Annotated in this window: 49 protein-coding genes (2 of these 49 cut by a window edge); 29 read left to right on the forward strand and 20 right to left on the reverse strand. The window is 58.3% G+C overall.

Going from position 1 to position 57,671, the window contains the following annotated elements:
* The 6 genes in view from LA5095_RS27485 to LA5095_RS27510 are tightly spaced (at most 12 nt apart) and all read left to right on the forward strand, a layout consistent with a single transcriptional unit that may run on beyond the window.
* Positions 1 to 169 carry the end of a baseplate J/gp47 family protein gene (locus tag LA5095_RS27485; RefSeq protein ID WP_055120950.1) on the forward strand. 3,461 nt of this gene lie to the left of the window's left edge, so 169 of the gene's 3,630 nt are visible here — the last part of the coding sequence; the start codon falls outside the window, past its left edge; the stop codon is at positions 167 to 169.
* Positions 169 to 3,234 carry a baseplate wedge protein gene (locus LA5095_RS27490; RefSeq protein ID WP_055120952.1) on the forward strand — a complete coding sequence of 1,022 codons (3,066 nt, stop codon included), beginning with the start codon at positions 169 to 171 and terminating at the stop codon, positions 3,232 to 3,234. The genes LA5095_RS27485 and LA5095_RS27490 overlap by 1 nt, the downstream gene beginning before the upstream one ends.
* A 12-nt stretch (positions 3,235 to 3,246) precedes the next feature.
* Complete coding sequence (locus LA5095_RS27495) at positions 3,247 to 6,492, forward strand: hypothetical protein (protein WP_055120954.1); 3,246 nt, start codon at positions 3,247 to 3,249, stop codon at positions 6,490 to 6,492.
* Positions 6,493 to 6,495: 3 nt separating this feature from the next.
* Positions 6,496 to 7,800, forward strand: coding sequence for a contractile injection system tape measure protein (locus tag LA5095_RS27500; protein ID WP_055120956.1), 1,305 nt, complete (start codon positions 6,496 to 6,498; stop codon positions 7,798 to 7,800).
* On the forward strand, positions 7,797 to 13,163 hold the full coding sequence (locus LA5095_RS27505; protein ID WP_055120958.1) for an eCIS core domain-containing protein: 5,367 nt from the start codon (positions 7,797 to 7,799) through the stop codon (positions 13,161 to 13,163). The genes LA5095_RS27500 and LA5095_RS27505 overlap by 4 nt, the downstream gene beginning before the upstream one ends.
* Positions 13,160 to 14,533 carry an ATP-binding protein gene (locus tag LA5095_RS27510; protein WP_055120960.1) on the forward strand — a complete coding sequence of 458 codons (1,374 nt, stop codon included), beginning with the start codon at positions 13,160 to 13,162 and terminating at the stop codon, positions 14,531 to 14,533. The genes LA5095_RS27505 and LA5095_RS27510 overlap by 4 nt, the downstream gene beginning before the upstream one ends.
* Positions 14,534 to 14,553: 20 nt before the next feature.
* Here LA5095_RS27510 and LA5095_RS27515 read toward each other — a convergent pair whose 3' ends face one another.
* The 4 genes from LA5095_RS27515 to LA5095_RS33345 form a co-directional block, all read right to left on the reverse strand.
* Positions 14,554 to 16,062, reverse strand: coding sequence for a SpoVR family protein (locus LA5095_RS27515; RefSeq protein ID WP_055120961.1), 1,509 nt, complete (start codon positions 16,060 to 16,062; stop codon positions 14,554 to 14,556).
* Positions 16,055 to 17,377: a YeaH/YhbH family protein gene (locus LA5095_RS27520; RefSeq protein ID WP_055120963.1), complete on the reverse strand. Its 1,323-nt coding sequence runs from the start codon at positions 17,375 to 17,377 to the stop codon at positions 16,055 to 16,057. The genes LA5095_RS27515 and LA5095_RS27520 overlap by 8 nt, the downstream gene beginning before the upstream one ends.
* A 20-nt stretch (positions 17,378 to 17,397) precedes the next feature.
* Positions 17,398 to 19,332 carry a PrkA family serine protein kinase gene (locus LA5095_RS27525; protein WP_055120965.1) on the reverse strand — a complete coding sequence of 645 codons (1,935 nt, stop codon included), beginning with the start codon at positions 19,330 to 19,332 and terminating at the stop codon, positions 17,398 to 17,400.
* A gap of 341 nt (positions 19,333 to 19,673) precedes the next feature.
* Positions 19,674 to 20,228 (reverse strand): PAS and helix-turn-helix domain-containing protein, encoded by a 555-nt coding sequence (locus LA5095_RS33345; RefSeq protein WP_055120969.1) that lies wholly within the window; start codon positions 20,226 to 20,228, stop codon positions 19,674 to 19,676.
* Positions 20,229 to 20,319: 91 nt separating this feature from the next.
* Between LA5095_RS33345 and LA5095_RS27540 the strand changes: the two genes are divergently transcribed.
* The 9 genes from LA5095_RS27540 to LA5095_RS27580 all read left to right on the forward strand — a co-directional run bounded on the left by LA5095_RS27540 (position 20,320) and on the right by LA5095_RS27580 (position 30,337).
* Positions 20,320 to 21,597, forward strand: a complete 1,278-nt coding sequence (locus tag LA5095_RS27540) for an acetylornithine deacetylase/succinyl-diaminopimelate desuccinylase family protein (RefSeq protein WP_208992894.1) — start codon at positions 20,320 to 20,322, stop codon at positions 21,595 to 21,597.
* 29 nt (positions 21,598 to 21,626) lie between these two features.
* Positions 21,627 to 23,111, forward strand: a complete 1,485-nt coding sequence (locus tag LA5095_RS27545; protein WP_055120973.1) for an ABC transporter substrate-binding protein — start codon at positions 21,627 to 21,629, stop codon at positions 23,109 to 23,111.
* A 99-nt stretch (positions 23,112 to 23,210) separates the two neighbouring features.
* Positions 23,211 to 24,158: an ABC transporter permease gene (locus tag LA5095_RS27550; RefSeq protein WP_055120976.1), complete on the forward strand. Its 948-nt coding sequence runs from the start codon at positions 23,211 to 23,213 to the stop codon at positions 24,156 to 24,158.
* On the forward strand, positions 24,155 to 24,985 hold the full coding sequence (locus LA5095_RS27555) for an ABC transporter permease (RefSeq protein WP_055120978.1): 831 nt from the start codon (positions 24,155 to 24,157) through the stop codon (positions 24,983 to 24,985). Before LA5095_RS27550 ends, LA5095_RS27555 begins: the two co-directional genes overlap by 4 nt.
* Positions 24,982 to 26,571: an ABC transporter ATP-binding protein gene (locus tag LA5095_RS27560; RefSeq protein ID WP_055120979.1), complete on the forward strand. Its 1,590-nt coding sequence runs from the start codon at positions 24,982 to 24,984 to the stop codon at positions 26,569 to 26,571. Before LA5095_RS27555 ends, LA5095_RS27560 begins: the two co-directional genes overlap by 4 nt.
* A gap of 10 nt (positions 26,572 to 26,581) precedes the next feature.
* A complete protein-coding gene (locus LA5095_RS27565; protein WP_055120981.1) occupies positions 26,582 to 28,036 on the forward strand; it encodes an aldehyde dehydrogenase family protein in 1,455 nt (484 codons plus the stop codon).
* A gap of 256 nt (positions 28,037 to 28,292) precedes the next feature.
* Positions 28,293 to 29,033, forward strand: a complete 741-nt coding sequence (locus LA5095_RS27570) for an SDR family oxidoreductase (protein ID WP_055120983.1) — start codon at positions 28,293 to 28,295, stop codon at positions 29,031 to 29,033.
* Between the two features lie 80 nt (positions 29,034 to 29,113).
* Complete coding sequence (locus tag LA5095_RS27575) at positions 29,114 to 29,458, forward strand: RidA family protein (RefSeq protein WP_055120985.1); 345 nt, start codon at positions 29,114 to 29,116, stop codon at positions 29,456 to 29,458.
* Between the two features lie 219 nt (positions 29,459 to 29,677).
* Entirely contained in the window at positions 29,678 to 30,337 is a 660-nt protein-coding gene (locus LA5095_RS27580; RefSeq protein WP_208992888.1) for a glutathione S-transferase family protein, read from the forward strand.
* A gap of 133 nt (positions 30,338 to 30,470) precedes the next feature.
* On the opposite strand, the gene pcaD is transcribed toward LA5095_RS27580, so the two are convergent.
* Together pcaD and LA5095_RS27590 are read right to left on the reverse strand one after the other, a co-directional pair.
* Positions 30,471 to 31,268 (reverse strand): 3-oxoadipate enol-lactonase, encoded by a 798-nt coding sequence (gene pcaD, locus LA5095_RS27585; RefSeq protein WP_055120987.1) that lies wholly within the window; start codon positions 31,266 to 31,268, stop codon positions 30,471 to 30,473.
* Positions 31,265 to 32,371 (reverse strand): LLM class flavin-dependent oxidoreductase, encoded by a 1,107-nt coding sequence (locus LA5095_RS27590; RefSeq protein ID WP_055120989.1) that lies wholly within the window; start codon positions 32,369 to 32,371, stop codon positions 31,265 to 31,267. Before LA5095_RS27590 ends, pcaD begins: the two co-directional genes overlap by 4 nt.
* Before the next feature lie 116 nt (positions 32,372 to 32,487).
* Between LA5095_RS27590 and LA5095_RS27595 the strand changes: the two genes are divergently transcribed.
* Positions 32,488 to 33,390, forward strand: coding sequence for a LysR family transcriptional regulator (locus tag LA5095_RS27595; protein WP_082442980.1), 903 nt, complete (start codon positions 32,488 to 32,490; stop codon positions 33,388 to 33,390).
* 39 nt (positions 33,391 to 33,429) lie between these two features.
* Here the strand turns inward: LA5095_RS27595 and LA5095_RS27600 are convergent, their stop codons facing one another.
* The 10 genes from LA5095_RS27600 to LA5095_RS27645 form a co-directional block, all read right to left on the reverse strand.
* On the reverse strand, positions 33,430 to 33,936 hold the full coding sequence (locus LA5095_RS27600) for a flavin reductase family protein (RefSeq protein WP_055121115.1): 507 nt from the start codon (positions 33,934 to 33,936) through the stop codon (positions 33,430 to 33,432).
* Positions 33,937 to 34,036: 100 nt separating this feature from the next.
* Positions 34,037 to 35,428 carry an SLC13 family permease gene (locus LA5095_RS27605; protein ID WP_055120993.1) on the reverse strand — a complete coding sequence of 464 codons (1,392 nt, stop codon included), beginning with the start codon at positions 35,426 to 35,428 and terminating at the stop codon, positions 34,037 to 34,039.
* Positions 35,429 to 35,437: 9 nt separating this feature from the next.
* Positions 35,438 to 36,412 carry a quinone oxidoreductase family protein gene (locus LA5095_RS27610; RefSeq protein WP_208992889.1) on the reverse strand — a complete coding sequence of 325 codons (975 nt, stop codon included), beginning with the start codon at positions 36,410 to 36,412 and terminating at the stop codon, positions 35,438 to 35,440.
* A gap of 26 nt (positions 36,413 to 36,438) precedes the next feature.
* Entirely contained in the window at positions 36,439 to 36,744 is a 306-nt protein-coding gene (locus LA5095_RS27615) for a DUF1330 domain-containing protein (protein ID WP_055120995.1), read from the reverse strand.
* A gap of 16 nt (positions 36,745 to 36,760) precedes the next feature.
* Entirely contained in the window at positions 36,761 to 38,098 is a 1,338-nt protein-coding gene (locus LA5095_RS27620) for a TRAP transporter large permease (protein ID WP_055120997.1), read from the reverse strand.
* A 12-nt stretch (positions 38,099 to 38,110) separates the two neighbouring features.
* Positions 38,111 to 38,611 carry a TRAP transporter small permease gene (locus LA5095_RS27625; protein WP_055120999.1) on the reverse strand — a complete coding sequence of 167 codons (501 nt, stop codon included), beginning with the start codon at positions 38,609 to 38,611 and terminating at the stop codon, positions 38,111 to 38,113.
* Between the two features lie 105 nt (positions 38,612 to 38,716).
* Positions 38,717 to 39,778, reverse strand: a complete 1,062-nt coding sequence (locus LA5095_RS27630) for a C4-dicarboxylate TRAP transporter substrate-binding protein (RefSeq protein ID WP_055121001.1) — start codon at positions 39,776 to 39,778, stop codon at positions 38,717 to 38,719.
* Positions 39,779 to 39,868: 90 nt separating this feature from the next.
* Positions 39,869 to 40,348 carry a cupin domain-containing protein gene (locus LA5095_RS27635; RefSeq protein ID WP_055121008.1) on the reverse strand — a complete coding sequence of 160 codons (480 nt, stop codon included), beginning with the start codon at positions 40,346 to 40,348 and terminating at the stop codon, positions 39,869 to 39,871.
* Between the two features lie 17 nt (positions 40,349 to 40,365).
* Positions 40,366 to 41,289 (reverse strand): dihydrodipicolinate synthase family protein, encoded by a 924-nt coding sequence (locus tag LA5095_RS27640; RefSeq protein WP_055121011.1) that lies wholly within the window; start codon positions 41,287 to 41,289, stop codon positions 40,366 to 40,368.
* Complete coding sequence (locus LA5095_RS27645) at positions 41,289 to 42,446, reverse strand: zinc-dependent alcohol dehydrogenase (protein WP_235808904.1); 1,158 nt, start codon at positions 42,444 to 42,446, stop codon at positions 41,289 to 41,291. The genes LA5095_RS27640 and LA5095_RS27645 overlap by 1 nt, the downstream gene beginning before the upstream one ends.
* A gap of 249 nt (positions 42,447 to 42,695) precedes the next feature.
* Here LA5095_RS27645 and LA5095_RS27650 point away from each other — a divergent pair, with 249 nt between their 5' ends.
* A complete protein-coding gene (locus LA5095_RS27650) occupies positions 42,696 to 43,385 on the forward strand; it encodes a FadR/GntR family transcriptional regulator (RefSeq protein ID WP_055404477.1) in 690 nt (229 codons plus the stop codon).
* A gap of 62 nt (positions 43,386 to 43,447) precedes the next feature.
* Positions 43,448 to 44,086: a glutathione S-transferase family protein gene (locus LA5095_RS27655; RefSeq protein WP_055121016.1), complete on the forward strand. Its 639-nt coding sequence runs from the start codon at positions 43,448 to 43,450 to the stop codon at positions 44,084 to 44,086.
* 24 nt (positions 44,087 to 44,110) lie between these two features.
* On the opposite strand, the gene LA5095_RS27660 is transcribed toward LA5095_RS27655, so the two are convergent.
* Complete coding sequence (locus LA5095_RS27660; RefSeq protein WP_055121018.1) at positions 44,111 to 45,046, reverse strand: AEC family transporter; 936 nt, start codon at positions 45,044 to 45,046, stop codon at positions 44,111 to 44,113.
* A gap of 222 nt (positions 45,047 to 45,268) precedes the next feature.
* On the opposite strand from LA5095_RS27660, the gene LA5095_RS27665 reads away from it, so the two are divergent.
* The 10 genes from LA5095_RS27665 (at position 45,269) to LA5095_RS27710 (ending at position 55,013) form a co-directional block, all read left to right on the forward strand.
* Entirely contained in the window at positions 45,269 to 45,853 is a 585-nt protein-coding gene (locus LA5095_RS27665) for a carboxymuconolactone decarboxylase family protein (RefSeq protein ID WP_055121019.1), read from the forward strand.
* 51 nt (positions 45,854 to 45,904) lie between these two features.
* The gene (locus tag LA5095_RS27670) at positions 45,905 to 47,026 is read left to right on the forward strand and encodes a tripartite tricarboxylate transporter substrate binding protein (RefSeq protein ID WP_055121021.1); all 1,122 of its coding nucleotides are present in this window, start codon (positions 45,905 to 45,907) and stop codon (positions 47,024 to 47,026) included.
* A 74-nt stretch (positions 47,027 to 47,100) separates the two neighbouring features.
* Positions 47,101 to 47,667, forward strand: a complete 567-nt coding sequence (locus tag LA5095_RS27675) for a tripartite tricarboxylate transporter TctB family protein (protein WP_055121022.1) — start codon at positions 47,101 to 47,103, stop codon at positions 47,665 to 47,667.
* The gene (locus tag LA5095_RS27680) at positions 47,667 to 49,184 is read left to right on the forward strand and encodes a tripartite tricarboxylate transporter permease (protein WP_055121024.1); all 1,518 of its coding nucleotides are present in this window, start codon (positions 47,667 to 47,669) and stop codon (positions 49,182 to 49,184) included. Before LA5095_RS27675 ends, LA5095_RS27680 begins: the two co-directional genes overlap by 1 nt.
* A gap of 11 nt (positions 49,185 to 49,195) precedes the next feature.
* Entirely contained in the window at positions 49,196 to 50,323 is a 1,128-nt protein-coding gene (locus LA5095_RS27685; RefSeq protein ID WP_055121118.1) for a Gfo/Idh/MocA family protein, read from the forward strand.
* Between the two features lie 11 nt (positions 50,324 to 50,334).
* Positions 50,335 to 51,264 (forward strand): TRAP transporter substrate-binding protein, encoded by a 930-nt coding sequence (locus LA5095_RS27690; protein WP_055121026.1) that lies wholly within the window; start codon positions 50,335 to 50,337, stop codon positions 51,262 to 51,264.
* A 95-nt stretch (positions 51,265 to 51,359) separates the two neighbouring features.
* Positions 51,360 to 51,908 (forward strand): tripartite tricarboxylate transporter TctB family protein, encoded by a 549-nt coding sequence (locus tag LA5095_RS27695; protein ID WP_082442989.1) that lies wholly within the window; start codon positions 51,360 to 51,362, stop codon positions 51,906 to 51,908.
* Entirely contained in the window at positions 51,905 to 53,386 is a 1,482-nt protein-coding gene (locus LA5095_RS27700; RefSeq protein ID WP_055121030.1) for a tripartite tricarboxylate transporter permease, read from the forward strand. The genes LA5095_RS27695 and LA5095_RS27700 overlap by 4 nt, the downstream gene beginning before the upstream one ends.
* 72 nt (positions 53,387 to 53,458) lie before the next feature.
* Entirely contained in the window at positions 53,459 to 54,418 is a 960-nt protein-coding gene (locus LA5095_RS27705) for a Bug family tripartite tricarboxylate transporter substrate binding protein (protein WP_158510448.1), read from the forward strand.
* Between the two features lie 112 nt (positions 54,419 to 54,530).
* Positions 54,531 to 55,013 carry an OsmC family protein gene (locus LA5095_RS27710; protein WP_055121035.1) on the forward strand — a complete coding sequence of 161 codons (483 nt, stop codon included), beginning with the start codon at positions 54,531 to 54,533 and terminating at the stop codon, positions 55,011 to 55,013.
* A gap of 81 nt (positions 55,014 to 55,094) precedes the next feature.
* On the opposite strand, the gene LA5095_RS27715 is transcribed toward LA5095_RS27710, so the two are convergent.
* A complete protein-coding gene (locus LA5095_RS27715) occupies positions 55,095 to 56,165 on the reverse strand; it encodes an Ldh family oxidoreductase (protein WP_055121037.1) in 1,071 nt (356 codons plus the stop codon).
* A 56-nt stretch (positions 56,166 to 56,221) separates the two neighbouring features.
* On the opposite strand from LA5095_RS27715, the gene LA5095_RS27720 reads away from it, so the two are divergent.
* Positions 56,222 to 56,620 carry a cupin domain-containing protein gene (locus tag LA5095_RS27720; RefSeq protein WP_055121039.1) on the forward strand — a complete coding sequence of 133 codons (399 nt, stop codon included), beginning with the start codon at positions 56,222 to 56,224 and terminating at the stop codon, positions 56,618 to 56,620.
* Here the strand turns inward: LA5095_RS27720 and LA5095_RS27725 are convergent.
* A complete protein-coding gene (locus tag LA5095_RS27725; protein WP_055121041.1) occupies positions 56,617 to 57,405 on the reverse strand; it encodes a beta-keto acid cleavage family enzyme in 789 nt (262 codons plus the stop codon). The genes LA5095_RS27720 and LA5095_RS27725 overlap by 4 nt on opposite strands.
* On the reverse strand, positions 57,406 to 57,671 hold the 3' portion of the coding sequence (locus tag LA5095_RS27730; RefSeq protein WP_055121043.1) for a Gfo/Idh/MocA family protein. The gene runs 751 nt beyond the window's last position; 266 of the gene's 1,017 nt are visible here — the last part of the coding sequence; its start codon lies off the right edge, out of view; its stop codon occupies positions 57,406 to 57,408. It lies immediately after the preceding gene.

Raw genomic sequence — 57,671 nt, forward strand, 5'->3', positions numbered from 1 at the left:
CGACTTCGTCGAGGAATTGCCGTTCGTCGATTACCTTGAAGACGTGAAACTTTTTCACAGGCCGGACCTGGAGGGACCGATCCTTCAGGTCGATCTTGAAATCATCCAGTCCTCGACGGCGCGTTCGGTTCTTGTCTCGGCGCGGACACATAAGATCGGACTGGTGTGATGGCAGACGATCTCTTCATTTTGCAGGGAAACAAGCCGGCCGGCGCACAGGACTACGAGGCTCTGCGCCGGTTGGGCGTCGAACGCATTACCGCCTTGTGCGGCGAAATCTGGAGCAATCACAACTCATCCGACCCCGGCATCGCGATGCTCGAAGCGATGGCATATGCGATAACCGATCTTGGATATCGCACGGCTTTTCCGGTTGAAGACCTGCTGACACGTCCGGACGGCCTGATCGGGCCTGCTTCGGAAACGGGACTTTTCCCTGCGCACGAAATCCTGACCACGTCACCCGTTACCGTCAACGATCATCGTCGTCTTCTGATCCGGATCGAAGGTATCCGCAATGTCTGGCTAGACCCGATGACCGATCCGGAAGAGCCCGACAATTTTCGCCTTTCCGAAACGCCTGTTTTTGCCGACTGCCTGGCAGATGCCTTGTCGCACGATCCGCTCAACGTGGAGGGTCACGACAATCACCCCGTCAATGTAAGTGGTCTCTACCGGGTTCTGGTGGAACTTCCGGTTGATGATGCGCTTGGCTCTCTGAACGAGGCGGCCCTGGAAGTAACCCTGAGAGCGGGACCGCTCAAGGGCGTGGTCCTCACGCTAAATCTGCCTGGTGATACAAATTTGCCCTTCGAACAAGAAGGTCTTCCCGACCCGTTCGATCCTGATGCAGTGAATGTCAGTAATGTCACGGAAGTCGGCAACGGCATCGAGTTCAGTGCGAACATCGAAGTTGAGCAGGGTGGAAACCCGATTGCCTCGCTTGCCGGGCTGGAAATCACGGTTCTCGAGGACCGGCCCAGGCCCGCTGGTGATCCCGTGGTCGTCACCGCTGCCGATCTGCAGGATGCATTGGAAGAAACAGGTCCCGCCGGTCCGGCAGGCCTCTTTTTGCGCAAACGTGAAGCACGCCGCCGCGCCCTGACCGCCGTCAGGCGGGTGCTCCATGCCCACCGTCCCTTGTGTGAAGACTATCTGTCCATCGACAGTGTCGCGCCCTATCGCGTGGGACTGTGCGCTGATGTCGATGTGACACCCGCCGCCGATCTTGAAGAAGTCGAGGCGCGAATTCTGCACGCTGTCGAACTCTACCTGAACCCGCCGCCGGTTTTCCGGACACTGGATGCACTTTTGGCCGAGGGTGTTCCCGCAGACGAGATTTTCAACGGACCTTATGTCAACTTTGATTTTGAAGTTGAAGACCGCCCCGTCTTCACCAAGCCTGGGTTCATATCCGATGACGATCTGGCCGCTTGCGAGTTGCGCCGAAAAGTTCACGTCTCAGATCTGATCAACATTATCATCGACCTGGACGGCATCGTTGCCGTCAGGGACCTTACGCTGAGGGCTTACGATCTGCAGGGTGTGCCGCTTGGCGACACGGAGCATTGGACACTGGAGGTTCCGCCGGGACATCAGCCGGTCCTGTTTTTCTCCGGTACCAAACTGACCCTTTACAAAAACGAGTTGCCTTACCGTGCACAGCCCACCGAGCTTGAACGCACGCTCGAGCACCTTCGCGCGTTGTCAAAGGCAGAACTTTACGTGCCACCCGATCAGGTCCTTCCGCCGGTCAGAGGCCGCTGGCGGAACCTCGACCAGATCCCGACCCTGCAAAACGAGTTGCCGAGGAATTTCGGCACGGATCGCTTCGGACTTCCGCCCGATGCAACGAAAGAGCGGGTCGCACAGTCGAGGCAGTTGAAGGGTTACCTCACGTTTTTCGATCAGGTTCTTGCCGACTACCTTGGTCAGCTCGCGGCCGCGCGCCGCATCCTGTCGCCCGACAAGTCCCTCGAACGGACCTGGTTTCCACCGCACCTTGGCCATTTTCCGGGACTTCGCGAGGACTTCCCGAGCGAGTTTTTCGTCAATCCGGGGCAGATGACAACGAGTGACATGTTCAGGGTCCGGCTGAACGAGACGGAAGAGGCGTTTCTGGACCGCAGGGCCCGGGCATTGAACCATCTGATCGCCCGATTTGCCGAGCGTTTCGCCGACTATGCGCTGATTTCATTCCAGTTGTCTGGCGACCGGCTGATGACCGCTCGGGAATTGCTCGACGAAAGATGTGATTTTCTGGCTGAATATCCGCTTGTCAGCCGCGAGCGCGGCGAGGGTTTCAACCAGTTGCCTGAAGCCCCGGCGGAGATTTGGAACAGCGGCAACATATCCGGTCTGGAACGCCGCGCAGGACGCCTTCTGGGCATCTCCGACCTGGATCGGCGCGACCTTCATTGCGGCCAGGTATTCGATGTCTTCTTTGCAACTCGGGAGGACGGCGGGAGTTTTCGAGTTGCAATCGTGACGGACGATGATGAAACGCTGTTTTCCTCCGAGGAGACCTTCGCCACCGCCGGCGCTGCACTGAATGCGGCGCGGCCGCTTGAATTCCTGATGGCGGATGAAGACACATATGTGATCGACGACAGTGCGGGCGAGGGCGCCGTGGTATTGCGTCTCGAGGGTGGCGGGACAGTGCTGACGCGGCAAGGGACGTTCACCGAACCTCATGAGGCTTCGGACGCCGCCCGGCGTTTGCTGTTTCACTACAATGCGCTTTTGCAGCAGGACTTTTGCGAAAGCGAAGGCATGCATCTGATCGAGCATATTCTGTTGCGGCCGCGTGCGCCGGGCGATGCCCTGATGTCCGTCTGTCTCAGCGAGGATTGCCAATTCTGCGGTGAGGAAGACCCTTATTCCTTCAGGGTTTCCATTGTCCTGCCCTATTGGCCGGAACGGTTCAGAAACCTGCATTTCCGGCGCTTCGCCGAACGGGTCATTCGCGAGGAATGCCCTGCTCATATTCACCCGCGTATCTGCTGGGTGGACAACGCCGATATGGCAGCGCTCGACGCGGCGCATCGGGCCTGGCGCGAGGCATTGGCCACGTGGCCGCGTGACGATGCGCTGCTTGCCGGCGCCGCTGCGGAACTGATCGAGATTCTCGACAATCTGCGCACCATCTATCCGCCCGCCACGCTGCATGACTGTGACGATGGCGGCGATGACAACATCGTCCGGCTCGATGAAACCAATCTCGGATTTTTCTGAGGGAGAGACACTATGAACGACCATGCATTTGCACATTTCGTTTCCGGTCAGGTTCTGGGCGCACGCGCCTTGAACGATCTTGTCTCCTACCTCGAGGGTCAGGACCGGCTGAGCCGGCGCGCGCTATCAGGTATTGGTGTGGTTTGTGGCTTCGACGTCGATGCCGAAGGCCCGCTCGTTCATATCTCCAAAGGCGTCGCCGTGACATCGGAAGGCTATCTGATCGCGGATGAGGCAGAAAGCTATGACCGTTTCCGCCCCTATGAATTGCCGGTCTCGGACGCCGAGGAAGTGTCGGAAGACCAAATTGCCGAAGAACGCTATCCGTTCTTTTTCGTTGATGATGAACAGATCCCTCTGTTTGAACTGGTCGATACCGATTTTGCGCCTGCCCCCGGTGAAGATGAACCCGAACCGCTGACGGCTGCTTTCCTTCAGAACAAGACAGTGATGCTGTTTCTCGAAACGCGGCTTGAATCCCTCAAGAGCTGCGATGTCAACGACTGTTCGGACAAGGGGGCTGAATGGCGTTTCACCGTCCGTCGGCTTCTGCTGACGCGGGATCAGGCAGACGCGATCCTCGTACGGGAAGAAGAGATCGCAGGCAGGCCGGTCGATCGGGCAACGCACCCCATGAACGAGCTCGTTCATCTGCGTTTGGAAAAACTCAAGATCGCTGCCACCGGCACGGACAACTTTGCCGGACTGATCCTCAGGATCGTCGGAATTGCCCTCAAGTTGAGCCAGCACCTGCCGAGTGCCTTGCGCGATGCCTATGCCGCCTACGGCTATCTTCTTGAAGACATGTACGACGAAAACGCGGATGTGTTTCCAAATACCTATTTTTCCAACGTCTGGGGGCAGCTTGCCCAGAATGTTTTCATGGCGCAGTACATGTACGACTACATGCGCGACGTTGTCATGGCCTACAATGAATTCGTCCAGGCGGCCGCAAGGTTCGAGCAGGAATGCCTGCCGAATTCGGGCCGGTTTCCCCGTCACGTTTTTCTGGGCGATGCGACCGACAAGCCGGATGCGTTCACGACAGACTTTCCAACTCCACAGGACGTGATTACCTGGAATCCGTTCAAGGCAAGCACCGGGTCCGGACTGAGACCGCGCGTGGCCGAACGCCGGACGCATTTCATCGCGTCGCCGGCACACACTCATGGCCCCCGGCTGGAGGAGGTCCGGTCGCTGTTCCAGCGCATGCACCTCCTGGCGTTGACCTACCGAACGACATCCAGGGTACAGGCACCCATTCGGCTGACACCCAGCAAGACTTGGGATGCGCCGCTCAGCGACCGGGCCATCCCGTTTTACTATGCGTTTCAGCCCGGCTCGGACCTCCACGCCAACTGGAGTTTCACGAAGACACGGACGCGGCTTTTGAACACCGTTTATTCCTACCAGTTCAGCGCGCCGACCGACGCGCATCCGCTTCATTTCCGCCTGGACGGCCAGGATTTCATCCGCATCGAAGGGGTCGTCGGAAAGCCGCTTGGGTCCGCGATGGCACAACTTGCCGGCTGGAAGCAGCAGCTGGGCCTGTCATTTTCCATTGAACCGGTTTTCATGCCGCTGACGCTTGGCCCGGATGACGGGACAGGAAACAAACTCGACGATGTCGCGCGCAGCCAGATGCTTCAGGCAGCCCGACAGCTTTTCCTGTGTCGTCTGAGCGATATCGACCTGATTTTTCTTGTTGTCATCAGGGCGATCTTTGCGTTCATCGTTCTACTGCTCCAGCGGCTCTGGCGACAACCTGTCCGGCCAGGGTCGGTCATGAGGCGCGGCGATGACTTCAGCGGCCCGGATCTCGCGGACGGAGTCGTCGCCGGGGGGCTGCTTGAAGTCACAACGGCATCTCGTTTTGCGCTCGATCTCGATCCGAAGGAAACGGAAGTTCTCAGGCAGCGTTCCGACGTGCTCCGCTCTGATATCATTTCCCGTCCCTATAGCGTTGACGAGGTGCTGGGCCGGGTTGCCGGCAAGCAGGAAGACGGAACCGCGGGGGACCTGTTTGCCAGGGTAGGTGATCCGGGAGGTGGCGGCAGCCTGTTCGATCGGACGCAGCGAGCGATTGTCGCCGAAGGTGGAGACGAGGTCGACGTCAAGGCAGCTTACGCGCCTGTCAGCCTCATGTCCCAGGGCATCGGTCTGATGAACATGCTGTCGGTCGACAGTCTGGCCGAATTTCAGGTCAATGAATTCGGGCGGTTATACAGAGGGTTTTCGCAAGCATATCTGAACTACACACAGACGTTTCGTACAGCCCCGATCGAGGATCCGGAGGCGCGCCGGAACCAGGCACGCGTCGTTGCCTCCGCAGGGCTCGTGGCGGCTCAGAGCAGCGCCTTTGCGGCGGCCAATATCAATTCGGAGATCACCGCAGCTCTCCAGCGTATGCTGTCGGATTTGACGCTCGGAGGTTACGCACGGCGCCATCCCGGACTTGAGCATCATTGCGGTGTCAACGTCGGCGGAACGTTCGTGCTTGCCTATTGCTCAATCGATGCGCTTGTTGAGCAGGCCCGGCCAATCGACGGGGTCACGACCGGTCCGATCAGAAAGCTGGATGACGATCGGGACAACGGCAATGACGCCGCAATCGACGGAGCGTTGTCAGCGGTGGGGGCGGCGCATGCCTTTGCCACACGTGATCCGCTCGACCGTTTCGTCGTGCTCGCCGATTTCTGTCTGCCCTATCATTGCTGCGATACGGATTGCTCGGACCTGTACCTGCGTCGCCGGTTCTCCGCCAATCCGTTTGACCCGAACGGCAATCCGGGGCCGATGGGCGTGCCGCCCTATGACGACGACGAACCTGGCGGTGGTGGTCCGGACGATATTGTGTCCCTGATTGATCAGCCGATCGTCAACGATCTCAAGTCAGCGGGCGGCATTCTTTGGAATCCGGGAGACTTTGTTGTGCCTGACAGTGACCGCGACGATGACGACGATATCAGGGACGACCCGCCGCCGGACAGGGCACGCGCAATTTTGAGGGGCGTTGTCATGCTCGACTCGGATCGCAATCGGGACCCGGTTCCCGAAACGGAGGTCATCCTGTCCGAAACCGGGGCGCCGACCCGCCGGGTCCCGACCAAGGGAGGCAAGTTCGAAATCCCGGTCCGGGCCGGCATGCTGGCAGTTGGAGCTGCGTCACCGGACCTTCAGGGGATCATGACCACGCTGCATCTTGATCCGGGCGAGGAGCATGAGCTCACGCTGCTTGTTTCCCAACGAAGGAGATGATCGATGTCCGGTGAAGCACACCGGGTGGGCAGTGCCCGCTTCCACATCTCCGGCCCGGACCATGCAGCGCTGCTGCAATGGCGAACGCGGCTCGAAGCGGTGGGCCCGGGTGAACTTGAACAAGCGCTTGACATTGCCTTGAGGGATATTCTGCCACCAGACGAACTTCTGGTTATCGATCGGCTGGAAGTGGATCTTGGTGAATTCGCGGCGGACGAGTTTGACTTGCCCCGGCTGACCTCGGCAACCCGGGAAGCACTTCATCGGCAGGCGATTCACGCTATCCGCCGCCCGGATGTGCCGATTCAGCCGCCGGCGGATAGCCACGCCGGCGCTGCAGAAGGACACCCGGCCTATCGGGTGAGGCTGTCACGTTCTGCCAACGCTGTCCTGATGACTTATCTGGCGACAGGACAGCTCGACCGCGCGGCCCCTTTCACTGATCTTGCGGCGCTCTATGAAGCACTCGAGATTACGTCGGCGACCTTGGAGGCATTCCGGCATCTGCTGATTACGGGCACAATGCTGATGCGGCGGGCAGCGCTGTTGCGTTTGTACGCAACAGCACCTCGCAATGTGGCGCAAGCGTTGATGACCGGAGGTTTTCCCGATCTGCCGACGGCGGTTCGTGCCGACGATGATCTGCGCTCGTCCAGACTTGAGGCAAGACCTGTTGACTACAAGCGTCAATCGTCTCGTCTGGAGCAGGTGATCGACGATACACTTGCAAAGCTGGACACCGAACACCCTTCTTCTGCCGTTGCTGAGGAGCCTCGGACCGAGAATCCGGAATTTCAATCGCTATCTGGTGCCCTGCCTTGCGCAAATGCCGGTCTTGTTCTTCTGCATCCGTTTCTGAGGCCGTATTTTGAGGGCACCGGGTTGATGCGGGAGGGCGTCTTTGCTGGCTCGCGAGAGCGGATTATCGCGTCCAGAATGCTGCATTTCATCGCGACCGGCGAGACCAGCCATGAGGAACCGGACCTCGTCATTCCGCGGCTTCTTTGCAATGTTCCGGACGAACGGCCCGTTTTGCCGATCGATGGGCTCGATCCGGAACACATAGCGGAAGCACAGCGCATGCTCGTGGCTGCGATCGATGCCTGGGAAGGTATCGGACATGCAACACCTGACGGCATCCGGGAGACTTTCCTGCAGCGCCCCGGCGTGCTGAGGGGATCGTCAGATGCACTCCAGCTTACCATCGAACGCAGCGGTATCGATATCCTGCTCGACCGGCTTCCCTGGGCGTTAAGTCTGGTCAAGCTGCCCTGGATGCCAGCTCCCCTGAAGGTGGACTGGTCATGAAAACTGCCGCGCGGATACAGGCAAAGACTGAAACCGGCCGTGCTACCGGGCGGAAAGGACCGTTTTTCGCCGGCCCTGCCGTGCAGACGAAGCTGAACGTTTCGCGGCCGGGTGACCGCCATGAACAGGAGGCTGATCATGCGGCTGATGCGGTTGTCCACGGTCGCGGACCCTTCAGCGGCGCCGGTCCGGTCGCCGCGCAGATGACGCCGCTGGGCCACCGGTCTGCGGACACAGCTGCCCGGTCGGTCCATGAACGTGCCAGCGACCCGCAGTATGACGAGCATGAACCGGTCTTGCGGCCGGATTGCCCTACGGTCGAAGACGAACCGGTGCAATTGGCAGAGGAAGAGGAAGCCCAGGCCGCGCCCGTGGATGAGGTCCAAAAAGAGGAGGAAGAAGCCCGGTCCGTAGCTGACGACGCGCAGTTGGCCGAAGACGAAGAAGCTCAGGCACAGGCGGAAGAGGACGTCCAGTCATCGCCCGAAGAAGAACTTCAAATGGCTGCCGAGGAGGAGGTGCAGAAAGCTGACGAGGAAGAAGAGGTGCAGATGCGCGGAGAGGCTCAGCAACCGAGCGCGCGTGCTGTCAGGATGGGCATTGTCGAGCGACAGTTGCGCGCTGCAAGGGGCCGTGGAAATCCTCTTTCCGAACCCGTCAGGCGCAAGATGGAAGCAGGGATCGGCGCAGATCTTTCCGGAGTGCGGATCCACACGGATACGCCAGCGGCGCTTATGACCAAGATGCTGAACGCCAGGGCCTTCGCCTCCGGACGGGATATTTTCTTTTCACCTCACTGGTTTGCGCCGGGCACCAGGCGTGGCGATCATCTGATCGCCCATGAGTTGGCACATACACTTCAGCAAGGGGCAGTGGAACTCAGCGACAATGCCCCCGCCGCGCGTATGCCGGAAGGCGACAAGGTAGCCTCAAGGCCGGAAAGCCTTCGCGCCATTGGATATGCCAGGCAGCATATCGGCAAGATCAATTCCAAGGTGACCGATGCCGAGGGCAACCGTTTTGGCTGGCAGCGCTTGCTTGCGATTTTCCGCGGCGCCTTCGATGGTGACGTTGTCGACCCGACCTTGATCAAGAAACCGATCATGAAGGATCCATACGGACTGCCACACTGGTGTGGAATATTCGCCTGGTCCAATCTGCGCAAGGCGGGGTTGCCCCTGCCTCCCTGGAAACTCGGTGTAAGCATTCTGCCGCATGTCGGAGTTCGTCCACCTGACAGGTTGCCGCAAAAGGGTGATATCGCCTATCGGAAAACCTGGCCGGGTGTCAAACCGCTTACACATCACCAGGCGCTCGTGACCGGGGTTGAAAGCATTGAGACGGCTGCCGGAAAACCGTTCGATTCCATCATGATACGAACAATCGATGGTAACACGGCAGGAAATGACAATCTCGGTGGCCAGGTCGAGGAAAAGTGGCTTCCAGCACGTCTCTGGGATCACTTTTTTGACCCGACCGAAAAGGTTTCCCTCCCGGAAGTGCCGCTGGTTGTTACCGACCGGGCCTCGGAAGATCTTGGCGGGCTTGGGGAGGGCGCGGAACAGGGTCCCGAAGCAGCCGAGGAGACGGGATCAGGAGTGGAACCGGCGCCGGAAGTGGTGGAAGAGCCGCCTCCCGCGACTCCGGCGGACGTCCTGCAGCCACCGGACGAAGACGTCGGCGTCGAGTTGCCACCTGAACCCGATGCCTCTGTCGAACCGAGCGCCAAAGTCGAGACGCTTGCACTTGAAGGGCCGTCTGACAAGGCCATGACATCGTTCCTGGATGCAGCGCCGAGCCGGATGGCAATGACGGCGCCGACAGTTGGCAGCACGCTCGACGGCAAGGCCGATACCGAAAAGAAAAAGGCGTCGGACGAAGCGCCGGTCCTTGAAGCCAGGACCGGCGGGGAACTCAATCCGGAAATAACCGCGCCCGGCGACATACCGACCCCTCGGGACACGACGCTTGCTGCTGATGGCAGGGGGCCGGAAACCGGAAATCTTGCGGCAGATCCTTATCAGGAGAAAGGCACGGCACCGACAACCCGGACCATGCGGGACAAGGTCAAGAAACAGCCTGAAGGCGGCTTCCTGGACTGGTTGAAAAACCAGTTCACCAATCTGATGGCCAGTATCCGGACGACCGACGGGAGCGTGAACACCAGTGCCGGATCTCGAAAGAGGGTGGCATTGACGGGCAAGGCCGACCCCGGTCAGATGGGACGGCAGCGGGCTGAGGGCACCGAAAGTCTGCGCGCTGAGCGCGACAAGCAGACGGCGGAGTTTCGCAGTCACCCCGGACAATCGAACATCCAGCCGCGCAAGGTAGAGGAAAAACGCACCGCGCCCGTCTCGAAGGAACCTTCCGAACCGATTGACGAATTGCCGCCAGACGAGGGAGCCGCGGATTATGCATCTGCCGAGCTGCCCCAACAGGTACGCGATGCCGCCGACGCCAAGATTGCGCCCGACCTTCACGCCAACGTTGCCGAAGCGCGCTCCGAAACGGTCGCCGCCGCTGCCAAGCGGGACGCCGACAGGGATGCGAGTGTCACCGAAGCGGAGAGTCGCGCGGAAAAAGCCAACATCGAGGCGGACGACAAGCAGCGTCAGGCTGTGGTTGCAGGACGAGGCGATGTCGCCCGCAAACAGGGCGAAGCCATCGGGCAGGCCTTTGAGGGCGTTGCCAGGTTTGCAGGTGATGCAGGCAAGCGCGAAACGGATGACGCCAAGAAGATCCGCGACAATGTGAAAACCGAAGAAGGCAAGGCTGACAGGGAACTTGAGAAGGGCGAGGAAAAGGCGCGCCAGCACAAGAAGGATGAAGAGGCCAAGGCGGCAGCCAAGAAGAAGGAATTGAAGGAAAAAAAGGAGAAGCAGGGCCTGCTCGACCGGGCCGTCAGTTTCGTCAAGGAAGCCATCAACAAGATCACCGAGGCAATAGACGCGATTTTCGAAGGATTGCGCAAACTGGTCAAGATCGCCATAGACGCCGCCAAAACACTGGCAATCGGCCTGATCAATGCCGCCCGGGCGACGGCTATCCTGGCGCTCGAAGGCTACCGGACGTTCGCAAAGGGACTGATTGATATAACCGTGGGAACCTTTTACCCGGACGTTGCCAAGAAGATGAATGACGGGATCGATGCGGTGGTCGACACTGCTGTCGATGGCGTCAATGCGGCTGCGGACGGCGCGATTGCCGGGGTTGAGGCGGCTGCCAACTGGCTCGGAAAGAAGCTCAACCAGATTCTCGACAAGTTCAAGGCAGGGCTCAAGGGGGCAATCCGGATGGCCGGTGCCCTGATGACGGGCGATTTCGCCGGTGCCGCACGCATTGCAGTGGAAACAGCCTGCGAGATCGCCGGCATCGATCCGCAACCGATCTTTGATTTCTTCGACCGTGCCAAGTCACAGATCATGGCAATCCTGAAATCACCCGGCAAGTTCATCAACAACGTCATGACCGCCGTCGGCATGGGTGTGCGCGGGTTCGCGGAACGGTTCGGCCAGCACTTCAAGACCGGTGCAATCCAGTGGCTGACGGGCGCGCTGGCAGCCGTGCCCATCACATTGCCCGCCAAGTGGGACATAAAGGGGATCTTCAGTCTCGTCGCCCAGATCCTGGGTCTCACCTACGAGAACATCAAGGCACGTATCATCAAGAAATTCCCGAACGCCGCCAAGATATTCAATCTGGTCGAAAAGGGTTTTGCCTTGATCAAGAAGCTGGTCAACAAGGATTTCAGCGGGCTGTGGGAGGAGGTGAAGGCGAAACTGGCCAGCCTGAAGCAGACGGTGATCGACGGGATCAAGAACTGGGCGATCGTCAATGTCATCAAGGAGGGCATCATCTGGCTGTTGAGCCTTCTCAACCCGGCATCCGCACTGGTGAAGGCCCTGAAGCTGCTCGCGGAGCTCGTGTTCTGGCTGATCGACAATTTCAAGCGGATCAAGGACTTCGTGATGAGCGTTTATACCGCAATCACGAACATCGCGGCGGGAGTTCTCGGGCCGGCGGCCAAGGCCGTTGAAGATGCAATGGCCCGTTCTTTGCCGGTCGTGATTTCCTTTGTCGCCTCGGCCATTGGCCTCGGCAACATCGGTGAAGCCGTTCAGGGAGTGATTTCCAAGATCACGGCGCCGATCAACAAGATGATCGACGCGCTGATCGACAAGGTTGTTGCGTTCGCCAAAAAGCTCTGGGGCAAGACCAAGCAGGGTGCGAAAAAGATCAAGGACGCGGTGTTGAACTGGTGGAAGGCAAAGCGGAATTTCACCTCAAGGGACGGCGGTGAGCACAAGCTTTACTACAAGGGAACGGGGAGCAATGCGGACCTCTGGATTGCATCGAAACCCACCGCAATTCAAGCCTTCCTGAACAAGAAGATCGCCGAGACAGACGATGCGACGCAAAAGGGCATTTTCAAGACTGCGCTCAAACAGTACCAGACCGTGCTGACGCACGAATCCGCATTGCAGAAACTTGTTTCCAAGAACGCTCCGAAGTCGCAGATCACTTCCGAGGAAGTCAAATTCCGTGCTGCTCTCGACAAGGTGACCGCGACGATGCGCACCGCCGACCTTGGATCTGCAGAGGACATTCAGACGCAAGTCACCTTCACGGACGGATCGACCAAGTCGGCCTATGCAATTCCGCTGACACGGTTGGAAGGCAATACAAAGGGATCGTCGCCAAAGTCATCTGCACAGAGCGCGGAATGGTCTCATGCCGTCAAGCTGGATACCGGACCGGGCGACAAGCGCCGGTACATCTGGGTGCGGGGGCACCTGCTGAACGACAATCTTCACGGGCCGGGCGAAAACCGCAATCTGGTGCCGATCACCAAGACCATGAATTCGAAGATGGCAACGGGTGTTGAGGCCGGGGCAAAAACGCAGATGACCAAGAGCGAGGATACGATGTTCTACAAGGCCGATGCGACATTCTGGTCCGGCGCGGCTCCGGTGAACCGTTTCCCCAAGTCAATCAGCGTCAAATGGGGTTTGTCGGAAAAGAACGGCGCGAACTTTCGGCAGAAAAAGACGCTTGGTCAGGACACGATCACCATGTCCGAGAAACCTCCGCTGACGGCCACGGCCCAAGCACCCAGCATAAAGCAGGGCGGAACCAGTCAGCTTGTCGGAGGCATCATGCCGCATGGCACAGTGACCGACTATTTTGTCTCGCAGCATCTGGCCGGGAAAACATACTCTTCCAAGACAAACATGCGGTCCGCGCTCTACACAAATGTCAGGGCCGATCTGATCGCACAAGGCGGTGATACCTTGGCCGACAAGCGCAGGGGCTATGTCAACGCCACGTATAATGCACTTGCGGCGGGGGACATCCGGCTATGAATCGTCCGACCAGGCATACGGAAGATCTTGGTGCCGACAACACGGCCAATCTGGAAGTCGCAATGGAACTTCTGACGCGTCTGGTTCGTGCGAGGATCGGCGGAGGAAACATTGCACCGGAAGGCGAGATTTCACTGAACTTCTTCGACGACGGATCGGAGCTTGGCAACCTCATTCGCGACCGTCGGCCCGGTTTTTCCGAATACGTGATCCTGCTGCTCGCCCTTGCACCGCACGCCATGCCCGCCCTGCTGGACAGGGAAATAAGGGACGCGCTGAACAAGCAGGGGGATTTCCCCGAGATCGGTGGCAGTCGACATACGGACTCCAGGACTTTCATACCGACAGGCCAGACAGCGGCCTATCTGCTTGCGGACGAGGATATTCAGGGGCGCTTCGAGGTACAGAGGCTGTTCCGGCCGGAGCATTGGTTTGCCGAAACAGGACTGCTGCGGCTAGAGCCGCCGGAGGACGGCGCTCCCGCGCTTGCCGGTCGGATTGTCATGTCACGCGACTGGGCTGACAGGCTCACGGTGGGTGCTGCCGACGCTCCGCCATTCTCGGCCGCTTTTCCGGCTCGCCGGATCGAAACGAAACGCTCCTGGGACGATCTGGTGTTGCCCGCCCAAACCCGCGAACAACTGGATGAATTGCTTCGTTGGGCACGTTTTGAAAAGACACTGGCGACGGACTGGGAGTTCGGCGCCCGGCTTCGACCGGGTTATCGAGCGCTCTTTCATGGCACCTCGGGAACCGGAAAGACATTCGCTGCGACGCTCCTTGGTCGCTCGACAGGCCGTGATGTTTATCGGGTGGACCTTTCCGCAATCGTGTCAAAATATGTCGGTGAAACGGAAAAGAACCTGTCCGCCCTGTTCGAGGCAGCTCACCGGCGCGACTGGATCCTCTTCTTCGACGAGGCGGATGCCCTGTTCGGCAAACGCACGGCGGTCAAGGACAGCCATGATCGATACGCCAACCAGGAAGTTTCCTATCTTCTTCAAAGGGTTGAGGAGTTTGACGGGATCTGTATCCTGGCCTCGAACCTGAGAGCAAATATCGATGACGCATTCCTGCGGCGCTTCAATGCAATTATCCGTTTCCCCGAACCGGGTCCTGACGAACGCAGCGCCATCTGGGAAAGGGCCCTGCCGAATTGTGGTTCAAAAGATGCTAGAGACCGTTTGATCGCAAGAATCAACGGTTATGAGCTTACCGGTGGCGGGATCGTCAATGTTGCCCAGTTCGCGGCGATCGAAGCTGCGGCGCGAAGCGACAGGGAATTGATCCTTGAAGATGTCGAACTCGGCATTCGCCGCGAAATCGAAAAGGAAGGCCGGGTCTTCAAGCAGAGGTCCGGCACTTCCTGAAAACAGCTTCAAGTCCTGGCTCAGCGGTGTGCGTCGACCTCGGTAATTTCGACCTTGTATCCCCAAAGCCGCTCGACATGTTTGAGCGTTGCCAGTTTGCTGTCGGCGTCGAGCGGAACCGAATTGCGTCGTACCGCCTTCAGATGCAGGCAGCGATCGCCAAGAAGATCGGCATCCGCGACCTGAATGTCAGGTTCGAGTGCGGAAAGGTCGTGATCAAGGGCAAGGGCGTCCCTCAGGTGTCTGTAGCCGTGGGAATTGTGAATGCCGGTCACCGTGCAGTACCGCGATGAGGACTCGTCGGATATCGCAAACATTCGAAAACGGCGCATGACAGCCGGCGACAGAAACTGCTGGATGAAGCTTTCGTCGCGATAGTTGGCCCAGGCGTGCTTCAGGACATTTCGCCAGTCTCCGCTGCCGGCAATGTCCGGAAACCACTCGCGATCTTCTTCCGTGGGGTTCAGGCAGACCCGCTTGATGTCCTCCATCATGGCAAATCCGAGTGCATATGGATTGATCCCGGAAAATCGCGGATCATCGAAGTCGGGCTGGGTCAGGACGTTCGTATGGCTGTGAAGAATTTCCAGCATGGCGCCATCGCTGAGGCGCCCCTGTTCGTGCAGCTTGTTGAGAATGTAATAGTGGATGAAACAGGCGCAGCCTTCGTTCATCACCTTGGTTTGTTTCTGCGGATAGAAATACTGGCCGATATTGCGAACGATCCGCAGGATTTCGCGTTGCCAGGATGTGAGCACAGGGCTGTAGTGTTCCAGGAAATAAAGCAGGTTTTCTTCCGGAAGCTGCATATCGCGTTTGCGGTCGAGAAGGCCTGAATCCTGTGACTGCTGCCCTTCGTCCGCATCTGGGATGGTGTTCCAGAGGTAATAGACATTCTGTTCCGCTGCGGCGATCCTTGCCTGCCGTTGCTCCTCGGCTTCCCGGAGTGACAATTGCCTGGGTCGGCGATGCCTGAACACGCCGTGCGGCATGAGCGAATGTGCTGCATCAAGTGTCGCCTCGACGTCCTCCAGTCCGTGCTTTTCCTCGCAACTGGCGATGAACCGTCTTGCATACTCCAGATAATCGAGAATGCCGTCGGCATCAGTCCATTGTTCGAACAGATGGTTGGACTTGAAGAAGTGATTGTGCCCGAAGGCGGCATGGGCCATCACCAGCGCCTGCAGCGGCATGGTGTTTTCTTCAAGGCAGTAGCTGATACAGGGGTTCGAGTTGATGACGATTTCATAGGCAAGTCCGCGCGCGCCCTTGCGGTAAAGACGTTCGTGACCGAGGAAATGCTTGCCGAATGACCAGTGATGATACATTAGCGGCATTCCGATGGAGGAATAGGCGTCGAGCATCTGCTCGGAGGATATGATCTCGATCTGGTTCGGATAAAAATCCAGCTCAAGGTCTTCCCGCGCCACCTGCTCGATTGCATCAAAGGTGCGCCACAGCGTATCGAAGTCCCAGTCGGCCTGATCGAACAGCAGTCCGGATTCTGGTTTTGTTGCGCGCTTAACCATGGTTTTTCCCCGCAGGTTCGCGTGCGAACAGTTCGCGGAAAACCGGATAGATGTCGGCGATCGCCGAAACGCGCTTACGTGCAAAATTGGGCCAGATCTCCGCGACCCGGCCATAGGATTCCCAGAGTTCCATGCCGGTGGCTTCGCTGTTGATCAACTGGGCTTCGTCTTCGCCGACGATTTCGACATAGGCAAAATACTGGCAGACCCGCATCAGGTCTTCGCTCAGCAGTGAGACGCACTTCTGCGAATCGCCGCTGAAATTCTCGCCATCGGACGCCTGTGCTGCATAGATGTTCCACTCCGACGGCGGGTACCGCGCTTCGATCACCTCCTTCATGACCACGAGCGCCGTGCTAACCACGGTGCCGCCGGTTTGCGGCGAATAGAAGAAAGTGTCCTCGTCGACTTCCGACGCATCATGGGTGTGACGAATGAAGACGATCTCGGTCTTTTCATATCTGCGGCTCAGGAAAAGGTGCAGCAGCATGAAAAAGCGCTTGGCGAGATCCTTTTCGCGCTCCCCCATCGAGGCGGAAACGTCCATCAGGCAGAACATCACCGCGTTGGCGTTGGGTTCCGGTTGCTGTTCGAAATAGTTGTACCGCACATCCAGCGGATCGATATAGGCGACCACCTTTCGCCGCCTGACGACTTCTTCGTATCTGGCACGCAACGCAGCCAGTTCCTCACGTTGCTCAGAGGTGGGAGATGCGGCCTTCTCGAGTTTGAGAATTTGCTTCAGGAGGTCCTCGGCTTCCTTGTCCTTGGGCCTTTTCAATCCGATCCTGCGTCCGAGCGCATTGCGCATCGTGCGCGTAATATTAATATTGGCCGGGGCACCGGATGTGGAATATCCGGCCCGGTGCGGATGGGTTCGGGTGATCTCCTTCAGGCTCTGCTTGATCAGGTCCGGCAGTTCTAGATCGTCGAAGAAAAAGTCCAGAAATTCTTCCCTGGAAAGGGCGAACAGGAAATCGTCTTCGCCGTCACCGTCCGCTGATCCCTGCCGTCCACCACCGCCACCACCTCCTCTGGGCGGTTTTTCGATCCGGTCGCCTGCCTGGAACGACTTGTTGCCGGTAAAAACCCGTTCCCGGAGCCCACCATCGGCGGACTTGCGGAAAGACGGTTCGGCCACCCCCTTCGTCGGAACGGTGACATCTTTTGCCCGGTCGACATCGGCAATACCGCGCTCTCGAACGGCGTCCTCGACCGCTTTCTTGATCTGCGACCGGACCCGCTTGAGAAATCGGCGTCTATTGCTCAGGCTCTTGTCTTTCGGGTTCAGTCGGCGGTCGATGAAATGTGCCATCTTTCAATCGGCCTCCCGGGCTACCCGGCCTTGTTCACACGCATGTACCACTCGACAAGCCGCCGAACCTGCCGCTTCGTGTAGCCGTGCCCGGTCATGCGTTCGACGAACTCGTGGTGCTTCTCGTCGGTCTTCTTGTCGCGCTTGGCACCGAAGCTGATCACGGGAAGCAGTTCTTCCACCTTGCCGAACATGCGCTTTTCGATGACCTGGCGCAGTTTCTCGTAGCGGCGCCAATCCGGGTTCTGGCCCTGGTTCTCCGCCCGGGCCCTGAGCACGAATTTTACCACTTCATTGCGGAAGTCTTTCGGATTTGCAACGCCGGCCGGTTGCTCGATTTTCTCCAGTTCCTTTTCCAGCACACCCCGGTCGAATATCTGGCCTGTGTCCGGGTCCTTGTAGTCCTGTTCCTCGATCCAGGCATCGGCATAGGCGATGTAGCGATCGAACAGGTTCTGGCCATAATCCGTGTAGGATTCCAGATAGGCCTTCTGGATTTCGTTGCCGATGAATTCGGCGTAGTGCGGGGCCAGTTCGGTCTTGAGGAAATCCAGGTATCTGCTTTCGGTTTCCGCATCGAACTGCTCGCGCCGGATGGCCTGTTCGAGCACATACATCAGGTGAACGGGGTCGGCGGAGATTTCTTCCGTGTCGTGGTTGAAGGTTTCCGACAGGACCTTGAAGGCAAAGCGGGTGGAAATACCGTTCATGCCCTCGTCGACACCGGCCGCGTCACGATACTCCTGCAGCGATTTCGCCTTGGGATCGGAATCTTTCAGCATTTCACCGTCATAAACACGCAATTTGGAATAAAGCGTCGAATTTTCGTGCTCGTGCAGTCTTGTCAGGACGCTGAATCGTGCCAGCAGCGGCAAGGTTTCGGGGGCACATGACGCGTCGGCGAGTGCACTCTGGCTCAGTAGCTTGCCGTAGATGTCGGCTTCGCCGGTCGCGCGCAGGCAATAAGGTACCTTGACGACACTTATCCGGTCGAGAAAGGCCTCGTTGTTCTTGTTGCTCTTGAACTGGCTCCATTCGGATTCGTTCGAGTGCGCAAGGATCAGTCCCTGGAAGGGCAATGCACCGATGTTCTCCGTACCGACATACGACCCTTCCTGGGTCGCTGTCAGCAACGGGTGCAGCACCTTGATGGGGGCCTTGAACATTTCGACGAATTCCATCAGGCCCTGGGTGGTGCGGTTCAGGGCTCCGGAATAGCTGTAGGCATCCGGATCGTCCTGGCTGAACTCCTCCAGCTTGCGAATGTCGAGTTTCCCGACGAGTGCGGAGACATCCTGGTTGTTTTCGTCGCCGGGTTCCGTCTTGGTGACGCCGATCTGGCGCAATCGGGAGGGATAGAGTTTGACGATTGAAAACTTGGAAATGTCGCCATCATATTCATCCAGCCGCTTGGTTGCCCACGGTGATATCAGTCCGGTCAGCAGACGCCTGGGGATGTTGTACTTGTCTTCCAGCAGGTCGCCCACGCGGTTGGCACTGAAAAGACCGAGAGGAGATTCATAGACTGGGCTGATCTGGTCGCCCGCCTTCAAGACATAGATGGGTTCCTGTTCAATCAGTTTCTTGAGAATTTCGGCAATACTGGACTTGCCGCCGCCGACCGGGCCGAGCAGGTAGAGGATCTGCTTGCGCTCTTCCAGGCCCTGGCTGGCATGGCGGAAAAACCCGACGATACGTTCGATCGTCGCTTCCATTCCGAACAGATTTTTGAAAGGTGCGTAACGCTTTATCGTCCGGTTCATGAAAATCCGGCCAAGCCGTTGATCCTGGCTCGTATCGATGACCTCGGGCTCTCCTATCGCAGCCATCATGCGCTCGGCTGAGGTCGCGCGCATCAAGGGGTCGTCCCTGCATCCCAGCAGGTAATCCTGGATTGAAATCTCTTCCAGGTGTCTATTCCTGTAGTCCTCGGCGAACCGTGCATATATCTCCATGTTCCACTTCCAGCTAGGCGCTCCCAGAGTACCTGCCCCTCTTAAATTAGATGGGGCTTTCAACCGTCGTGGCAACTTAAACTTTCGGGTTTCGCAAAAATTTCGCCTTCAAAAAAAATTGCAGGCGATTTTGATCGATTTTGCCATCATGAAGGCAATATCGGTCCTGAATCCGGGAGCGGCATCAGGACAAATGCTGCGGTACCTGATGGAATAAATGTTGATCTGCGAAACTGGAGTTGATGCCAAATAATAATACAAAGTATTGAAATTATTATATTATTGGAAATCTGCTGCTTCAACAGGATTCGCTGAAGGCCTGATGCAGGCAAGGGGAGGAGCTATAGTTTACTGACCCGATGGCCTGTAAGCCTCGCCAGAAGCACGGCAACGTTTTTCACCTTGAATTTCTTCAAGAGCCTTGCACGCACATCTTCGACGGTGCGCGGCGAAAGCCCCAGAACACGCGCCATTTCCTTGCTTGTCTGCCCTTGCGAAAGCAGCAGCAGCACGTCCCGTTCCCGGGGGGTCAGTTTGGGACCCTTGCTGGTGTCATCGATCGGCGCGAAGCTGAGGACCGTACGTGCGAGCGGCATGTCCGGAGTAAGGGTTCTGGCCCGGAACCGACACCAGATACGGGTTCCGTCGGCCCTTCGCATCAATCGCTCGTCAATATATGGAAGCGATTGGCTGAGGGGTTTGAGCCCGATATCCCGGATCTGGTGAAACTCCTCGTCGGACCCGTAAAGCAGGCGAAAGCTGCGCCCGATAAGGTGCTCCTTGCCGTAGCCGAACATGTCGGCAAAGGTCTGGTTGCAGGTTCTGATGATGCGATGCTCGGTCAGCGCGAGACCCATTGGCGCATAGTCAAAGGCAAGTGCTTCAAATTCATGCATGGGTCACCGTGTTCCTACGGTATTGGCACCGTAGGCGAAGAATAGCATAGTTATCCGCAGTTTTGCCAGCAAAGGGCCCTCTTCCATGGCATTGGCCGAGCAGTTGATTCGGGAAATTGATGAAAGGCGTGACGACCTTGTCGTGCTGACACAGGAACTGTTGCGCATCCCGACGCTCAATCCCCCGGGTGAGAATTATCGGGAAATCTGCGACTATCTCGCCCGCCGGCTGAAGAAGAGCGGTTTTGAAATTGACCTCGTCCGCGCATTTGGAACCCCGGGTGACAGCGACAAGTATCCCAGATGGAATGTCATTGCGCGGCGCGACGGAAAGCGGTCGGGTGAATGTGTTCACTTCAACAGCCACATCGATGTCGTCGATGTCGGCCACGGCTGGAGCAAGGATCCCTTCGGCGGCGAACTCGAAGACGGCAAGATCTATGGGCGCGGCGCCTGTGACATGAAGGGGGGACTGGCTGCGAGTATCATTGCTGTGGAAGCCTTCCTCGCGACCCTTCCGGATTTTTCGGGGGCGATTGAGGTCAGCGGAACGGCGGACGAGGAGTCCGGCGGTTATGGCGGTGTTGCCTATCTGGCCGAGAAGGGCTTTTTCGATCCCGAGCGCGTACAGCACGTCATCATCCCGGAGCCGCTGAACAAGGATCGGATCTGCCTCGGTCACAGGGGCGTCTGGTGGGCGGAGGTCGAGACCTACGGTGAAATCGCCCACGGTTCGATGCCATTCCTCGGAGATTGCGCCGTCCGGCATATGGGTGCGGTTCTGGACGAAATGGAAAACAGCCTGTTTCCGGCTCTCGCGGAAAAGCGGACGGAAATGCCGGTCGTTCCGGAAGGGGCGCGGCAGTCGACGCTCAACATCAACTCAATCCACGGCGGTCAGGCGGAAGGCGATGACGACTTCACCGGACTTCCCAGTCCGTGTGTCCCCGACAGTTGCCGGATGATTGTTGACCGACGTTTCCTGCTGGAAGAGAACATTGATGAGGTGCAGGCGGAATTTCTCCAGGTATTGAAGGATGTTGAGAACAAACGGGCGTCATTCAGGTATGATGTCCGGGAGTTGCACCGGGTCCTGCCGACGATGACCGACAAGGAAGCGCCGGTTGTCAGGACGGTTGCCAGGGCAATCGAGGAAACGCTTGGAAAAGAGGCGGAATATGTCGTGAGTCCGGGAACTTACGACCAGAAACATATCGACCGGATCGGGAAACTGAAAAACTGCATCGCCTATGGTCCGGGAATTCTGGATCTTGCACACAAACCGGATGAATATGTTGGTGTGGAAGACATGCTCGATTCTGCGAAGGTCATGGGCCGGTCGCTGATCGAGCTACTGGCACAGCCGTGAAAAGGCGGCGTCGAAAGATGGGGAGAGCTATGCGTTTGAACAAGTTTGGGAGTGGGTTGATCAGCGTCCTTGCACTGGCCGCGAGCATCGGTATGGCGGAAGCCAAAAGCGACATCATCGTTGCGATGCAGCTCGAACCACCACATCTGGATCCAACCGGTGCTGCTGCCGGAGCCATCGATTCGGTACTTTATTCGAATGTGTTTGAAGGCCTCACGCGCTTTGGCCCCGACGGCTCGGTCAATCCGGGACTGGCCGAAAGCTGGACAATTTCGGACGACGGCAAAACCTACACATTCAAGCTGCATGAAGGCGTCACGTTCCACGACGGATCTGACATGACCGCGGAGGATGTGAAGTTCAGCCTCGACCGCGCGCGCGCCGACGACAGCGCCAATGCCCAGAAGGCACTTTTCGCCGGTATCGAGAATGTCGAGGTAGTCGATCCGCAGACTGTCGCGGTGACGCTGAAGGAAGCCAACAGTAGCTTCCTGTTCAACCTGGCGTGGGGCGACGCGGTAATCGTTGCCCCGGAAACGGTCGCCGACATCAAGACCAACCCGGTCGGAACCGGTGCTTTCAAGTTCTCCGACTGGGTGCAGGGAGACCGGATCGACCTGGAAAGGAACCCGGATTACTGGGGAACGCCGGCAAAGCTCGACAATGTCACATTCAAGTTCATCTCCGACCCGACGGCGGCGTTTGCCGCGGTAATGGCCGAGGACGTCAATGCCTTTGTCGGTTTTCCTGCGCCGGAAAACCTGCCGCAGTTCGAGGCTGATCCGAGATTCCAGGTGCTCGTCGGTTCGACCGAGGGCGAAACAATCCTGGCGATGAACAACAAGCTGCCACCGCTTGACAACGTCAAGGTCCGGGAAGCCATCGCGCACGCGATTGACCGGCAGGCGATCATCGACGGTGCGATGTTCGGCTATGGCACACCGATCGGAACGCACTTCGCCCCGCACAATCCGGACTATGTCGATCTGACGGGATCAAGCCAGTATGATCCGGAGCTTTCGAAAAAACTCCTGGCCGAGGCCGGGTTTCCCGACGGCTTTGAAACAACGCTCAAACTCCCACCACCTTCATATGCGCGCCGGGGCGGTGAAATCATTGCCTCTCAGCTCAGGGCGATTGGCATCGAGACGGAGATAACAAACCTGGAATGGGCGCAATGGCTAGAACAGGTATTCCGGGGCAAGGATTATGGCCTGACCATCGTCAGCCATACCGAACCGATGGATATCGGCATCTATGCGCGTCCGGACTATTATTTCCAGTACGGCACTCCGGAATTCCAGAAACTGTTCGCAGCAATCACCAGTGAAAACGATCCGGAAAAGCGCTCTGCGCTCCTGAAAGAAGCGCAGGAGATGATCGCCGCGGATTACGTGAACGCCTACCTGTTCCAGCTGGCCTTTCCGACGGTTGCCGATGCTCGGATCAAGGGGCTCTGGAAAAACCAGCCGACCCAGGCAACAGACCTGACTGCCGTCTCCTGGGAAGAGTGACGCCTTGACACATGGGCGCCCGCTCCAGGTGGGCGCCTTTTTTGCTCCTTCATCTTTTCTGTCCCGGAGACAACCTGCCGATAGGCGCGCGACCGGCTCATGCTGCAATATTTCCTGAAACGCCTGCTGTCTCTTGGGTTGAGCCTCGTGGCTGCATCCATCGTGATTTTCCTGGCCCTCGAAGTCGTGCCCGGAGATCCTGCCGCGTACATGCTTGGCATCAACGCACAGGAAGACACGCTGAATGCCCTGCGTGAACAGCTTGGTCTGAACGGTACGATCCTCCAGCGTTATCTGTCCTGGGCCGGCGGTCTGCTCGTTGGTGATTTCGGCACGTCCTACACCTACAGGATACCGGTGGCGGAATTGATTGGTGAACGTTTGTGGGTATCGCTGCCGCTTGCACTCTATGCCCTGACGCTCAGCACGATGATCGCCTTTCCGGCCGGAATCTGGGCGGCTTCCAGGCGCGGTTCCTATGTGGACACAGGCGTGATGGGGGTGACCCAGCTTGGTGTGGCGATCCCGAATTTCTGGTTCGCCATGCTGATGGTGCTGGTCTTCGCGATCAATCTGCGCTGGTTTTCCGCAGGCGGCTTTCCAGGCTGGGACGAAGGTGTGCTTGCAGGTCTCAAGGCTCTGACTTTGCCTGCGGTTGCGCTTGCGCTGCCGCAGGCAAGCATTCTGACACGCGTCATGCGCTCCAGTCTGCTCGATACGCTCGGGGAGGATTTCATACGCTCCGCCCGGGCAAAGGGGCTCACTAGAGGTCAGGCAATGTGGCGCCATGCCTTGCGCAATGCCCTGATTCCGGTCCTCACCATCATGGGGCTCCAGTTCTCGTTCCTGCTGGCCGGCGCGATCATTATCGAGAATGTCTTTTATCTGCCCGGTCTTGGTCGCCTGGTCTTTCAGGCGATCAGTTCCCGCGATCTGATTGTCGTCGAAAGCGTGGTGATGCTTCTGGTCTTTGCTGTCATCCTCGTCAATTTTTCCGTCGACCTCGCTTATGCACTTGTCGATCCGCGTTTGCGGGGTCGGAGATGAAAATGCTCCTGCACAACAGGTCCATGCTGCCGGGTGTTGTCCTGACAATTGTCTTTGCGGGTGCGGCGATTGTCAGTCTGGTCTGGGTGCCCTACGACATTACCATCCTGAACATCGCCGACCGGATGAAGACGCCAAGTCTGATACATCCATTTGGAACCGATCAGTTCGGCCGGGATATCCTGAGCATGATCATGGTCGGTGCGCGCACCTCCATCGCAGTCGCGCTGGTGGCGGTCGGCATCGGCATGCTGGCGGGAGTGCCACTTGGTCTGGCAGCAGCTGCCCGGAGGGGCAGCCTTCCGGACGAGATCATCATGCGCACGAACGATCTTGTTTTCGCCTTCCCCAGCCTGTTGATCGCGGTGATGATCACCGCCGTTTTCGGGGCATCGGCACTGAATGCGATCATCGCCATCGGGATCTTCAACATTCCGGTCTTCGCGCGGCTGACGCGCGGCGCGGCCCTGACGCTTTGGAGCCGTGAATACATCATGGCGGCGCGGGTCGCCGGAAAGGGCGCGGCCCGTATCTCGGTGGAGCATATCCTGCCGAACGTGACCAACCTGCTTATTGTTCAGGGAACCATTCAGTTTTCTCTCGGCATCCTTGCCGAGGCAGGTCTGAGCTATGTCGGGCTCGGGGCGCAACCGCCGACGGCGAGTTGGGGGCGCATGCTCGCGGACAGCCAGACAATGATCTCTCTTGCACCGCATCTGGCTTTGTTTCCGGGCCTCGCCATCCTGCTGACGGTTCTCGGTCTCAATCTGCTGGGCGATGGTTTGCGCGACCTGCTCGACCCGAAGCTCAGGAGGGCGCGAACGTGAGCCTTCTTGTTGTCGACAACCTGTCGCTATCGATCCACGGGACACCCATCCTCAAGGATGTCTCGATGAAGGTCGATCCCGGGCGGATTCTGGGCGTGATCGGCGAAAGTGGCTCAGGCAAGTCTATGACCGCGTTCAGCGTTCTCCACCTGTTGCCGAACGGCGCGGACCTGAGCGGGAACATATCGCTGGCGGGACAAGATATTCTGAGCTGCAGCGAACAGCAACTCTGCGGCATCCGCGGACGGGACGTCGGCATGGTGTTTCAGGAACCCATGACCGCGCTGAATCCGCTGCAGACTATCGGCGCACAGGTCGCGGAAACGATCCTAATTCATGAACGGGTACCGAAAGCCGAAGCCCTTGCGCGGGCGGCCGAGGCCTTGCGCCGGGCAGAGTTGCCCGAGGAGAAATTCCCGCTGTCGCGCTATCCGCACGAGCTGTCAGGTGGTCAGCGGCAGCGGGTGGTAATTGCCATGGCAATTGCGCTCCGCCCGAAACTCCTGATCGCGGACGAACCGACAACGGCACTTGATGTGACCACCCAGGCGCAAATCCTGGCGCTTCTGAAACGGCTGGTCGCCGAGGACGGCATGGGACTGATGCTGATAAGCCACGACCTGGCGGTCGTCGCCGATCTGGCAGACGACCTTGTTATCATGCGCAGGGGCGAAATCGTCGAGAGCGGCGCCGCGCAACATCTTTTTCGCAATATGCGGCATCCCTATTCACGCGCACTGCTCGAAGCTTCAGGTCATGTACCCGAACGAGCAACCTCGGCCAGGACAATGCCGCTGCTTCGGCTACAAAATGTGGTTCGGGAATATGAGAGCCACGTTCACGGGTGGTGGGGAAGGACAGATCGGTTCCGCGCGGTTGACGAGGTCAGTTTCGAAATTCGCAAGGGTGAAAGCCTGGGGCTTGTCGGGGAATCAGGTTGCGGCAAGTCCACGCTGACCCGTGCAATCCTTGGTCTGGAAGAAATCCAGGGCGGTGAGATACTGCTCGATGGAAAGTCGGTGGCAAGTGATCACCAGGCCAACAGGGATGTGTGCCGGCGCATGCAGGTTGTCTTTCAGGACCCCTATGGCAGTTTCAACCCTCGATGGCGCGTTGACCGTCTGATAACGGAGCCGTTTCACTTGCTTGACGATCCCCCGCGTGGATCCGTGCGTGAGGCGGCAATCGTCGAAGCGTTGGAAAGCGTCGGGATGACCGCAGATGACAGCGACAAGTACATTCACGAATTCAGCGGCGGACAGCGTCAGCGGATCGCGATCGCGCGCGCGCTCATCATCAGACCCGAGTTGATCATACTGGACGAGGCAGTTTCCGCGCTCGATGTATCGGTGCGCGCTCAGGTGCTGGACCTCCTTGCGGATCTCGGCGACAGATTTGGTCTCACCTATTTGTTTATTTCCCACGACCTCAGTGTCGTGCGCTCGATTACCGAGCGCGTGCTTGTCATGAAGTCCGGCAGGATCGTCGAGGAGGGGCCAACAGATCGTGTTTTCGACAGGCCGCAGCATGACTACACCAAACAACTCGTTGCCGCGACGCCGGTTCTGCCGGCTGATGTAGCCTGAAGGAGGCACCATGACTGACGTTCTGGACCTGTGGTTTGATCCGTCCCGTTGCCTGATAAACGGCAACTGGGTTGCTCCGGCGGGCGGTCGGCACCTGCCGCTGCACAACCCCTCGACCGGCGAAAGGATAGGCTCGATTGCAAGGGGAGCGGCTGAAGATGTCGATGCGGCGGTCGCAGCCGCACACGTCGCCTGGCAGGGTACATGGGGCAAAACGACTGCGGTTGAGCGCGGGCGTCTTCTCTTAAAGCTGCGCGAACTGGTCCTGGAAAAGGTGGAGGATCTGGCGCGCATCGAGGCCATTGATGTGGGCAAGCCGCTGAAGCAGGCCCGGGCGGATGCGATCGCCCTTGCACGATATCTCGAATTTTACGGCGGTGCTGCTGACAAACTTCATGGGGACACCATTCCCTATCTGGACGGCTACACGGTCTACACATTGCGTGAACCGCACGGCGTCACGGGACATATCGTACCCTGGAACTATCCGATGCAGATCATCGGCCGTTCGGTCGGAGCTGCGCTTGCAACAGGCAATGCATGCGTTCTGAAACCTGCCGAAGATGCCTGCCTGACGGCGCTTGCCTTTGCTGACCTGGCTGTGAAAGCCGGGCTGCCTGCAGGTGCCCTGAACGTCGTTCCGGGTCTTGGCGCCGAGGCAGGCGCGGCGCTTTCGGCCCACCCTGGGGTGCATCATGTCAGCTTCACCGGTTCGGTGGCCACGGGAGCCCAGGTTCAGACCGCGGCAGCAAGAAACGTCGTTCCCGTTACGCTTGAACTAGGCGGCAAATCCCCACAGCTCGTATTCGCGGATGCGGACCTCGATGCCGCGCTTCCCTTTCTGGTCAACGCGGGGATCCAGAACGCCGGTCAAACCTGTTCGGCCTCATCCCGGATACTCGTTCATCGGTCGATTCAGGATCGGCTTGTTCAGCGCATGGCTGAAAGGTATACGGCGCTCAAGGTGGGTCCGGCGCTTGCCGACCTCGATGTCGGTCCTCTGATCTCGGCCAGACAGCAGGGGATTGTCTCAAGCTTTCTGGATCGGGGCGATGATCTTGAGAAGGTGGCCGAAGGGTCTTTCCAGGATGCCCCGGAAGGCGGAAGCTACGTCAGGCCGACACTGTTTGCAGGTGTCTCGCCCTCCCACACCCTGGCGCGTGACGAGATCTTCGGTCCGGTGCAGGTCGTCATTCCGTTCGATGATGAGGATGAAGCCGTCGCGATAGCCAATGGCACAGACTACGGGCTTGTTGCCAGTATCTGGTCGCGAGACGGCGCACGGCAGTTGAGACTGGCCAGGAAAATCCGCTCCGGGCAGATTTTTATCAACAACTACGGTGCGGGCGGCGGTGTCGAATTGCCTTTCGGCGGCATCGGCAAGTCCGGCCATGGGAGGGAGAAGGGCTTCGAAGCGCTTTATGGCTTCACGACACTGAAGACGGTCGCGGCCTATCACGGGTGAAGGACATGTCTTGAAGCGCGATGCGGATCGAATTTGGCACTATCAAGAAGAGACAGGCATACGAAACCACGGTCCGTTGTTGTTCACGATATGCCCGCCCTTGCCTTGAGCCGGGGTCGGTCAACCTGGTGGTGACCAGGTCCCGGATCAGGTCCGTGACAGCATCCAGACGGCACCCTCGCGTCAACGCGGCAGGCAGCGCCGGACATTGCGCGACCCGAGCCTGGATGACGGAAGGAAAAGGCAGGAGAAACAAATGAGATTGCAGGGAAAAACGGCCATTGTCACCGGAGGTGCGTCGGGCTTCGGGGCTGGAATTGTACGCAAGTTTGCAGCAGAAGGCGCGAAGGTTCTGATCGCTGATCTCAATATGGACATGGCGGAGGAGATTGCAGGCGAAGTCAGAGGTGTCGCCATGAAAGTCGATGTGGCCAGCAATGCCAGTGTTCAGTCGCTGGCTGAAGCGGCAGCACACAGCATCGGCTCTGTCGACATTCTCGTGAACAACGCCGGGGTGACCCATCTTCCGATGCCCATGCAGGACGTGAGCGAGGAGGAGTTCGACAGGGTATTCGCGGTCAATTGCAAGTCGGTCTACCTGACCGCACGCCATTTTGTGCCATTGATGACCGCCGCAGGGACCGGTGCGATCTTGAATGTTGCGTCCACGGCCGGTCTCAGCCCGCGTCCGAGACTCAACTGGTACAATGCATCCAAGGGCTGGATGATCACAGCGACCAAGACGATGGCCGTGGAACTCGCACCTTCAGGGGTACGCGTCAATGCAATCTGCCCGGTTGCGGGTGAGACGCCCTTACTGAAGAGTTTCATGGGAGAAGACACACCCGAGATACGGGCGAAATTCCTGTCAACGATCCCGATTGGACGATTCTCGACACCGGAAGATATGGGCAATGCAGCCTGTTTCCTGTGTTCTGACGAAGCTGGAATGATCACGGGCGTTGCGATGGAAGTTGATGGTGGGCGTTGCGTGTGACAGAACCACACAAACCGAAGAAAGCAACGGCCATCGTGAGGCCGGCCAAGGTGTAACCGAAACAAGCATTTGAGGAAAAGATGATTGAACGCAAGCACGTCTCTGCCCGCATGAGCAAGATTGTGAAGCACAACGGCGTGGCCTATCTGTGCGGCCAGGTCGGAAACGCTGGCGACAGCGTTGCTGACCAGACAAGCGAATGCCTGTCCCGCGTCGACGTATTGCTTGAAGACGCCGGGTCTTCAAGAGAAAAAATGTTGCAGGTGGTTATCTGGCTTGCCGATATGTCGGACTTCGCCGAGATGAATGCAGTCTGGGACGCATGGGTTCCGGAGGGGTATGCACCGGCCCGTGCGTGTGGCGAAGCAAAGCTCGCAAGACCTGAACTCAAGGTGGAAATCATTGTCACGGCGGCATGTGACTGACTGCAAGAGTGTTTCCCCAAAACGGGTGACATTTCGAATTGGGTGAGGCCCTGCAGAATGCTGAACGAGATGACATGGCTGAGAAAACAATCGTGACGTCACTCGCCTCTGTATGACGGGCAATCAGTTTGGGTCTTTCGATCACGTCTTTGTTTGAAAAAGGGGTTTGTCAACGGCGCGGAAAGGGTCAGTATCCCGAAGCTTCGCTTGGGAAGCGGCATGAGTGTTTACAGGGATACTGAAAAAATGATCAAGGTACACGGCCGTATTTCGTCCGCCAACGTTCAGCCGGTGATCTGGTGCCTGGAAGAGCTCGGGGTTGAGTACGAGCGACTGGATGTCGGTGGCCCGTTCGGCGGCAATGACACCCCCGGGTATCTGGCAATGAATCCCCTCGGACTGGTGCCGGTTCTCGAACAGGATGGGCAGGCTTTGTCCGAATCCGCCACAATCCTGCGATACTTGATGCGCCGCTACGGTGGCCATCCGGCCGACCCCATGGCCGCTGCACAGATCGAGCGCTGGGGGGACATGTCGAGGCAGCATATTTACACACCCCTGATCCCGACAATATTCTGGCAGACCATCCGGACACCGGCGAATGAACGCGACAATGCAGCCGTTGCGAGTGCGGCCGGCGTGCTCAGGCAATCGATGCAGATCGTTCAGGATATGATCGAAGGGGCCTTCATCGGCGGCGATTCGCTGAACCTGGCTGACTTCCAGATTGGCAGTCTTCTTTACCGCTACTACGAGCTCGAATTTGAGCGGGCAGACCTGCCGGGCCTGCGCGCCTATTATGATCGTTTGTGCGATCGGCCCGCGTACCGTGACTTCGTCATGATCGATTTCATGGGCATGAAGGTTCCAGGCGCCTGACAACGGTTACCTGCCAGGCAAAAAAAGAGGCCGCCCGGTGGGGTGGGCGGCCCGAAGTCGAATTGCGGGGTAGAGGGAATTTTCCGGACCGGCCCCGCATATCGGTCCAGAGAAAATCTGCATCGGCTCCGGCTCAGCCACCTTCAGTCAGAAAATCCAATACGGCACGGTTAAAGGCTTGCGGTGCGTTGATGTTGGCAACGTGAGCCGCGTCCGGAATCTCGACGTATCGTCCACCCGGCGTCGCATCGGCCATCGCACGCATGACGTCCGGCGCAGCGCCCTTGTCGTGGCTGCCGCCCACATAAAGGGTCGGAATAGTGATCTTGTGGAGGTGCCGGTAGTAGTCAAGACCTTGCAACGCCCGGCAATTCGAAATGTAACCTTCCGGTTCGTGAGACAGGATCATGCGCTGAATTTGCCCGGCCGCTTGTGGATTGGCCTCGATCCAGTCAGGTGTGAACCACGTTGCCATCGTTCCTTCGACGATCCCCGCCATGCCGTTTTCTTCGACCTTGCCGATTCGATCGTCCCACATGGCCCTGAAGGGCGGCGGCGCGTCCGAACGCCCGTCTGCACAGACCACGCGCTCGATCCGCTCCGGATACGTGATAGCAAGTCCGAGCCCCGTCATGCCGCCTTTGGAAAGACCCATGAATCGGGCCGTTTCAATTCCCAGTTTGTCCATCAGGCCGATCACGTCGCCAACAAGCTGATCAAAGGTGTAAGGACCTGGTGGAACGTCTGATTTGCCGTGACCGCGCGTATCATATCGCAGCACCTGAAAATGTTTTCCGAGCTCGGGAATTTGCGGGTCCCACATCTCCGCACTTGCACCGAGAGAATTCGACAGGATCAGCCAGGGTGCGCCTTTGGGGCCGTCTATATAGGTTTGAAGGCTATGATTGCCGAGATCGACGCGTCCCGTCATTGCGCAGCCTGCGTTTTGGAGGAAATGGCGGCGTTGAACGCGGGTTTCACCTTTTCGGCCAGCAGGACCATTGAGCGTCTGCCAAGTTCCGGATCGACCCAGTCCTTGCCGGCATAAAGCAATATGCCGAAGTCGCCGACGGTCTCCCTGTATGCCAGGAGGTCATCGGTCACCTTGTCGGGTGTTCCCCAGGTGACCAGGTTTTCCAGGACACTCTCCAGCGTAACTTCCTCGTCGGGCTGATCGCGGTGTGTCTTGAAAAGGCCAAGGCGGTTGTTCTTGCGCATCTTGGTGAGGATCTGCTTGTAGTAGAACCGGTACGGACTGTCCGGGCCGAGTGCATATTCACGGGCGGTGTCCAGATCGTCGGCAACAAAGACAGACCTTGCAACACGCCAATTCTCGGTCAGCGCGGGCCGACCGATCCGCTCGCAGCCCTCGACATATTTCGGCCAGTGGCTGGCGACCCACTGAGGCATCAGAAAGTTCGCGCTGATCGGATCCCAGCCTCGGGCGGCCGCCTCTGTGACGCCCTTGGAAAACGGTGCGACGGCAGTCACGACGATGGGCGGATGCGGTCGCTGCAGAGGCTTCGGCATGATGCCCTGGCCGATTTCGGCCATGCTGGTGCGTTCGGTCGTGATCTTCCAGTGCTTGCCTTCGATGTTGTAGGGCGCTTCACCTTCCCAGATCTTCAGGACGGTGTTGATGCCTTCCAGAAACATTTCGTTGCGGTCAGCGTCCAGATTGCCGAAAACTTCCGCGTCAGACAGGAGACCTCCAGGCGAAATGCCGAAATTGAACCTGCCGTCCAGCATGTGATCAAGCATGGCGACCTGAGCTGCAACGGCCGCCGGATGGGCATTGGGCATGTTTACCGTACCGGTTCCAAGGCGCATGTTTTTGACGGCGCTCGCCAGCGAAGCGATGAACATGGCGCAGGAAGTGATGTTTTCGGCCTGGTCGGTGACATGCTCACCACAATAAGCTTCCGTGAAACCCAACTCGTCCGCGAGCAGGAAAGCTTCCCTGTCTTCCTTGAGCGTCAACCGCCAGTCTTTATCCAGCGGGTGGATCGGCATCGTAAAGAAACCGAGTTCCATGGGCCTTCTCCTCCAAAGCGCGTGTCATTGATCTGGATCAAACTTTATTCCGGGGCTGGTGTTTGGGAAAATTATAAGTACTAAACTGAGTTATCAAGAAATCTAATGAGGTTCGGATGATATCACTCCGGCAAATGCGGTCAGTTGTTGCAGTCGCTGAAGAGGGGTCTTTTACGCGGGCTGCGGCGCGGGAGAATGCGACCCAGTCTGGAATTTCACAGCATGTCGCGGCCGTTGAGGATGTCCTGGGAATTCGGCTTTTCGAGCGGACAAGCGACGGTGTGCTTCTGACACCTGCCGGAAACCGGTATTATCAGAAAGTGCTGGCGGTCTTGCGCGGTGCCGAGGAGGCGATCATTGATGCCCGGAACCGGCGGGATACGCTTTCAGGCGTCGTGCACGCCGGGATCATGCCGGTGCTTGCCCGGGCAGCTCTTGCGCCGGCACTGGATCACATGGCCTGTCACCATCCCGATGTGTCGATCCACATCATCGAGGGCTATAGCGGTGCGTTGACAGACAGTGTCAAGGCGGAAGAGCTTGATTTTGCGATTGTTCCCGCCTTCGGAGGCGCTGTGGGCCTGAATGTGCGCCATCTTGCACAGGACCGGGAAATGATAGTTGGCGGGGTTCAAAGTGGAGTCGTGCACGGCAAGCCGGCGCGCCTGCAGGATCTTGCCCCCTTGAAGCTGGTTACGCCTTCAAGCATCAACATTCGCAAGACACGCATCGAGGAGTATCTCGCTACCCATTCCATTCGCGTGGAACGGATCATGGAACTGGATGCAATGCTCGGCACGCTCGATTTTGTCGCCCGCTCGGACTGGGTAACGATCCTGCCGGGCGTCATTTGTGCCCCGGACAGGGACGGATCGGTGCGCCGGATCGCCCCGCTGGACCAGCCGCCGCTCTTCCTGGAATTCGTCCAGATCGAACCCGCCCGCCGCCCGCTGTCTGCGCAGGCACAGGTTTTTCTGGAAGAGTTGAAGAAGGAAGTCGCCAAACTCGTTGCGCGGTAAGTGATTGGGCACCGATTTGCGATCAGCGGCAGCGTCCGGCTAGTCGACGGTAAAAGCGCCGAGTTGGCCTTTGCCGAAGGCGAGTGGGGTTTTTTCGCTGCTCATGTGGGCAACGACCCGGCCAATGAAGATTTCATGGTCTCCGCCTTCGTGAACGGCATGTGTCTCGCATTCGAGTGAGGCCGCGCAGCCGGCGATGCAAGGGACACCGTGAGTTCCTGCAGTCCACTCCAGTCCCGAAAACCGGTCCCTCTCGGCGCTGGCAAACAGTTTGCAAAGTTCCGCCTGTTCAGCTGAAAGGATGTTGATCGCAAATCCCGGATGCGCCCTGTATTCTGGAAGGCTGCCGGCCTTGCGGGCAAGGCTCCAAAGGACCAGAGGCGGGTCCATTGAGACGGAATTGAAGGAACTGATGGTTACGCCGACAGGATCTCCTGTTCTCGACAGCGTGGTTGCAATCGCAACACCAGTCGGAAAGCAGGACAGCGTCTGGCGCAGCGCTTTCGGGTCGATGGCAAAGTCTTTGGAACCGGTCATTGCGTTCATTGATCCCCTCCTTTGGTTGCCTTCGAACATAGTGAGGTGCGACATTATGACAAATTATAAGATGTGATCACGAAGATCAGAATTATTGATATTTCGATGTTCACCCATGCGCGGGCAACAAGCCCGTAAACTGCCACCAGAAAATTGTCAGTGGCAGCCCCAAAAGCACAACGGCGGCAAAAAGTGCCAGGCAGATCCGGGTTAGCAACCCGGTGGAGATATCGGCAAGCGACATGGCAATGAGAAGTGGAGGTGCCTGGTAGGGCAGAAGCGGGCTCGCAATCCCGATCATCTGGACCATTGCGACAGTTACGATCGGCAAACCGGTCGCCGTTGCCAGCGGTTCGGCAAACGGCGCAAGAACGAGCGGTGCAGCCGGTGCCGTTGTCAGATGCGACAACACGACGGAAAACCCGAATACGGCATAGATGTTCCAGAAATCCCGACCCGGCTCCAAGGCCAGCTTCCCGATCAGTGTATTGGCCAGCGCAACATCCAGACCGACGTGACGGGCAAGCGCGCTGACGCAAAAGATCGCGCTGAACAGCAGTGCCGGTGTGAGGTCAATCTTGTCCTTCATCGCGGACTTGGGAAGAATTTCCATCTTCGGCCAGAGCACGAGAGTGGCAACCGCGAGTGCGATCCAGGCTGGCTGGATACCGTGCGCGAAGTCGCTCGCCCAGAGCGTGATTGCGCACACGAGCAGCACGAGAAGACGTGTCTGGGGTGCCGTCAGCTTTGCTCCGGCGCCGGGCTGGAGGTGTTGGGGATCGGGTTTGTCCGTGCTGAACCGCCACAAGACGGCCAGAAGGACGGCAAAGCGCAGCAGATTGACCGGAAACTGGGCCAGAAAATAACCGGAATAGGTCGTTTTCAGGCCATACAGGCTTTCCAGAGCGCCAAACTGGACGATTGTCGGCAGGTTGGCCGTGTAGATGGCGTAAGTCGGCAACAAGGTGCTGACGGCAGCTGTGGCACAAAGGCCCATCGTCCCGCGGCTTCCGGCCGGAAAACCAAGAGAAGTGCCAAGTGATACGGCGACCGGGATCAGGATCAGAACGCGTGGAATGGTGGAGGGAATGAGAATACCAAGCAGGAACCCGGCTGTTGCCACGACCAGAACGGCCCTCTGATAGGACAGGCCCGAAAGCGCGAGCATCCGGTTCGAGATTTGCGTCCCGAGTCCCGTGGTAACGACCGCGACCCCCAGTACGATGCCTCCGACGAGAAGCCAGAATCCCCCTGACGCAAGTCCTGAAAAGACGATTCCGGCCGGTGCGACCGCAACGGCGAGGCTGATCAGAAACACCAGCAGGGTGGCCACGATGTCGGGGACGACCCGTGTCGCGAACAGGGCGATCGAAAAGAGCCCGGTCCCGGCTACGAGAAAGAGATCTTGCCGTGTTGCCTCCGACTGGAACCCAAAGGCCATCAGGGTCGCGGCAGCGAGAGCCGCGACAATCAATGCTGCTGGGGCAAGGGAGAGTTTCACTGACAGGCCCTAGGGCAACAGCAGGGACGACCCCGTCGTTGTTCCCGCCTCCAGTGCCCTGTGCGCCTCGACAACATCCCTGAGCGGCCATGTCTGGTTGATGTTCACCGACAGATGACCCGCCAGGATCATGTTGAACACCCGGTTTGCCGAGTGCTCGAGATCCGCACGCGGGCCGACATAGTTCGCAAGCGTCGGGCGGGTGAAATAGAGCGAACCGGCCTTCTGCAACAGGCTGGGCGGAACGGGGGGAGCCTCTCCGGTCGTTGCACCGAAGGAAACGAACATGCCGTAAGTGGCAAGCGAAGCGATGGAAGTATCGAATGTTGCCTTGCCGATACTGTCATAGACCACCGAAACGCCCTTGCCATCCGTCAGCTGGTTGACGCGTTCCGCGATGTTTTCCGATGTCCGGTCGATCGCGTCCGTGTAGCCCAGTTTTCTGATCGTTGCACAGCTCTCCGCACCGGAGGTGACGCCGATCATCCGGGCACCAAGATATTTGCCCCACTGGCCGGCAAGCTGGCCGACGCCTCCGGAGGCGGCAAAGAACAGGACATCCTGCCCGGACTGGACCTTGAAGCAGCGTTCCAGCAGATACTCAGCGGTCATGCCCTTCATCAGGACGGCGGCGGCAGTCTGGTCCGTGATGCCATCGGGTATCTTCAGAATGCGTGCAGATGGTGCGTTGCGCACTGTCGCGTAAGCGCCCAGCACGCCGCCATAGACGACGCGGTCGCCGACGCTGAACCCTTCCACCTCGGGGCCGAGTGCCGTGATCCGGCCGGCGGCCTCAAGTCCGAGCGGGCTCGGAATGACGAGCGGGTAGTGACCTGAGCGCTGATAAATGTCCATGTAGTTCAGGCCGATGGCCGTCTGCTCGATCTGGACTTCGCCCTTTCCTGGTGGTGGAACGTCGAAGGGTTCCATCTTCATGACTTCGGGCGCTCCTTGCCCGGTCAGCATGATACGTTGCGCCTGCATGGCGGTCTCCGATGTGTTAAAAGTGATCAGACGGTTGCATCCCCGGATTCAACGACGACGGTCTGAACTTCACCGGCCCCGTTCGCCCTTCGATGGGCAGCTGCCTTTTGGTACTCATCCGACTTGAAGCAATTGACGCCGGCTTCAAGTGTCGGGAATTCTATGACCACGAAACGATGGAAATGATCTGGTCCTTCCATTATCTCGTAGTCACCGCCGCGCGCAAGAACCTTGCCTCCATGATCCGCGATGATATCCGGAACAAGGTCGGTGTATTTCTTGTATTCGACCGGATCGTTGATCCTGGCGCGCGCCATCCAGTAAGCGGGCATGTTTTCCTCCGGTAATCTACATCAGGGTTTCAGGGAGCCAGTTGGCGATTTGCGGAAAGGCGATCAGCAGGATGGCGGCAAACAGCATGATCCCCCAATAGGGGATCGAACTGAGAAAGATTTCCTGCACACCGACCTCGGGGTCCTCGATGGCTGCCTTGACCGTGTAGACAAGCAGCCCGAATGGCGGGGTCAGGAGCCCGGCCTCGATGGCCAGGATACCGACGATCGCAAAACTCAGACGGTCGAAACCAAAGGCAACCGCGATAGGTTCGACGATCGGAACCGTCAGCAGCATGATCGAGATACTGTCAATGACCATGCCCAGAATGAACCAGATCAGCAGGATGACGGTCAGTACCTGCCATGCCTCCAGTCCGGAAGAGATGAAATACTCGCGAATAGCTGTTGTCACGCCGGTCATGGCCAGCGTCCGGGAATAGAGCGCTGCGCAGAACAACAGGATCAAGATTGGGGCCGCGGTCTTGCCGACGGCATAGACTGCTTGCATGAATTGCGGCCAGGTCAGTCCCTTCGTCATGGCGAACAGCAGGGCCAGTGCCGCTCCGGCTCCGGCACCTTCCGTCGGAGTGAAAATTCCGAACCAAATGCCGCCAAGCACGGCAAGGATGATGCCGAAGACGCCGGTCATGCTGGACAGGAACTGGCCGGTGCTCATCTCGACCCGGTCGGCGGCAGCTTCCCGCTGCTGTGAACCGGAACGGTTTTCGCCGACAACCTCCGGGTTCATGATGGCCGAAACGATTATGTAGCCGAGGAACAGACTTGCCAGCAGGATGCCGGGTAGAACGCCCGCAAGAAAAAGTCGGCCGATCGACTGCTCGGTCAGGATGCCCCAGACAATCATCAGCACGGACGGCGGGATCAGCATGCCAAGGCAGCTGGAACCCGCGATTGCGCCGAGCGCGAAACCACGCCTGTAGTTGAAGGCTTTCATCTCCGGATAGGCAATACGTGAGAAGGCAGCAGCCGAGGCGATCGACACACCGGTCACAAAGGAGAAAATCGTATTGCCCAGAACGGTTGCTATGGCGAGGCGCCCGGGCAGGCGCCGGATGCCCCGGTTGATGCCATTGTAGACATCGGTGATCGCCCCGGATCGGCCGATAAATTCACCCATCAGCATGAAAAGCGGAATCACCGCGAAGGTAAAGTCGCGCAGAGCTTCCGCGGCAGTCGAGGCAACGGTAGCCTCCACGATGCGCATTTTGCCGGTCACCAGATAGATCCCGACCGCGCTGGAAATGCCCAGGGCGACGGCCACATGAACGCCGAGCAGTACAAGGCCCAGCAAACCTCCGATGACAATGAGGGCAGTCCCGAAATCAAACAAGAAGCTTTACCCTCATCGGAATTTCAGTCGGTCGGATAAGCCAAAGGCTTCGATAACCGCCAACAGGAGATAGTTGAAGGCAGCCAGGCCGCTGCCGAATATGATCGTGAATCGTGCCGGCCAGACCGGAACGCGCAAGGCGCCCTCGCCATCGAATTCGCCATTGGCAAAGGACCTGACTGCCGGTTTGATGCCGGCTTTCATCAGGAACAGGAAGAAGGCGGCTCCAAGAAGAAGGCCCAAAACCACGATGAATTTGCGGAGAGTCGGGTTGAAGGCGTCGATCAGGAAATCCGCCTGTAGCATCGACCCGGAGCGGACCGCAAACCCCAGCTGCAGGAAAACGATCATCACGACCGAATTGGCGACGATCTCCTTTGTGCCTTGCAGCGGCATGTTCAGCGCGCGGAAGATGATGTCCGCAAGAATGAAAAAACACAGGATAAACGCCCAGGCGGCGGCCAGGATCATGAGAAGTTTCGTAAGGCGGTCGGTCACCTTGATCAGGAACATGGATCTTCAGCCGTTTCGAAGGTCGGCCGCGGCAGGGCCGCATCGCCTGGAGGGAAAAGAGATGCTGCAGCCTGTCCGGCCGCAGCATCAGTTGGCTGCGCGTTGTTACTTGATCTCGTAGCGGACCGGCCAGTTGTAGCCACGGTCCTCGGCCTTATCGAGTACCAGGTTCAGCACCTGTTTGGCCGGCAGACCCTGGCCTTCTAGGTCATCGGCCATCTGTTGTGGCCAGTCCTTCAGGCTTTCCGCCCAGGCCTCGCGAACCGCCGGGTCTATTTCGGTCACCGTGATGAGTTCGCGCAGTTCTTCCACCAGCCGCGCGTATTCCTTCTGGTTCACGATCCCGGTCTGCTCTTCGTAGTCCGCCGCGACCTCGTGCAGGATCTCCTTAACGTCGTCGGGCAGTTCGTTGTAGGTATCCTGATTGATGGTAAGGCCGTGCCAGGTCATCGAGCCGAATCCGATCAGGGTATAGTAGGGACCCGGTTCATAGAGCTTGAGGTTTACCCATGCCGACGGGAACATGATCCAGCCTTCGTAAACGTTGGTATTCATTTCCGTATAGGCGGTGGCCAGCGACGACTGGACAGGCGAAACACCGGCGTATTTCAGCCAGTTCAGATTGAGCCCCGCCCCGGCGATCTTCTGGTCTTTCAGATCTGCAAGCTTTTCCCAGGAAAACGACGTGCCGAGATTGTAGCCGCCGTCGGCGATGCGGGACAGCAGGACCTGGTTGAACTTCTGCGGGAAGACATCCGTCAGATAGGGAACTTCGGCATAAACATCCTGGGCAATCTGCAGGGACTGAACCGGGTCCATCGTACCGAAGGGCATCATGACCTGGAACGCATGAAGCGGCAGATTGGACGGCTCGAAGCAGTAACACATACCGCCGATGTCGATGATGCCGTCCTGGACGCCTTCCAGAACTTCGGTGACCTTGACGATTGAACCGGAGTAGCCTTCCACGAAATTGATCGTGTGGTCGGTGCGTTCTTCGACGCGCCGTTTCAGTTCAGGCTGAAAATAGTCGATCATCAGCCCGGCATAAACGACACCGGGCGGGTGTCCGGAACCGATCCGCAGCGTGATTTCCTCGGCGATGGCCGAAGTGCCCGCCAAGGCAAGCGTTGTTGCCAAAGTGGCACTGGCGATTATCTTCTTCATGGTTTCCTCCCGTGAACATTGTTCAAATGCACCGGATCAGCGGTGCCACCGGGAGCCGGCCTTCTTGAACGGGGCCGGTCTCCCAATCCGTTACGCGGCTGTTGCGCCGGGGACCTGCAGCCGGACGCTGTCCGGCACCTCAAGGGGTGTATTCGGCCCATCGAGAAATTCGACGGTCGTGAACAGCAGTTCAGTGTCACCGATGTTTTCGACTGAATGGAGCATGTACTCGCCTTCTCCGTAGAAGAAATGCCTGGTTTCACCCTCGTAATGCTCGACATCCTTGATCTCGCCGCTGGAAAAGTACCCGCGCGCTTTCCCGGCCCTGTGCGCGGACCAGAAATACGGGTTTACGTGGCGATGGAACGGACAGCGTTTGCCCGGTGGCAGGCGAAGATGCCAGACGCGCACCTGGTCCGTTTCGGAAACCAGTGTGGATCCGACAACGCCATTGAACTCTTCGGTTTTCATTGCCCCGTAAAGACCTTCCGGCCAGTGGGCGAAAGCTGCGGGATCGGTTGCCGTCTCGATGTGGTTGGGTCCGGGCTTTGCCCGTTGGGCTTGTGCCATGGTCGTCTCCGTTGGAACTATTCTGCAGCGTCCCGCGCGCTGAGGAGCGCGTCCAGATCGGCGCGCAGCGCGGCTTTCTGACTGTCATTGAGTGCGACGAGTGGAGGTGCCATGCGTGTCCAGCTGTCGTCGCCCGCTCGCCAGGCTTCCAGTTGTTTCATCGCCGCCATCAAAGGGTATTTGGCGGCCGTGGCACGTGCGGCCTTGACGTGTTCAAAAGCCTGTTCTCGATTGTCCCCCGATGCGGTCAGCGCAGTGCGAACGATGTCACCGAAGGCGTTTGTCGATCCGGAAATGATGCCGGCACATTTTGCGTCCAGAGCATCGAAAACCATCGCTTCGCTGGAAGGATAGACGTCGAAGTCTCCATCGATGCCACCTGTGGCGTCTACAAATGCGGTGGACTGTGAAAAGTCTCCGCTTGAATCCTTCAGTCCGGCGATGATCGGCCCGAACTCCCCTTTCAGGCCTGCCACAAGCGTCGGAGACAGGGGCGTCATGGACATTTGCGGAAAGTGGTAGAGATAGATCCGCAATGCATCGGAATTCACCCGGTCGATCAGGCGTGCGTAGTAGGCATGGAGTCCCTCATCGCTCGGATTCTTGTAATAGAATGGCGGCAGGACCAGGACGTTCGGAAAGCCGGCTTCAAGCGAAGCGCGTGTATAGGCGACCGCATCGTCTGCTGCGCAGGCACCGGTTCCGAAAATCACCTGATCGGCGGCGAAACCGGCAGACGCGAAGGCGGCGGGAAGTGTCAGCCGGTCCTTTGCTGCTATGGAGTTGCCCTCGCCGGTCGTTCCCGTCGGTGCAATGCCGTCGCAACCGCCCTCGCTTACAAGGTGGCGGCAATAGGCGATCAGTTTGCCGGCATCCACACGGCCCTGATCGTCAAAGGGTGTTACGGCAGCGGCATAAATCCCGCGGCGGGCTTTTGACATCAAACAGCTCCTTCTGACGCAGCGTCTGCTGCCGCGTGACTATCTTTCATGGAAACGACCACCTTGATGGCATCGTCGATACGCTCGCGTGCGTATTTCAGTGCCGTGGGAAGGTCTTCCATGGGAAACGTGTGCGTATGGATCTTGGTGGCGTCGAACCGTTTCTCGGCCATGAAGGCCATGGCCCGGTGGGTGGCGGATCTGCCCTCGCCACGAATGCCGTAGAGATAGATGTTGTTGACCGCGAGATACCCCAGGTCGAATTCGACCGGCTTCTTCGGGAACGCGGCAAGACAGATCTTGCCGCCGCGGTTGGTCATGTGCACTGCCTGGTTGACCGTCGTTTCGCTGCCCGCGCAGTCGACCACGTAGTCGGCACCCTTGCCCCCGGTGAGGTCCATGATACGGGCAACGACGTCTTCGTTCCGCGCATCTATGGTAATGTCGGCGCCGAGTTCCAGGCCGATCCTGTTCCGGTTTTCGCGCGTCCCCACGAGAACCACTGGCGAAGCGCCGAGCGACTTGGCGACAGCAACAGCCAGGAGACCGATGGGGCCGGGGCCGATCACTACAACGCTTTCGCCGGCGACAAGTCCGCCCAGTTCGGTCAGGCCATACATCGAGGTTCCGGCGGTCACCACAAGTGTGGCTTCCTCGTCGGACATTGTGTCCGGCACCTTGATCATGGTGTTGATGTTGTTCACCGCATATTGGGCGAAGCCACCATTGGTCGTGAAGCCGTTGGCCCGGTGACCCTTGTCCTGATCGCCGTAGTTTTTGCCGTAGTTGTGGCATGAGGTGTACATGCCCATGCGGCAACGCTTGCATTGGCCGCACCCTGCATGGATCTCGACGGTGACCCGGTCTCCGACACTGAATTCGTCAACGCCCGGTCCAAGCGCCGCGATGGTCCCCATATATTCATGCCCCGGGGTGAAGTTCTTGTTGAATGGCGGGCCACCTTCGATCAGGGCCGGTGTTCCGTAAGTCAGGATTTCCAGATCGGTCGCGCAGATGGCAACGGCATCGATCCGGACCAGGGCTTCCGCCTTTCCGGGTACGGGAACGCCCTTGTCCACGAGTTTGATGTCGTCCGGATCGCCGAGAACCCAGGCTTTCATCATGGACGGGACGGTTGTTTCTGGCGGCGCGTTCACACGGTCCTCCCTGATTGAAGTGAGCAAGCCATCGAGGGTGTTTCAGCTGGTGCGAGCCACTGGAAACAATTGTTCGATGCGTTGCACCTCGAAATTGACATTGGTTAACCAATTTGGTGTGTTGGTTCTATAATTTCACGATAAAAATCGATCTGTAAAGAAAAAATCGATACTTGTCTCTGTTTTGCGAGTGTGGCTAAATTGGAATAGATCATTTTTGCCACGAAGTTTGAATGGTGAACCAAATTGGTGCTGGACTTGCAATCGCCTACGCTTCCCGTTCTGGATCTGGTCAGGGGCTGGCTCGATCAATCCGGGCTCCGTCCCGGCGGACGTTTGCCGCCGGAGCGGGAGCTGTGCGACACCCTCGGTGTTTCCAGGGGTGTTTTGCGAAAGGCCCTGACGGTGCTTGAAGCCGAAGGCGTTGTGCATAGAAAGGTCGGTAGAGGGACATTCCTCGGTGACGCCTACGCCGTGGCTGGAGCGTCATCTGAAAATCTGGTCTTTCTTGCTGATCGGACCAGCCCGCACGAGGCAATGGTTGCCCGACTTGTTCTGGAGCCCGAACTTACCGCCATGGCTGCGGTGCACGCCACCCCGCGCCAACTTGCCAGGCTGCGTGAGCTGACACTGGAAATGCGGTCTGCAACGTCCTGGCCGTCCTATGAGGAACTTGATTTCGCATTTCACACAGAGATTGCAGAGGCTGCGGGTAACACGTTGTTGAGCGAGCTTCACTGGCTGGTCAACAAGGTCCGCGTGTCGGTGGTCTGGTCACGTCTGGATGTACCCGAGGGCGGTCCTCCGCCTGATTACCACTCGTTCGCCGAGCACGAGGCCATCGTTGCCGCCCTGGAACGCCGGGATGTCGCGGGGGCCAAAAACGCCATGCGAACGCATTTGAAGTCTGTCCGGGCAACATTCCTGCCGGAAGACTGATATTCACCTGCGAGGGCAGGCCTGACTTTATTGAAGACTTCTGAAACCGAGAGGCATATCGCGTGATCGATTTTTATACCTGGACCACCCCGAACGGACGGAAGGTTTCAATCCTTCTGGAAGAACTTGGCGTCGACTATACCGCCTACGCGATCGATATTACGAAGGGCGAGCAGCACGAACCGGACTTTTTGAAGATCTCTCCAAACAACAGAATTCCGGCGATTGTCGACCACGAAACCGGCGTATCGATGATGGAAACCGGAGCGATCATGCTCTACCTCGCCGAGAAGTACGGCAAGTTCCTTCCGCAGGGAAGTGCCCGCTGGCCTGCGATCGAGTGGTTGATGTGGCAGATGGGCGGCCTCGGGCCGATGCTCGGACAGGTTCATCACTTCGTCAAATACAACAAGGGCAAGTCCGAATACGGAGAAGAGAGATACGCCACCGAGGGCCGTCGTCTCTACAAGGTCCTTAACACCCGCCTTCAGGACCGCGATTTCATCGCCGGTGACGGCCGCGGTGAATACTCCATCACCGACATGGCCTGCTGGCCATGGGTTTCCCGTTACGAGTGGCAGGAAATCGATCTCAACGAGTTTCCAAACGTCAGGGATTGGTACGTGCGGATAGCGGAGAGACCTGCGGTTCAGCGCGGGTATCACGTTCCGAAACACGTGAACGACATACCGATTCCGTAGGAATGAAAAATGCCCCTTGTCCCGTCACAGTCCGGAAATCAACGCAGACAGTATCTTGCCGATTGGAAGGTTCTGGTTCGCAATGCTGAGGCCGGCCCACAAGAGAGCGGGCAGGGCGGCAAATGTCATCAATGTCGAGGCAACAATCAGGCCGGCAACCTTTTCAGGATCCCGGCCGTAGCGCTCGGCAAAGACGTAGGTGACGATGGCCGACGGCATTGCCGCCATCAGGAACATGCTGCCTGCGACGGTACCCTTGGCGTCAAGCAAGGCAATCGTCGCAAGCCCTGCGACAATTCCGATGACGAGCCGCGCGCTTGCAAGCAGGATGGCCGTACCGATATCGCCGACCTGAAGGCGCGCAATGGCCGCGCCAAGCAGAATGACCATAACCGGGATCATCATGCCTCCGAGCAATCTGGTCGTCTCGCTGACGACTTCGGGTGGGTCGATCCCGGTTGCCTTGACAAGGAGAACAGCGGTTACAGACCAGACCAGCGGCTCTTTCAGCGTTCTTGTCAGGGAAAAGGTGCCGGCGGTCACGATCGGCATGACCGTGTATTGCAGGATTGCGATTACGAAGAAAAAAGCGACGCCGATGGCAAGACCTTCCTCGCCAAAGGCAAGAAGCACCACGGGAAGACCGATGTTTCCCGAATTGGGCATGGTCAGGCTCGGCAGGAAACTGCGCAGGTTGAAACCGGACACGATGAGAAAAACGGTCGCAAGGAACCCTGCCACGATGCTGGTACAGATGGCGCCGAAAGACATCTGGAAGAGCACTTCCTCCGGAAGGTCGGTGGACGTCAGCGACGAGAAGACCAGCGCTGGAGTGCCGACCATCATGACCAGCATGCTCATGCTTTTGGTTTCCAGATTCGGCCCTGCTTTCTGGATCCAGTAGCCGATCGCAGCCATCAGCAGTATCGGCGCGATGACGCCAACAAGTTCACCTGTCAAATCAATATCCCTCGGAAGTCCGATGCGATGGGCCGGGTGGGTCGCCGTTTGTTTGCGGAGTTGGATCTGACGGCAGGATCGCGGCTTGCGTCAAGCCCCGGTTGGGGGCGCGAGCTTCAGAATTGCCAATACACGCTATCAGTAATGCTGATTTAGAAATGCTCTCGTTATTCGATATTCATGTAGCGAGTGAAGAAAACTCGATTTTATTTGGAGGTGCCGATGGCACACGTAGCACCTGTTGATCTTGAGGCAAGTCGGGAAGCGGCAGAGGAAATCAAGTGGCTGGCCGGTCAGACCGGTTTCGTCGCCAACTCCATGCTTACGCTTTCCCACCGCCCCGAGATCGCAACGGCCGTGCTGAATCTCATCCGTGCGGTTGTTCGCAATCCCAATTCAACAGTTGACCCGGCCCTTTTGTGGATGGTCGCCCACGTGACCAGCCTGTCCAACGGCTGCCGGTATTGTTCGGCGCACACGTTCAAGAACGGTGCGGACAACGGCGTGCCGCAGGACAAGCTGGAGGCCCTGTGGGACTTCGAAACCAGTGCGTTGTTTTCGGATGTGGAGCGGGCCGCGCTGCGGATCGCCCTGACCGGTGGCCAATGCCCGGCGTCTGCGGATGCGGCCGACATGGAAATTCTCAGAAACCATTTCTCGACGGCGCAGATCGTCGAAATCTGCTCCGTCATCGCGTTGTTCGGCTTCAACAATCGCTGGAACGCTCTGATGGAAACGGAACTGGAGGAGAGTGTCGTAACGTTTGTGAATAGCAAGAATTACCACGGTCCTGACGCAACCGCGTGAGGACAAACGGGCTGTTTGAGGAGGCGGTCCGAAGAAGGAGGAGGAAGAAGCGTGAGTGAGAACAAGAGTGGCGCGAGCCGCAGATCGTTCCTTGCAGGTGCCGGCGCAGCAGCCGGGATGACGGGACTTCAGATTACCATTCCAGGCATCGCATTGGCGGCAGGGTTTCCCGAACGCCCGATAACGCTGGTTGTCATGTATTCCGCCGGAGGTGGAACCGACACCATCATGCGCAAGATCGCGCAGGAAATGGCGGATGCCCAAGGCTGGAACGTCAATGTGATCAACAAGCCGGGCGCCGTCGGTGGCATCGCGACGCAGTTCGTTGGCGGACAGCGCCCGGACGGCTACACGGTGCTCGGAGGGGCCAATTACAACCGTTTTGTCCGGGTTCTCGGACATGCGGACTTTACGCCCTGGAAGGACTGGGTGCCGTTCAAGGCGGCGAATGCGCTGGCCTCGTGGTCGGTCGCCGCGGACAGCCCTCATCAGACAATGAACGATGTCATTGCAGCTGCCAAGGCGAACCCGGGAAGCGTGACCATTTCAACGTCGGGTACAGGTGGTGTCTGGCACGAGCTTGCCATGATCATCGCGAACATGGCCGGTGTCGAACTGAAATACGTTCCCTACAAGGGTGGCAAACCCGCGACGCTTGCAGGACTGCAGGGAGAAACCGACATTGCCGGCGGCGGTCTGCACGAGCATATCGACCTGATCCGTGCCGGAAAGCTGCGCAATCTGTGCCACACCAGCATCGAGGACATCACCCTGGACGATGGCACGGTTCTGCCATCAATCGCATCGATCATTCCCGAAGCACGCGCCCTGCTGCCGGTGGGTGCGACCTATAACTTCATGGTGAAGCGTGACATTCCCCCTGAAGCCATGCAGGCCCTTGCTGACGGTTTTGTCGCGGCTGTCAATTCCGACGGTTTCCAGGAACTTCTGAAAGCCAAATTCTTCCAGCCAGACATCAAGATCGGCGAAGAAGCGGACCGGGAAGGCGCGCTGATGGAAGCGGTCACCGTTGAAATCTTCAACAAGTTCAAGGACCAGATCGGTGCCGATGTGAAGACGGCCGAAGAACTGGGCCTGCCGAAACCGGAAGATTTCGATGCGTGGTGGCCGCCCGAGGGCTACACGCCGCCCCCGATCAAGTCGGGCGCATAGCGACGGTCAGACCCCGGCTCGTCAGGCCGGGGTCTCCATGCTGAAACATCCAGAAAAGCCGCAAGGGGACGCCCGTGAGCGAACACACTCACTCTGATGTCAAATTCGAGGGTGAAGAAGCCGGAACCGGGTATGCCTCACCGGCTCTCGATCTGATTGCGACACTTCTGCTGATCATGCTGTCCGTTGCCGTCATGTTTGGCAGTCTGGCGTTGCCTGTGCCTGCCGATCTGCAGACGGCCCCCGGACTGTTGCCGTTCATCGTCGCGGCCAGTCTTCTCGTCATGGCGCTCGGCCTGGGCGCTTCTGCCTTCGGTCGCTGGCGCCAGGGTGTACGAATGCCTGTGCTCGCGGGACGGGACATTTCGACGGATCTGAAGTCTCTCGTGCTTGCGGCCGCAATCGCCGTCTACATTGCGGGCCTGCAATATCTTGCTTTCCGGCATGACATCGTCGTCGGTGAATTTCGTCATTCGATAACGGCATTCGAACCGGTGACCATCCTGGCACTTGCCACCATCATGCGCATGTCCTGGACCGGCGCGCTCTGGATCATTTGCTGCGTGTCGATTGTCTGGACCCTGCTGTTGAGCACCGTATTCCAGCATGTCTTCAACATACCGCTGCCGGGGTCCTTCTGATGATCGACGCGCTTCTCGCGGCCCTGCAGCCGAGCCTGCTTGTCATGTCGCTCTGCGGCGTTTGCCTCGGGATCGTCTGGGGTGCGCTTCCGGGCCTTTCCACGACCATGGCGATGGGTTTGCTGATCGGACTGTCCGCCGGCATGTCCCAGGATGTCGCCATCAGCTTCATGCTCGGCGTATACACCGGCAGTGTTTTTGGCGGCGCGATCTCGGCAGTCCTGATCAACATCCCCGGAACACCGGACGCCGTGCCGACCATGATCGAAGGCCATCAGCTCGCCCAGCGGGGAGAGGGAGGGCAGGCGCTCGGCATGTCCATTGCCGCGTCCTTTGTCGGCGGAATGGTTGGCATCGCGCTGCTGATCCTGCTGATCCCGCTCATTCTGGCATTTGCCCTGAATTTCAAGTCCTGGGAAATGTTCTGGCTGGCGATCATCGGCATCATGGTTGCCGGCTCAATGGCGGCCGGATCCGTCCCGCTGAAGGGCTGGATTGCGGGTTGGATCGGCATGTTGATCGCGTTCGTTGGTCTCGATGCAATCCATGCCGTGCCGCGTTTCACATTCGGATCGTTTGCGCTGTACGACGGCGTGTCTTACGTGGCTGTGCTGATCGGGCTGTTCGGCCTGTCGGAAATCCTGCGAACTTTGCCGGCCAAGGACATGCCGACAATACCCTCGGAAGTCGGGCGTGTGTTTCCGCCCCTTGGCAAACTCGCAAAATATATTCCAAGCGCCCTGCGCTCCGGAACAATCGGTGCTTTCGTCGGGGCCATTCCAGGTGCGGGTGCCAACGTCGCCTCGTTCCTGGCCTATGACATCGGCCGCCGCTGGGCCAAACCGGAAGAAAAGGCCAAATGGGGCAAAGGCAGCTACCAGGCGATTGTCTGCGCCGAAACCGCAAACAATGCCAACATTGGCGGGTCGATGCTGCCAACGCTCGCACTCGGAATTCCCGGCAACGCGGCGGCAGCAGCCCTTCTGGCGGCACTGACACTGAAAAACGTTGTCGTCGGACCGACGATCGAGATTGATCATCCCGGTCTTATCTACTTCATTTATGCCTGCCTCATCGTCGCGAACCTTTTGATGTATGTCGCGGCGTTCGCGCTGATAGGGCCTTGCGTGAAGCTCTTCAGTCTGCCGCGTGGCATCCTGATGCCAATGATTTTGCCGGTTTGTGTGATCGGCGCATTCGCGGTCAAGCTGACTATGGCAGACGTCTGGATCATGTTCGCTGCCGGCGTCTTCGGCTGGCTGTTCACGATAATGCGGTTTCCCACGGCACCGGTCGTGCTCGGTGTGATCCTGGCGCCGCTCGCCGACGAAAATCTGCGACGCTCGCTGCTCGTTTTCGAAGACAAGTCCCTCGGTTTCATCCTGTCCCAATGGATCGGCACCGTGCTGATGCTCGCCGTGCTCTTTGTCATCATTGAAGGCGTTTTGCGTGCCCTTTGGTCTCTCAGAAAGGGAACGGATGATGTGGAACCGACACTTTCGTCCCCACAAGGTTAAGGAGTTTTTTGGTGCCAACGAAGAACAAGGAAATCGGTCTGGCCATAGTTGGCTGCGGTACCATCGGCCGTATCCGGGCCGAGATTGCACGCGCCTATCCGGGCGTCGGCTGGATCGGCCTGTGCGATATCAAGTCGGATATCGGCCAAAAGCTCGCCGAGGATGTGCAGGCCGATTTTTTTACGACGGACTTCAGGGAATTGCTCGCACGGCCCGAGATCACGGCAACCATTATCGCAACGGACGAGAATTTTCATTTTGAACCGACCATGCTGGCCATTCAGCAGGGGCATGATCTGTTCATCGAGAAACCGCTTGCCACGGACGCGCGTCAATCCGCACAGATCCTTTCTGCGATCGAGGAAACCGGCGTCGATGCGGTAATCGGTTACACCCAGCGTTTCCGTCGCCGGTTTCTCGCCATCAAGGAACGCCTGATCACGGGACAGATCGGAGATGTCCATTCCGTCGTCACAAGGGCTTTCATGAACCGGATGGTGCCGATCGCCACGGTCCAGCGGACACAGGAGCGCGCCACGCTGACACCGATGGTTGTTTCGGGAACACACAGCCTCGACATGTCCCTCTGGCTGATGGAAGGAAAGAAGCCGGTCAGTGTCTATGCCCGCTCGACCGACAGGGTACTCGGCGCCTGGGGCACGAAAGACTCGACGTTCGGCATCTTCACAATGGACGACGGCTCGATCTTTTCAATGAACATTTCCTGGGCTCTGCCCGAGGTATGGCCGGGTGCAGTCTACGGCATCGAGATTGGCATCGTCGGTTCGGAGGGTGTCATCGACATTGAGGACACACACCGTGATCTCGTCATGGCGACAAATGTTGCACAAGGCGCAGGCTATGCACCTGAAGGTTACAAGGCTCCAGATCGCCATGTCGAATTCCTGACGAGCTACCCGCCGGGTGACCTTCATCTCGGTCAGCTCTGGGGCCCCATGCGTGAGGAAACCAACGCCTGGTATCAACGGCTTTATGCCGGTCTCGATACGCCGCATGCCACTGCGCAGGACGGTCACCGGAACCTGCTTTTCACCATGGCGATGGATGTCTCGGCGAAACGGGGCGAACCGGTCGCCTTGCCGCCGGACCCCGCCGAGTTGATGGCGGAACTGTCCTAGGAGGAACTTGGATGACAATCAGGATCAGGTTCGGGGGATACCAGGGCGAAAAGTCCGTGCACACGAGGGGCGGACGAACGCTGGCAGCGGAATTGGCTCGGGTAGGCGGCGGCGACGTTTCGCTGGAATTTGACGAGAACATAGTCGTCCGTGGCCACAAGGCCGCGGATCTCCTGTCGATGACCGAGGAAGGTGCGCTCGACGGGTGCTATTTCTCCTCCAGCTATCTGGCAAAGAGGGTGCCGGAACTTGGCATCTTCGATCAGCATTTTGTTGTGCCGGATCGTCGGCGTGCCTACGCCGTTCTTGACGGTGAACTGGGTGAGCGGCTGAAGAATAAAGTTGCCGCTGCAACCGGATACACCGTGCTTGGATACTGGGACAACGGTTTGCGTCATATCTCCAGCCGCAAGGCAATCCGAACACCGGACGATTGTGAAGGCCTGAAGCTCAGGACGCTGGCGAACGAAGACCATCAGCGCGTCTTCCGCTCGCTCGGCTTTGACCCGCGCGCAATTGATGTACGTGACCTGCCCGCAGCGGTGGAAGACGGCACCGTCGATGCGCAGGAAAATCCACTGACGAATATCTACAATTTCGGTCTTCACAAGACGCATCGCTGCATCACGCTGTCCCGGCATCTTCTGGGCGTCGCACTTGTACTTTTTCGTACTGAAAGCGTGGAAGCCTGGCCCGACGAAACGCGCAGTGCGGTTGAAAAGGCCGTCGCCGAGGCGACCCGGGCTCAGCGTCGTTTCGCAGAGGAAGACGACGATATCTGCCGCCGTGCTCTCGTGCAGGACGGTGTTGAAATCATCGACCTGGGCGATGCCGAGCGCGCCCGGTTCGCCGCATTGTGTCGCCAAGAAGTAGATACGACCAGAAAAGCGTTTGACGAGGAGTTAATCTCTTTGTTTGACAAGGAGTTAGATGCGGCATGAGCACTATTCGTGTTCTGCATTCATCTACGCAAAGTTAGCATTTCGGATCGTTTTGGCAGGTCGCTAGTCTGGTGCTTGCAGGAGGAAAAGCACAGATGAACTCTGTTAATAGACGCGTTGATCCGGAGGTGATTGTTTCGGCTGTCCTGGGCGTGGCGTCTGCCTTGTCGATCGTGTTCATGACGCAGCTCGTGGCGCCACCGAAAGTTCTCTTCGGCCGCTCGCTCACTGCGATTTCCCCAAGCCTGTTTCCCTACCTGGTTCTGGGCGGCCTCGTGGTGCTGAACATCCTGTTTCTATACCGCTGCAATATCCGGCCCGAAGGCATCTGGTCCGAGCCGGTCTACAACGAGCACAGCCGTATCCGTGGACTGATGCTCTTTGCAATCATGCTGTTTTATTCCCTGGCAATGGTACCGCTCGGTTTCCTGATCTCAAGCGTGCTGACACTGGCTATGATCTCTGTTCTGGTCGGCAACCGCAGCCCTTGGCAGATCGCGCTGATCGCCCTTGTTCCGCCGGTTCTGCTTTATCTCGGGGCAACGCGATTGCTCGCGGTCGCGCTGCCGGAACTGTCTTCGATCGAGTTTTTCTACGCCTACATTCTCGGTGAATCCGACGGCATCGGAGGAGCTGTTCAATGATCGAGCAGTTCACACAAGGTCTCGAACTGGCTTTTCGCCTGGATACGATCCTTTTTATCTGCATGGGCCTGTTCGGCGGCATGCTGGTCGGCGCGCTTCCCGGGTTCACGACCCTTATGGCAATGGCGATCCTGTTGCCGATTTCGTTTTTTCTCGACCCGCTCGTCGGCATTCCGTTTCTTCTTGGAATCTACAAGGGCGGCATGTTCGGGGGCAGCGTTCCGGCGATCCTCGTTTCGATGCCTGGTACGGGGGCCGCCGTTGCAACAACGCTGGATGGCTATCAGCTCACCAAAAAGGGTCAGTCTCGCAAGGCGCTCGACACCGCCCTGGTCTCTTCCGTTTTCGGGGACACATTTTCCGACATCTTCACGATCTTGATGATTTTTCCGATCGCATTGCTGGTCATGCAGTTTGGACCGCCGGAGATCTTTGCCGTCCTCCTGCTGTCTCTGGTGATCATCGCAGTCACGACAGGCGGGAACGTCCTGAAGAGCCTGATCATGATGCTGCTCGGGATCTGGTTGTCGTTTATCGGGACCGACCCGCTCGGTGGCGTGGAGAGATTCACATTCGGTCTCTTTGACCTGAAGTCCGGCATCCCCTTGCTGCCGATGTTGATCGGTGTGTTTGCCATCCCGGAGATCGTCAACGTGGTCATGCGGTCAACCCGTGGGCAGGCGCTTGCGGCAGTCGTCGGGGACCGTTTGAACTGGTCGGAATTCAAAAGTATATTCCGCACGCTTTGCCGGTCCTGCGTGATTGGAACCGGTATCGGTATCATTCCCGGCCTTGGCCAGGTTGTTGCAGCCATGATGGGATACACTGCTGCCAAGAACGCTTCGGATGATCCTCAGAAATTCGGCAAGGGCGAGATTGAAGGGGTTGCGGCGGCGGAATCCGCCAACAACGCGGTCAACGGACCGACGCTCGTGCCGTTGCTCACGCTGGGTATCCCGGGCGATAATGTCACTGCGATATTGCTTGGTGCCTTTGTTGCGCAGGGCCTGCGCCCCGGGCCGCAATTGTTCGAAGAGCAGGGCGCCACGGTTTTTGCGATCCTGATCGCGATGGTGCTGGCAAATCTGCTGTTCCTGGTCATCGGCTACCTGTCGGTTCCCTTTTTCGCGCGTCTTGTGACGCTGAAGAATTCGATCCTGGTGCCGATCGTGATCATGTTCGCTTTTGCCGGTGCCTTCGTATTCAGGTCCGACTCGATCGATCTTCTGATGCTCGTCGGCTTTGGCGCCTTTGGCCTCATTGCGCGGGCCGCAAGGTTCGACGTCATGCCGATGGTCATGGGATTCATACTGGGCCCCCCCATGGAATACGCCTTTGGCCAGACGGTCGCGATGGCACAGAACGCACCGCTCGCGTTCCTGCTGACCGAGCGGCAGGGCATGCTCATTCTTCTGGCTCTCATTCCGGTCATCGGTTTTGTCCTTTGGAGGAGGATGAAGAAGCTGGCCACGGGCTAGGAAAACGGAAGCGGCGTCCGCATCGTCCGCGGCTTCCGAATAACTCGATCGATGCACACGGAGGAGGAAATAATGTTCAGGAAACTTTGGAAAGGCGCGGTATTTGCCGCGGCGGCGACCCTCACGGGCGCGGTCTCCCCTGCGTTGGCAGAATATCCGGAAAAGCCCGTAACGATGGTGATCCCGCTTGGTGCGGGCGGGTCTCATGACCTCAATGCCAGGGTGATCACTTCCACGATCCCGTCATTCCTCGATCAGGCCATGATCGTTCGGTTGACACCGGGAGCAGGTGGACAGAAGGGAACGCAGGAAGTCGCTAACTCCAGTGCGGATGGCTACACCCTGCTTTTCAGTCACAACTACATCGACATGCTTCAGCAGCATGTGGAGAACCTTCCGTACAAACCCATGGATGATTTTGTCCCGGTTGCGCGGATCAACTATGCGCCGATCGCCGTCGTGGTTCGGGCAGACAGTCCTTACAAGACCTTCGAGGAACTGATCGAGGCAGCCAAGGCAAAGCCGGGTGAAGTCCGCATGGCCCACTCCGGCAACTGGGGTGCCTTGTTTGTTCCGGCAGCGCAGATCATGAAGGCGCGTGACGCTTATTTCAATATGGTGCCGTATCAGGGGGGAGGCCCGGCTATGCAGGCGCTTTTGTCCGGCGATGCGGATCTGACGATGGGCTTCCCGTCGACGCTTTCATCGCTGCTGGCTTCCGGGGACGTCCGGGTGCTGGCAACTGCCGGTGCGGAACGGATTTATCCTGATGTCCCGACTTTTGGCGAAGTAGGTGTGGAAGGCGATGTGGGATTCATGCACCGCGTGGTGCTTGCACCCGCCGACACGCCTCCTGCGGTTCTTGAAAAACTCGAAGCGTCATTTGCAGCGCTTCTGGAGGACAAGACATACAATCGCATGATGTCCCGCCTTGGCGAGAACGTCGACTACATGTCGGGTGCCGATTACCAGAAAATGCGCGAAGAGCAGGCAGAGGCCTACAAGGACCTCGTCGATTCGATCACGCAATAAGAGATGAAGGACCGGCCGGTTTCAGGCCGGCCGGTCCCGGCAATTCGAAGGCGTTACGCTTCCTGCCAGTGGAGGCGGGGAACAATCTGTGGCCTGCGAGAAAGGGTTCCGAATGAAAATCAGGGAAAAGCAAATCTGGACCTTCAAGGTTACGGGTCGCCAGGAAACCAACACCAAGTCGGTCGTACGCGCACGCGACGTCGAAATGATTATCGACGAGCCGGTCGAGCGCGGCGGAACCAATCTCGGACCGATGCCGGTCGAGACGATGATTGCCGGGCTTGTCGGCTGTACGCACGTCATTTCCAACAAGCTGGCCAACGCGAACGGTGTCGATATCACCGCCATGGATATAGATGTTGTCACCACGATGGATAGCCGCGGCACACGCCTTGTCGAGCCGATCGACATTCCATTTCCCGATGTAAAGATCGCGATCACTGCCGAAATGAAGGGGAGTGACGAGGGCATTGCCGCCGTTGTTGAAAAGCTTCGTCATCATTGTGCTGTCTCGAAGATGCTTCAGATGTCGGGCAGCCGGGTGTCCGAAAACTGGACGATCAACGGCCGCAACTGGTCGGCAGAGGCTGCCTGACCGGTATTCGGCTGAACAACCCGTCACGGTGTGAAACCGGTCCTTGCCGATACGTCTGCGTATTATGGGCCACGGACCGATTTATGCAGGCGCGGCCTGGCGTTCGAGCCTGGCAACACCGTTGGCGTCGGCAAGATCGTCGAGAACGGCAAGCAACGCGGCGGGCAGGGGAATCCCGTTGACAGATCTATCCTTGAGAGTCGCGTCAAGCCGCTCGCCGGGCAATCGGATTTCCGCGATGCCGGGAAGGCGCTGCGACGACTTCATCTCGTCCCAGACATCGTCGATGGAGGACCTGAATGCAGCCGGATCCGTAAAGGCGGCAATGTTGAGCATGAGGATGAATTGACCCGTATTGGTTTTGCTCTGCGAATCCGCATTGAAATCGACCACATCGCGGCCGAAGGCGGCCCCGTTGAGCACACCGGCAAGGATCCCGAACACCAGCGAAAGCCCGTAGCCTTTCGGTCCGCCAATGGGAAGCAGAAACCCCTCGGCCGATTTTGTGGGGTCGAGGAGCGGATTGCCCTGCCGGTCGATCATCCAGCCTTCCGGCATCATTTCGCCGCGCTGTGCTGCGGTCTTGACCTTGCCGTAGGCAGCAACCGTGGTCGCCATGTCGAGCACAATCGGCGGACGTTCGGCCGCCGGGATTGCTACCGCAATCGGATTGGTGGACAGAAGCATGTCCGTCCCGCCCCAGGGAGGCATGTGATTGGCACTGCCGACGGCGACATAAAGGCCGATCATGTCTTCGCAAAGCGCTTTCATGGCATAGAGAGATGCGGGACCCGCGTGGTTCGAATTCCGCGACCCGACCCAGGCAACCCCGGTTTGCCGGGCCTTTGCAACCGCAATGTCCGTCGCATGGTTCATCACAAGGTGCCCCATGCCATTGTCGCCATCCAGAACCGCGCTGGCGGGAAATTCCTCGGCCAGGGCAAACACTGGTTTAGGATTGATCCCCCCTGCCTTGAGGCGCTTCACGTATTGCGCAAGGCGAAAAACACCATGACCATCCTGTCCAATGAGGTCGGCCGTTACCATCAGTTCAGCGATGGTGCAGGCATCGTCCTCGGGCAGACCATTTGTCGAGAGAACCCGGCATATGAACCTCTCCAGGTTTTTTTTGGTTACACGTGTTTCAGTCATTCGCCAGTTCCACCTACATTTGGGGTCAAGCCCCGCTTCTCAAAGAGGATGAAATCGTGTCCACCGTCATCACATACAAAGACATCAGGCCTTTCCAGCGCGGGGACGGGGTCGAGACGCGGCTTCTGATCGGAAAGGCCGTCAGCGACACTGTCCCGTTCACCACGGGAACGACTGTTTTCCCCGCCGGCTGCAGCGCACCGATGCACACCCACAATTGCGACGAACAGGTCACAATCCTGGAGGGCGAGGCCGAGGCCAGTATCGGCGGGAACGTCTACAATCTGACCAAAGGCGACACGGCCTTTGCCGAAGCCGGATCACCGCATTATTTCAGGAACAGGGGTGACGGACGCCTTGTCATCTTGTGGGTCTATGGCGCTCGTGACGTGACACGCACATTTGTCGAAACCGGTGAGACCGTTCCGCATCTGTCCGCAGGCGATCAAGTTTAAAGCAGGCCGGATTTGCCGGCCAGTCCGACAAGTTCGCTGACACGTTCGGCATTGTCCTTCGCAAGTGAGCCATTCCTGTTCCAGAGTGAGTTTTCAAAGCCGATCCGCGCCTTGCCGCCGAGTTCCAGAGCCCGCAGCAGACAATCTGTCTCCTCCGGTCCGAAGGCACACAGCATCCAGTCAAATGATTGCTGCTCCTCAAGGTCCCGCATCGGTTTGACCAAGGCTTCGATATCCTCGGGACGGCTGGTCCGGCCGCCGTCATAAGATCCAAGGACAAGTTGTACCTGGTGAGCGGACCCGGGCACCGTTCCGTCGGCAATGAAGCCGATGAGCTGGGTGAGCTCGGCTTTCGAATAGCAGATATGCTGAATCGCAACGTTGTGGTCACGAGCCCAGTGATAGGTTCTGCGGGCCTCGGGCAAGGTTTCTTCATTCGGCACGAATTCGCGAACCGCGACGGAAATCGAACTGGGACGCATCGTCCGGATCAGGTCCTGCTGATCTCTGGCATTGAAGCGCCCTGCGGTTTCGCTCGTGATTTGCACGAACCACCCTGGCAACTCTTCGGCAATTCGAGCGATCACCTCACGATATCGAGCGGCATCGAGACTGTGCAGGCCGGCATCATCGCGCACGTGGGCATGGACGCCTCCGGCACCGGCGGCGGCACATTGGCGGCAGGTTTCGACCAGTTCTTCAACGCTCATCGGCAACGCAGGATGGGCGGACTTGTCCCGGCGCGCACCATTGGGTGCAACGAGAATTTTAGGCAGTTCGATCATTTATGAATTCAGATGGATGGTTTCACGATGTTCGGCAGACTGCGCAATTGCTTCGAGAACTTCAATATTATGGATCATTTCCTGGTGGGAAACCCTGTATGGACGACGCCCGAGGCAGGCATCCCTGAACGCCTCAAGGTTGTGAATCACGGTATCGGTCCACTCGAAAGCGGTTTCCTTCAGCGGCATCCCTGTCACCGATTCCACATAACTTACCTTGCCGCCCGGCGTGTCGGGATGGGTGTCGTTGCGCGCTTCCACCCATT

It is taken from the genome of Roseibium album (assembly GCF_001404515.1).
GTDB lineage: Bacteria > Pseudomonadota > Alphaproteobacteria > Rhizobiales > Stappiaceae > Roseibium > Roseibium album.

Excerpts from the sequence above, each read along its gene's own strand:
- LA5095_RS27490 (WP_055120952.1), top strand. The coding sequence starts at position 169 with ATGGCAGACGATCTCTTCATTTTGCAGGGAAACAAGCCGGCCGGCGCA.
- LA5095_RS27495 (WP_055120954.1), top strand. The coding sequence starts at position 3,247 with ATGAACGACCATGCATTTGCACATTTCGTTTCCGGTCAGGTTCTGGGC.
- LA5095_RS27500 (WP_055120956.1), top strand. The coding sequence starts at position 6,496 with ATGTCCGGTGAAGCACACCGGGTGGGCAGTGCCCGCTTCCACATCTCC.
- LA5095_RS27505 (WP_055120958.1), top strand. The coding sequence starts at position 7,797 with ATGAAAACTGCCGCGCGGATACAGGCAAAGACTGAAACCGGCCGTGCT.
- LA5095_RS27510 (WP_055120960.1), top strand. The coding sequence starts at position 13,160 with ATGAATCGTCCGACCAGGCATACGGAAGATCTTGGTGCCGACAACACG.
- LA5095_RS27515 (WP_055120961.1), bottom strand. The coding sequence starts at position 16,062 with ATGGTTAAGCGCGCAACAAAACCAGAATCCGGACTGCTGTTCGATCAG.
- LA5095_RS27520 (WP_055120963.1), bottom strand. The coding sequence starts at position 17,377 with ATGGCACATTTCATCGACCGCCGACTGAACCCGAAAGACAAGAGCCTG.
- LA5095_RS27525 (WP_055120965.1), bottom strand. The coding sequence starts at position 19,332 with ATGGAGATATATGCACGGTTCGCCGAGGACTACAGGAATAGACACCTG.
- LA5095_RS33345 (WP_055120969.1), bottom strand. The coding sequence starts at position 20,228 with ATGCATGAATTTGAAGCACTTGCCTTTGACTATGCGCCAATGGGTCTC.
- LA5095_RS27545 (WP_055120973.1), top strand. The coding sequence starts at position 21,627 with ATGCGTTTGAACAAGTTTGGGAGTGGGTTGATCAGCGTCCTTGCACTG.
- LA5095_RS27550 (WP_055120976.1), top strand. The coding sequence starts at position 23,211 with ATGCTGCAATATTTCCTGAAACGCCTGCTGTCTCTTGGGTTGAGCCTC.
- LA5095_RS27555 (WP_055120978.1), top strand. The coding sequence starts at position 24,155 with ATGAAAATGCTCCTGCACAACAGGTCCATGCTGCCGGGTGTTGTCCTG.
- LA5095_RS27565 (WP_055120981.1), top strand. The coding sequence starts at position 26,582 with ATGACTGACGTTCTGGACCTGTGGTTTGATCCGTCCCGTTGCCTGATA.
- LA5095_RS27570 (WP_055120983.1), top strand. The coding sequence starts at position 28,293 with ATGAGATTGCAGGGAAAAACGGCCATTGTCACCGGAGGTGCGTCGGGC.
- LA5095_RS27575 (WP_055120985.1), top strand. The coding sequence starts at position 29,114 with ATGATTGAACGCAAGCACGTCTCTGCCCGCATGAGCAAGATTGTGAAG.
- LA5095_RS27580 (WP_208992888.1), top strand. The coding sequence starts at position 29,678 with ATGAGTGTTTACAGGGATACTGAAAAAATGATCAAGGTACACGGCCGT.
- pcaD (WP_055120987.1), bottom strand. The coding sequence starts at position 31,268 with ATGACGGGACGCGTCGATCTCGGCAATCATAGCCTTCAAACCTATATA.
- LA5095_RS27590 (WP_055120989.1), bottom strand. The coding sequence starts at position 32,371 with ATGGAACTCGGTTTCTTTACGATGCCGATCCACCCGCTGGATAAAGAC.
- LA5095_RS27595 (WP_082442980.1), top strand. The coding sequence starts at position 32,488 with ATGATATCACTCCGGCAAATGCGGTCAGTTGTTGCAGTCGCTGAAGAG.
- LA5095_RS27600 (WP_055121115.1), bottom strand. The coding sequence starts at position 33,936 with ATGAACGCAATGACCGGTTCCAAAGACTTTGCCATCGACCCGAAAGCG.
- LA5095_RS27610 (WP_208992889.1), bottom strand. The coding sequence starts at position 36,412 with ATGCAGGCGCAACGTATCATGCTGACCGGGCAAGGAGCGCCCGAAGTC.
- LA5095_RS27615 (WP_055120995.1), bottom strand. The coding sequence starts at position 36,744 with ATGCCCGCTTACTGGATGGCGCGCGCCAGGATCAACGATCCGGTCGAA.
- LA5095_RS27625 (WP_055120999.1), bottom strand. The coding sequence starts at position 38,611 with ATGTTCCTGATCAAGGTGACCGACCGCCTTACGAAACTTCTCATGATC.
- LA5095_RS27630 (WP_055121001.1), bottom strand. The coding sequence starts at position 39,778 with ATGAAGAAGATAATCGCCAGTGCCACTTTGGCAACAACGCTTGCCTTG.
- LA5095_RS27635 (WP_055121008.1), bottom strand. The coding sequence starts at position 40,348 with ATGGCACAAGCCCAACGGGCAAAGCCCGGACCCAACCACATCGAGACG.
- LA5095_RS27640 (WP_055121011.1), bottom strand. The coding sequence starts at position 41,289 with ATGTCAAAAGCCCGCCGCGGGATTTATGCCGCTGCCGTAACACCCTTT.
- LA5095_RS27665 (WP_055121019.1), top strand. The coding sequence starts at position 45,269 with ATGGCACACGTAGCACCTGTTGATCTTGAGGCAAGTCGGGAAGCGGCA.
- LA5095_RS27680 (WP_055121024.1), top strand. The coding sequence starts at position 47,667 with ATGATCGACGCGCTTCTCGCGGCCCTGCAGCCGAGCCTGCTTGTCATG.
- LA5095_RS27690 (WP_055121026.1), top strand. The coding sequence starts at position 50,335 with ATGACAATCAGGATCAGGTTCGGGGGATACCAGGGCGAAAAGTCCGTG.
- LA5095_RS27695 (WP_082442989.1), top strand. The coding sequence starts at position 51,360 with ATGAACTCTGTTAATAGACGCGTTGATCCGGAGGTGATTGTTTCGGCT.
- LA5095_RS27700 (WP_055121030.1), top strand. The coding sequence starts at position 51,905 with ATGATCGAGCAGTTCACACAAGGTCTCGAACTGGCTTTTCGCCTGGAT.
- LA5095_RS27705 (WP_158510448.1), top strand. The coding sequence starts at position 53,459 with ATGTTCAGGAAACTTTGGAAAGGCGCGGTATTTGCCGCGGCGGCGACC.
- LA5095_RS27710 (WP_055121035.1), top strand. The coding sequence starts at position 54,531 with ATGAAAATCAGGGAAAAGCAAATCTGGACCTTCAAGGTTACGGGTCGC.
- LA5095_RS27715 (WP_055121037.1), bottom strand. The coding sequence starts at position 56,165 with ATGACTGAAACACGTGTAACCAAAAAAAACCTGGAGAGGTTCATATGC.
- LA5095_RS27725 (WP_055121041.1), bottom strand. The coding sequence starts at position 57,405 with ATGATCGAACTGCCTAAAATTCTCGTTGCACCCAATGGTGCGCGCCGG.